Origin of the sequence: Olleya sp. HaHaR_3_96, from assembly GCF_019278545.1 — a bacterium.
Classification (GTDB): domain Bacteria; phylum Bacteroidota; class Bacteroidia; order Flavobacteriales; family Flavobacteriaceae; genus Olleya.
In genome coordinates, this window is sequence record NZ_CP058987.1 from 300,857 (window position 1) to 358,527 (window position 57,671).

Below are 57,671 nucleotides of genomic sequence, written 5' to 3' on the forward strand. Positions count from 1 at the left end.
CGAGTGCAAAGATAGTCTTCTTTATGGATGTACCAAACTTTTTTACACTTTTTTTTCATTTTTTTTTAAATAAATTTTTCTCGAGCCACCATATAGCCGGTTAAAACAGTATCAAACGATTGATTAACGTCGGCTTCAACGTACTTAATCTTATACTGTAAACATTTCATTTTCAGCTCTTCAAAATAACCAAACACTGCTTTTTCATAATTTTCTTTGACCTGATCTGCATATAAGTTCACAAAATCACCAGTTTCAATATCAATAAATCTTTTTGGCTTATTATTAAAATTAAAGTTCATTTCTTTCGATTTATCATAAACATGAAACAAAACAACTTCATGTTTATTGTGTTTTAAATGTCGTAATGCTTCAAATAGCTTAACCTCATCTGTGGTCGTTTGAAACATATCAGTAAAAACAAAGATTAAAGAGCGCCTGTGAATCTTTTCTGCAATCTCGTGTAAATAGGCATACGTCTCCGTTTGCTTGCTTACGGGCTTTGATATAACCGCCTGCTCCAATTGATGGATCAACATCTGATGGTGACGTTCACTTCCCTTCTCAGGAGCGTAAAAATCATATTTATCACTATATATGCTTAATCCTACTGCATCTCGTTGCTTTTTTAATATATGCATTAAGGACGCAGAGGCCAAAGCCGAAAAAGCAATCTTATTTAAATTATCAATTGAGAAACTATCTTGTTGCGGATAGTGCATCGAGCTACTGTTATCTAAAATAATATGACAACGCAAATTAGTTTCGTCATCATAACGCTTAGTATACAGTTTATCTGTTTTAGCAAACAGCTTCCAATCAATATGACGTGTACTTTCGCCTTGATTGTAGATTTTATGCTCTGCAAACTCTGCAGAGAAGCCATGAAACGGACTTTTGTGCATCCCAGATATAAAACCCTCAACCACTTGCTTAGCTAAGTGTTCGAGGTTTTTAAATCCGCCTGCTTTATTAAGTTCGTCTTGTAACTTCATTACTCTGCTATACCATCAACAATACCGTAAGCTAAGCTTTCATCTGCACCCATCCAATGGTCACGATTAAAATCTTTCATTACTTTCTCATAGGTCTGTCCACAGTTATCTGCTAAGATATGCGCACTTAACTCTTTAGTTTTTACAATTTCTTGAGCTGTAATCTCAATATCACTAGCCTGTCCACGTGCACCTCCACTTGGCTGGTGTATCATTACTCTTGCATGCGGTTGGATAAAACGTTTCCCTTTAGCTCCAACAGATAACAAAATAGACCCCATAGATGCAGCTAAACCTGTACAAACAGTAGACACATCACTTTTCAGTCCTTTAATACAGTCATACATTGCAAATCCAGAAGTTACATATCCACCTGGACTATTAATATACAATGTAATATCCTTAGTCTCTAGGCTATCTAAATATAACAATCTATCTATGACATGCTTTGCCGTTTTATCATCAACTGCTCCCCAAAGAAATACTTTACGTTCTTCTAACAATTTTGCATCAATTGCATCTTGTACTTTTATTGTTTTACTCATTTTCTATTTTTTTTTCGTTTAAACTTTATCTATTTTCAAAATTACTTCTAAAAGAAAGAACCTCCATAATATTAAAGACACTCTTCTTATTATAAAAGCCATTTTGTAAATGTACTTTTAAAATAATTATTTCTAGTGTCCTCTAAAAATAAAAAAGGTTTGCCATTACAGCAAACCTTTTATCAATACTTTAATAAAATTGACCTATAATAAAGCGTCTAATGCTTCAGAATAAGCTGTTTTTGGTGCTACACCTACTTGACGTCCTACTACTTCACCATTTTGAAATACTAAAACCGTTGGAATGTTACGTACACCATATTTTGCTGCAAATTCTTGATTTGCGTCTACATCTACTTTACCTACAATAGCTTTACCTTCATATTCAGTACTTAACTCATCAATGATTGGTCCAACCATACGACAAGGTCCACACCAAGCTGCCCAAAAGTCAACGACTACTGGCTTATCGCTTTTTAATACTGTTTCTTCGAAGTTTGCATCTGTGATTTCTAATGCCATAATATTATGTTTTAATTGTGTTTTACTACGTGTTAATATGCAATATTAGTCAAAAATTATACGAAAGCTTACAACCTAACAATTTGTTTTACCTATTGTAGCATTGGTTTGCTTTATCCCTTTTACAAGGAATGAACGCCAGAGCCCTACCATTTCTAACGTATTACAAAATAAAGCAATATGCTAATACCCTTCTTTTATTGATTAATCAAATAATGAATCTGTTGCTCCTGCAATTCATTCAGCAACTCATTGGTCACTTGTATTTTTTGCTTTCGACTAATCATCGTTAATTTAATTTTATCCCTATTATCATACACCAAAAAGTTAAGCGCATGGTTACCGGGATGCATTGTTATCAACTCTTTTAGATATCGTATTTTTTCAGCTTCAAGCTCTTTAATATTTAATTGAATTGATATTTTTCTAACGTTTTTCTCCATGACATCGTGCAATAACTGGAAACTATTAAATTGCAATCTTGGATCACTCTTTTTACCTGTATCACGATTCACCCAACCTTCTCTAACAAAAGCCTTAACGTGTACAAACGTGTTTTGCAATAAAAATGGGCGGTGTTTTAGATACTCTTCACCAAAAACCCTAAACTCAAACGTATCCGTATAATCTTCAATGGTAAACATTGCCCAACCTTTACCTTGTTTACTTACACGATGTTGCACATCTGTAACAACACCTCCAAAAGTAATTTCTTTATTAACGTGAGCGCTTAAGTCATTAAAATCTGAAATTGTTCCATTACAAAACGATTTCATTTCTGTCCTAAAGTCATCTAAAGGATGCCCTGAAATATAAACCCCAACGACCTCCCGTTCTCGAGATAGTTTTTCCATGGTTCCCCAAGTTTCACATTCAGGAATCACAGGTTCTTCGATCTGCACATCACTATCACCACCAAACATGCTGACTTGTGCAGAATTTTCATTTTCTTGATGTTTAGCTCCGTATTTTATCGCCTTTTCTAAAAAGGTTAATTCACTTCCATCTTTAAAAAAGTATTGCGCACGATGTGTATCTCCTAGCTCATCAAACCCACCAGCTAATGCCAAGTTTTCAAATGCCTTTTTGTTAGCTGCACGTAAATCAATACGTTTCGCTAAATCAAATATAGAGGTAAAAGGTCCGTCTTCATCTCTATTATTAACAATAGTCATTACAGCGCCATGTCCAACCCCTTTTATGGCTCCCATACCAAAACGCACCGCATTATCCTTGTTTACAGAAAATTTATAATAAGATTCATTAACATCAGGACCAAGTACTGGTAGTTTCATACGCTTACACTCGTCCATAAAAAACGTCACCTGCTTAATGTCATTCATGTTATTAGACAATACCGCAGCCATATATTCGGCTGGATAATGTGCTTTTAAATACGCCGTTTGATAAGCAATCCATGCATAACACGTCGAGTGCGATTTGTTAAAGGCGTAACTAGCAAAAGCTTCCCAATCCTTCCAAATTTTCTCAAGCTTTTTAGCATCATGCCCTTTAGCACTAGCCTGCTCGATAAATTTTGGTTTCATTTTATCCAAAACCGCAATTTGCTTCTTACCCATGGCCTTACGCAGGACATCGGCTTCACCCTTTGTAAAATCTGCTAAAGACTGAGACAATAGCATTACTTGCTCTTGATATACTGTAATTCCGTACGTTTCTTTTAAGTACTCTTCCATTGCTGGTAAATCGTACTCAATATCCTCATCACCATGCTTTCTACGTACAAAGCTTGGTATGTATTCCATTGGACCAGGTCTGTACAATGCATTCATGGCAATTAAATCGTCAAAAACGGTAGGTTTAAGATCTTTTAAATGCTTCTGCATTCCAGGAGATTCATATTGAAATACCCCAACCGTTTCTCCACGTTGAAACAACTCGTAAGTCTTTTCATCATCCAGAGGAAAACTATCTGGATCTAATAATATATCATGTTTAGCTTTAACTAATTTTACGGTATCTTTAATAAGCGTTAGCGTTTTAAGCCCCAAGAAATCCATCTTTAACAGTCCAGCATCCTCTACTACAGAGTTATCAAACTGTGTGACATACAAGTCTGAATCTTTTGCCAAAGCCACTGGCACGAACTTAGTAATATCATCTGGCGTAATAATTACACCACAGGCATGTATCCCTGTGTTTCGAACAGACCCTTCTAATGATCGTGCAATATTTACGGTTTCGGCAGATAAATCATTTCCATCCGAAATATTTAAAAGCTCGTTAATTTTTTCTAAATCTTCCGCTCTAAACTTTTGCCCTAATTCTTTTTCGGTTAAACCGAAAATCTTGCCAAGCTTGGACATTGTAGGGATCAGTTTTGCAATCCTATCCGCATCAAATAAAGGTAAATCTAGGACACGCGCTGTATCTCTAATCGAAGACTTTGCAGCCATCGTACCGTAAGTAATAATCTGGGCTACTTGACTACTTCCATACTTTTCGATAACGTAATCCATGACACGAGATCGTCCTTCGTCATCAAAATCAATATCAATATCGGGCATACTTACACGATCCGGATTCAGGAAACGCTCAAAAAGTAAGTTATACAATAACGGATCAATATTAGTAATCCATAAACAGTAAGCAACTACAGATCCTGCTGCCGATCCACGTCCTGGACCTACAGAAACGTCCATTTTTCTGGCTTCACGTATAAAATCCTCTACAATCAAGAAATACCCAGGATACCCAGTTTTCTCAATAACGCTTAGCTCAAAATCTAGTCTTTCAATAACAACATCGGACAACTCTTCTCCGTATCGCTTTTTAGCACCAACATACGTTAAGTGTCTTAAAAGCGCATTCTCCCCTCGTTTTCCACCATCAATTTTATCCTCTTCACTAGCAAACTGTTCAGGAATATCAAACGCAGGCAATAATACATCCCTAGCTAATTGATACCCTTCAATTTTATCAACCACTTCTTGAATGTTGGAAATGGATTCTGGCACATCCTTAAACAAGCTTTTCATCTGGTCTCCAGACTTAAAGTAGTATTCTTGGTTAGGTAATCCATAACGGTATCCCCTACCACGACCAATTGGTGTGGCTTGTTTTTCACCATCTTTTACACACAATAAAATATCATGCGCATTGGCATCACCCTGCTTAGCATAATAGGTGTTATTCGAAGCTATTAACTTAACATCATGTTGTCTTGCTAATTTTATTAAAACAGGGTTGACACGGTTTTCATCTTCCTGATCGTGTCGCATCAGCTCTACATACAAATCGTCACCAAATGTTTCTTTCCACCAAACCAAGGCTTCTTCCGCTTGATTTTCTCCAACATTTAAAATCTTACTTGGGACTTCTCCATATAAGTTTCCTGTTAAACAGATCAGGTCTTCTTTATATTCTTCAATGAGTTTTTTATCAATCCTTGGTATGTAATAAAACCCATTAACATAGGCATGAGACGATAACTTTGCAAGGTTGTGGTATCCATTTTTATTTTTTGCCATTAAGACAATTTGATACCCGTTGTCTTTTCTGCTTTTGTCTGTATGATCTTCACAAACAAAAAACTCACAACCAATAATTGGCTTTATTTCTTTAACCGTTGTTGTGGTTCCGCTAGCTGCTGCTTCTTCTATTTTAGCTTTTGCGGCTTTATTATATTTATTAGCAGCATTTACAAAGTGAAATGCTCCCATCATGTTGGCATGATCCGTTAATGCTACCGCAGGCATCCCATGTTCTGCAGCAACTGTAATAAGATCAGCCACACTCATTGTTGACTGTAATACAGAAAACTGAGAGTGGTTATGCAAATGCACAAAGTCTACTGCCTGTAGATCCTTGATGTTTTCTTTAATCTCTGCCGTACTAATCTCGTTAGTATCCTGCTTTTGTAATTTTTCTTGAATTTTAGCACTTTCCCTTTTCAGGTTAATATGCTTTAACCCTATTAACTGTATGGTTTGCGGATTCGTTTTATTAAATTGCTCGAAGTATTCTGGAGCAACATCTAACTGTTCTTTAGTATATTTTTTTAAACGTATTAATTCTAAAAAACAACGTGTTGTTGCCTCTACATCGGCTGTAGCATTGTGCGCTTCCCCAAAGGGTTTGTCAAACAAAAACTGGTGTAATTCGGTTAAAGTTGGTAATTTAAAACGCCCATAACGCCCACCAGGTAATTCACACAAGGCAGCTGTTTGCTCCGTACACGTATCTAAAACTGGTAATTCTTGTAGTGGATTTTCTACATTTCCACGTACAAACTCGGCACCCATAATATTCAGGTCAAACTTGACGTTCTGTCCGACCACAAATTTGGCTTTACCCAATGCGGTATTAAACTTTTCTAAAACCTCTGCTAAAGGGATTCCTTGTTGTTGTGCTAATTCTGTAGAAATACCATGAATCTTCTCCGCATCATATGGGATATTAAATCCATCTGGCTGCACCAAATAGTCCTCATGCTCCACACAATTACCCATCTCGTCATGCAATTGCCAAGCAATTTGGATACATCTAGGCCAATTATCGGTATCAGTAATTGGTGCATCCCAACGTTTAGGTAATCCGGTGGTTTCGGTATCAAATATTAAATACATGTGAATGTTCTTAGAGGGTTTTGTTCAAAAATACGAGCCTATAAAAGTACGTAGAATTAATTTTTATTTAAAGTGAAATCACAAACAGTTGTAAACAAAAAAAGCCAGTGCGTTAACACTGGCTTTTTATAGTCTCTAAAACACGGTTTTAGGACACTAACTCTTCATGTACTTTTTCCGTATTGATGGCCGCTTGAATAGCGTGTCTATGTTTTGCAATTAAGCTATCAATGGTTGGTGGCAGATTATTTTCTTTCAATAACGTGTCGTATTCTTCCAAACTAGCTTCCTCACCTTTGATGGCTTCTTCTATAATCGCTTCTTCGTTATTTGAAGAAAACACCGCTTTTAAACTCATCCAATTCCTGTGCATGGCACCTTTAAAACTTCCCGAATCTTCTGGAATTTGTCCATACTGCAAGATTTCTGTTCTTAATTCTTTAGTATACTGACTACGTTCAGACGCACGTCTTTTAAAAAACAATTTTAAATCGTTGCTTTCTACATTATCAATTGCATTAAGATACCCTTTTTCAGCATCATAATTTTTAACTAACAATTCATTTAATTTTTTTGAAATTTCTTCTCTGTAATTCATCATATCTCTATCATTTTAAATTTCAATACCCTTTTTTATAGATGCGTATTGTTTCACATCTGCATTCTCAATATACAGCAAACAACAGCTGTTATCAAGGGATTTAACAGGGTTTATGATAGCATTAAGAGTATTTAACATAAAAAAAGCCAACACAAATGTGTTGGCTTTTTTTATTCTATATAAGTAGTGTTTAGTTACTACAATCTCCTAATCCGTTAATTAATGCTTGTATTCCTCCATCTGTATCTCCACAAGCTGTTTTTTTAACTTGAAGTGCTGTTTTATAAGCTTCACAAAATTCAGTGTATTGTGTTCCTGTCGGATTCACATTATTCAAATTAACTTCTGTTGTGACAACCACCGCTGTAGCATTTTGACAAGCTACATTAACATCTGTACCGTTAACGACTGCAATATCTACAATAGGCACATTATGAAAATAACCTCTATTAAAATTCTCCGTTTCTAATCCCGCAGCATCATAAGCCGTAAAAGTAAACGTTCCAGACACTGTTCTTTCTATTAAATTATACTCGGCCAACACAATACTTCCCTCCGATGGGTATATTTGCACCTCAGGATTTGGAATATTATTAGTACTATACACCTTGCCTGACGCTCCTTCAAAAACCACAGAAGACACTGTATTACCCAATGAATAAGTCTTTTCTAAGGTGTTATCTGTTTTAAGGTTTACGGTTTCAGCTCCTCTAACCCCCGTTATTGTAAGATCTCCAAAAGTATCTACATTTGCTCTAAAGCTACTTGCCTCCCAAAGCTCACTATTCTTATAACCAACAAATGCAGGATCATTAAACACAAGATCTTCACTACAGCTAGTTAAGCCAAGAATAAGCACTAAAAGGGATATTGTTTTTTTCATCATAACAGCGTTTATAACTTCAAAAATAGAATAATTTATTTTATTTGCCAGATTTACTTTAAAAACTTGAAAATTAAAAAATTATAGTATCTTTGCAATCTTATTAATAATAGAGGTCGCGAACCTCGCAAATTAATTATTTATGCCAGTAAAAATTAGATTACAAAGACACGGTAAAAAAGGAAAACCTTATTACTGGATCGTAGCAGCTGATGCTAGAGCGAAAAGAGATGGTAAATACCTAGAGAAATTAGGTGCTTACAATCCAAACACAAACCCTGCAACTATCGAATTAGATATTGATGGTGCAGTACAATGGTTACAGAATGGTGCACAACCAACTGATACAGCAAAAGCTATTTTGTCTTACAAAGGAGCAATGCTTAAAAACCATTTAGCAGGAGGAGTTAGAAAAGGCGCTTTAACAGAAGAGCAAGCTGAAGCAAAGTTTACTGCTTGGCTTGAAGAAAAAGCAACTAAAGTAGATGCTAAAAAAGATGGTTTATCTAAAGCGGAAGCTGAAGTTAAAACTAAAGCTTTTGAAGCAGAAAAAGCAGCTAATGAAGCTAGAATTGCAGCTAACGCTCCAGTTGTAGAAGAGGCTCCTGCTGAAGATGCAAAAGCTTCTAACGAAGAAGAAGAATAAAAATTATTTTTTATACTTTTAAACTCCGATAATTTTTATCGGAGTTTTTTATGCAAAAAACTTTTCTTATGGATATTAAAGACTGTTTCTTTTTAGGTAAAATTGTTAAAAAATATAGTTTCAAAGGCGAGCTGCTTATTAAGTTAGACACAGACGAACCTGGTTTATACGAAAACCTTGATTCGATGTTAGTTGATTTAAGAGGATCACTTGTTCCTTTTTTTGTAGAAAGTTCTCAATTACACAAATCAGAATTACTTCGTGTAAAATTTGAAGATGTAGAGACTGAAGCGGATGCTGATAGTTTAATTAAAAGCAAGATTTACTTGCCATTAGCCGCTCTTCCAGAATTAGAGGACGATAAATTTTATTTTCATGAAATTATTGGTTTTACTGTAGAAGATAAAAACTTTGGAAAGGTTGGGATTATAAAAGCTGTAAACGATAGTACGGCACAATCTTTATTCGAAATTGATCGTGATGGTATCGAAATTTTAATTCCGATGAATGATCAATTTATTTCTAAAGTCGACAAACCAAATAAGACCATTTTTGTTGAAACCCCAGAAGGATTAATTGATTTATACTTAGAAGAGTAACCTACGTCATGCTGAATTGATGTCTGCATCACACCCAAAATAATGAGACCCTGAAACTAGTTAAGGGTGACGTAATGGTAGTAAACTACATTTAATGGTACACTTGAAGCAACAATTGACTTATAACTAGAATAATTACCCACGTCATGCTGAATTCATTTCAGCATCACAGCCAAAATAATGAGATCCTGAAACTAGTTCAGGATAACGTAATGGTAGTAAACTATATTTACTGGTGCTCTTGAACCAATAATTCACTTATAACTAGAATAATAACCCACGTCATGCTGAATTCATTTCAGCATCACACCCATAAATAATAAGATACTACAACACATTCAGGATAACACAATATGAGTAAGCCTTTTAAATTTAAAGAATTTAACGTCCAACAAGACCAATGTGCCATGAAAATTGGTACTGATAGCGTATTGCTTGGCGCTTGGACACCATTAGATACCAATCCATTTTCTGTATTAGATATTGGTGCCGGAACCGGTGTACTATCTTTAATGTTAGCACAACGTAGTCACGCACAAGTGATAGATGCTTTAGAAATTGACGAACAAGCTTATGAGCAATGTGTAGATAATTTTGAAACCTCACCGTGGGCAGATCGTTTGTTTTGTTATCATGCGGATTTAGCAGAATTTGCAGAAGAAATTGAGGATAAATATGAGCTAATTATTTCTAACCCTCCTTTTTATTCTGAAGACTACAAAACCAAAAATGACCAACGTGATTTAGCACGTTTTACGGAAGCACTTCCCTTTGACCACTTAGTAGATAGTGTTTCCAAACTGCTATCTGAAGATGGCATCTTTTCTGTTGTTATTCCTTTTAAAGAAGAAGTTAACTTTATCAAATTAGCTTCAGAAGTCAAGTTATTCCCTAACAATATCTTGCGTGTTAAAGGGTCCGATACTTCGGAAACCAAGAGAAGTTTACTAACATTTTCTTTCCGCGAAAGCGAAATAAAAATAGACACTTTGGTTATTGAAACTGCACGACACCAATACACGGACGATTACATTAACTTGACCAAAGATTTTTATCTTAAAATGTAGTGGATTGCATTGCCTTTAACTAATAAACACTTTGATTCATTTTGTGATGAGATCCTGAAACTAGTTCAGAATGACTTGGTGTGGGTAAGTTTTTTTGTTGCTATTGATTTTAATGGTTTGATAGAGACCCTTCGACTGCGCTCAGGGTGACATTGATTTTGCTATTGGGTGACAGTTTTGTTGTTATTTGGAGTTATTTGATTTTATTCTAAAATGCTAAATATGTTATTATTCGTTAGTAAATAAAAGGATTCGTAAAAATTTGCCTTAATTTTTAATATAATATTGTGTTCTGCAAACGATTTCGTTATTTTTGTTTTGAACAATAAGCTACATTAATAGTTTATTTCTAACACAGACTAAAATGAAACCAGATTTATTTGAAGCTCCAGATTACTATAATCTTGACGAACTTTTAACTGAAGAACATAAATTAGTACGTGATGCTGCTCGTGAATGGGTGAAGCGTGACGTCTCTCCAATTATAGAAGAGTATGCTCAAAGAGCAGAATTCCCAAAACAAATTGTAAAAGGATTAGCAGATATTGGTGCTTTTGGACCTTATATTCCTGTGGAATATGGTGGTGCTGGTTTAGACCAAATTGCTTACGGTTTAATCATGCAAGAAATAGAACGTGGCGATTCTGGTGTTCGCAGTACAGCATCTGTACAATCCTCTTTAGTGATGTATCCAATTTGGAAATATGGTAACGAGGATCAACGTCAAAAATACTTACCAAAATTAGCTAGTGGTGAATGGATTGGTAGTTTTGGTTTAACTGAGCCTGATCATGGAAGTAATCCAAGTGCAATGGTGACTAATTTTAAAGATATGGGTGACCACTATCTTTTAAATGGTGCAAAAATGTGGATCTCGAATTCGCCTTTTTGTAACATCGCTGTCGTTTGGGCAAAAAATGAAGAAGGTCGTATTCATGGTTTAATTGTAGAACGTGGTATGGAAGGATTTACAACACCAGAAACACATAACAAATGGTCACTTCGTGCATCTGCCACTGGAGAGCTTATTTTTGATAACGTTAAAGTACCAAAAGAAAATTTATTACCTAACAAATCTGGATTAGGCGCACCATTAGGTTGCTTAGATTCGGCACGTTTTGGAATTGCTTGGGGTGCAATTGGAGCAGCAATGGATTGCTACGATACTGCTTTAAGATACAGTAAAGAACGTTTACAATTCGGGAAGCCAATTGGACAGTTTCAATTACAACAAAAGAAACTAGCTGAAATGATTACCGAAATTACTAAAGCACAGTTATTAGCTTGGAGACTTGGTGTTATGCGTGAAAACGGTACAGCAACCTCAGCGCAAATTTCTATGGCGAAACGTAATAATGTAGATATGGCATTAACCATTGCCCGTGATGCTAGACAAATGTTAGGAGGAATGGGAATTAGTGGAGAATACAGCATTATGAGACACATGATGAATTTAGAAAGTGTAGTCACTTATGAAGGTACACATGACATCCACTTACTAATTACAGGATTAGATGTTACGGGGTTAAATGCTTTTAAATAGTATTTATAATTAGATATTATTAAAATGCACATCTATTTGATGTGCATTTTTTTTGTATTATTTTTACTTTTATGTTTTCAGGAAAAAAGAAATTAGATCGTGCCTACCAACAAGCTAAAGTGATTGCGTTTGACGATACGTCTAAATTTATATTATTTAGCGATTGTCATCGTGGCGATAACAGTTTTGCTGATGACTTCTCTAATAATAGAAACATCTATTATCACGCCTTAAAACATTACTATGTTAAGGGTTTTAATTATGCCGAATTAGGTGATGGTGATGAACTTTGGGAAAACATATCCTTTAATGCCATATTAAACGCCCATAAAAATGTGTATATGCTTATGAAGCAGTTTCATAAACAAAAGCGCTTACATATGATTTGGGGTAATCATGATATGGTCTACCGAAACCCGGAGTATGTAAAGAAAAATCTATCGACCTTTTTTGACCCTAAAGAAGGAAAAGACGTGGAGTTATTTAAAGACCTTAATTATAATGAAGCCATTGTACTAAAACACAAAGACACCAATCAAGAGGTGTTTTTAACACATGGACATCAAGCTGATTGGTGGAATTACACCTTTTGGAAATGGAGTCGATTTATGGTCCGAGTACTTTGGAAGCCCTTAAATGTTATGGGAATTGCCGACCCGACAAGTCCTGCTAAAAACTACACAGAACTAATTAAAGTAGAACGTAGAACTAAAAATTGGATCACAGCCAACAATAACCTAATTACTATTATTGGCCATACCCATAGACCACGTTTTCCAGAACCTGGTGATGTAGCCTTTTTTAATGATGGTAGCTGCGTTCACCCAAGATGCATTACTGGAATTGAGATTGAAAATGGTGCTATCTCATTAATTAAGTGGCAAATTGCAACTAAAGAAGACGGGACTTTGCAAATTGTACGTGTACTTCTGGAAGGTCCGAGACGTTTGGTGGATTATAAGAAATAGTTTTTTTTGTGGTTAATTAGAATACTCCCCTTTTTTTGACATTTAAAACTGCTTCGCGTTTTTAGCAAACCCTCCGATTTTTTTCTAAAAAAACCACCTCCCTTTAACTAAAGAGAGGAGCTGCATAACATCATGATTTGTAGGTTGATTTACTTATATTTTGCTAGGTATTTGGGTTTAGATGCCAGCTATGGCTATGCTATTTTGAAACAACTCTTTTAATGAAGCTTTTGGATGCTAGTTTTGGCTCTAACTAACAAACAGAACTAGCAACAAATACTCATGAATAAAACGATAACCCATTTCGCAAATGTTCCTCACTTTAGTTAAAGGGAGGTGGTTTTGGTGCAACCGAAATCGGAGGGTTTGCTAAAAACGCGAAGCTATTTTTAACGGGTTTGAGGTTTGAGGTACTTGACTATGCTATGAATAACAGATTACTTTAAATAACAGTTTTGGATGCTTGTTTTAATTTGGGCATTATGTCTTCTTTGGTAATTAAAACTGCTTCGCGTTTTTAGCAAACTCTCCGATTTTTTTTCTAAAAAAATCACCTCTCTTTAACTAAAGAGAGGAGCTGCATCACATCATGATTTGCAGGTTGATTTACTTATGAATTGCAGGTTGATTTACTTATGAATTGCAAGGTGTTTGGGTTTAGATTCTAGACGGTTATCTTATTTTAAAACAGCTCTTTTAAATGACGGCTTTGGATGTTTGTTTTAGCTCTGAATAAAAAAGAGAAATAGAAACAAATACTCTTGAATAATAGAATAACCACCTCGCAAATGTTCCTCACTTTAGTTAAAGGGAGGTGGTTTTGGTGCAACCGAAATCGGAGGGTTTGCTAAAAACGCGAAGCTGTTTTTAACTGATTTGAGATATTCCACTGTGCTATGATTAACAGGCTACTTTAAATAGCGGTTTTAGATGCCCGTTTTGGCTTTGAATAACAAAGAGGGATGACAACAAATACTCTTAAATAAAACGATAACCCACTTCGCAAATGTTCCTCACTTTAGTTAAAGGGAGGTGTTTTTGGTGCAACCAAAATCGGAGGGTTTGCCTTAAACGCGAAGCTGTTTTTAACTGGTTTGAGATGCTCCACTGTGCAATGATTAAAAAGCTACTTTTAATGAAGGTTTTGGATGCTGGTTTTAGTTTGGGTACTATGTCTTCTTTGGTAATTAAAACTGCTTCGCGTTTTTAGCAAACTCTCCGATTTTTTTCTAAAAAAATCACCTCTCTTCGACTAAAGAGAGGAGCTGCTTCACATCATGACTTATAGGGTGATTTACTTTTGTTTTGCTAGGTGTTTTTAGATGCTAGCATGGCTATGTTATTTTGAAACAGCTCTTTTAAATGACGCTTTTGGACGCTAATTTTGGCTCTGACTAACAAAGAGAGATGACAACAAATACTCATGAATAAAACGATAAGCTACTTCGCAAATGTTCCTCACTTTAGTTAAAGGGAGGTGGTTTTGGTGCAACCAAAATCGGAGGGTTTGCCTTAAACACGAAGCTGTTTTTAACTGGTTTGAGATGCTCCACTGTGCAATGATTAAAAGGCTACTTTTAATGAAGGTTTTGGTTGCTGGTTTTAGTTTGGGCACTATGTCTTCTTTGGAATTTAAAACTGCTTCGCGTTTTTAGCAAACTCTCCGATTTTTTTATAAAAAAATCACCTCTCTTTAACTAAAGAGAGGAACTGTATCACATCATGACTTATAGCGTGATTTACTTTTTATTGTAAGATATTTTCGATTCGTTGGTATGGTTATTTTTCCCTGAATAAGATCCAAAGCACAACAACAAACACTCCCAAGCTCTACTTCCGCAGGAATTAAATAATTTAAGATTCTGGCGCTAATTCCACTTCCAAACCTTCCATTTCTGCCGTCATTTGTATTTGACATCCTAAACGCGAATTGTCTTTAACATCAAATGCCTCGCTAAGCATAGCTTCTTCATCGTCTTGCATTTCTGGTAATGGTGTATCACTTAATACATAACATTGACAAGAGGCACACATAGCCATACCTCCACAGATTCCGATGGTACCTTCAGGAGCAAGCTCGTAACTACGTACGACTTCCATTAAATTCATAGCCATGTCTGTTGGTGCTACTATTTTGTGTGTTACACCGTCTCTGTCTGTTATTTTGATATTTATGTCTTGTTCCATTTTTTTAGCTATTTACGCAAACTGGGGTTGCTTAACTTTAATTTAGTGTGTTGTGCGATTGTGCTACCTTTTTAGGATAACGTTACTCAACTTCTTTTTACTTGTGTGATCCTGAAACTAGTTCAGGATGACGTAGTGGGTGTTATTGTGTTTGATGTTACTGGTGTTACTATGTTTTCGTTTTACCACAAACCCTTCGACTGCGCTCAGGGTGACATTTTATTGTTGCTATTATGCTTTGCTCCGTTACACCGAAACTAGTTCAGGATGACGTCGTGGTTGTTATTGTGTTTGATGTTACCGGTGTTGTTCTGTTTTACTGTTAACTACCCTTCGACTGTGCTCAGGATGACATTTGATTGTTGCTACCACTATATTACCTACTACATATCAAATTTAATGCCTTTTTTGATATAAAAAAAGACCTCACTGATTTTAAAATCTATGAGGTCCAAGTGTTTATATTTTAGATTTTAAAAATCTTAGCATTACTTTAATCAATTGCTTTTACAACTGCCTTTGGTGCTTCTTTACGTGTTCCGTCAAATCCATTGACACCACTAACTGTCGTATACTTTAATACGTAGCGCTTTCCTGGATTAATGATTTGATAGGCTGATTGACACATTAGTGTCGCCTCATGGAATCCACAAAGAATTAATTTTAATTTTCCTGGATAGGTATTTACATCTCCAATGGCATAAATCCCTGGTATATTAGTTTGATAGTCTAAAGCATTATTAACTTTAATGGCATTTTTCTCTATCTCTAATCCCCAGTTTGCAATTGGTCCTAATTTTGGAGATAACCCAAATAACGGTACAAAATGATCACATGGTTTTGTAAACGTATCGTCACCTTGTTTTACAACAATAGCTTCTAATTTACCATTACCTACTACTCCAACAACCTCAGCGGGCGTGATTAGATTAATTTTACCAGCGTTTTTAAGTTCTTGTACTTTTTCTACAGAATCTAAATGACCTCTAAACTCGCTACGCCTGTGTATTAACGTCACTTCTGATGCGATGTCGCTTAGATAAATACTCCAGTCTAAAGCAGAATCTCCTCCACCTGCTATGACTACTTTTTTGTCTCTGTAAAACTCAGGTTCTTTTATAATATACTCGACACCATGATCTTCAAAACTTGCTAGATTTTCAATGACTGGTTTACGAGGTTCAAAACTACCTAAGCCACCTGCAATTGCAACTACTGGCGCTTGGTGTTGTGTGCCTTTATTAGTGGTCACTATAAATGAGCCGTCGTCTTGTTTCTCAATTGTTTCTGCACGTTCTCCCAATGTAAATCCAGGTTCAAATTGCTTGCATTGCTCCATTAACTTATGCGTTAAATCTCCCGCCAAAATTTCTGGATAGGCAGGAATATCATAAATAGGTTTTTTTGGATATAACTCTGAACATTGCCCCCCTTGTTGTGGTAATGCGTCTATTAAATGACATTTAAGTTTTAATAATCCTGCTTCAAACACTGCGAAAAGACCTGTTGGTCCTGCACCTATTATTAGTATGTCTGTTTTAATCATTCTGTAACTTTTTCTTAATCGTCTTTAGCTTTTGGCTATTGACTTTTTAAACATGGCTTACTGCTTTGCGCTAACAAAGGTAAATTAAGCATTTGTCTAATTTTATGACTTTTGTTAGCTTTTACTCCTGCGTAGCGATGGAATACTTCGACTACGCTCAGTACAAGTTTACTGTTTGAGCACCTCGCAGAGTGTAAGTCGTGAGCGCCCGCCCCTTGTGGTAACGCCCAAACTGTTTTTTTACCCTACGTTAATGACACGCTCTATCTGTGGTGCGTACTTTTTGATGGTCATTTCTACGCCTGACTTTAACGTCATTTGGTTGACACTACATGAGGTACACGCGCCTTCTAACTGCACTTTTACTTCGTTATTTTCTATTGACAATAGGGTGATATCACCGCCATCGTTTTGCAAAAAAGGACGAATTTCTTCTAGTGCTTTTTCTACGTTTAGTCTTAGCTCTTCTGTTGTCATTTATTTTTTATTAACTGCAGAACATCCTGCCATAGTGGTTATTTTGATAGCTTCGGTAGCTGGTAAATTATCGTTTCTGTCCACGACTTGCTGCACTACATTTTGTGTAATTTTTTCGAACGCTTTCTCTAGTGGTGTTCCAGTTTGCATTGCTGCTGGACGACCAACATCTCCTGCTTCTCGAATACTTTGCACTAATGGTAACTCTCCTAACAATGGCACTTGTAGGTCTTCTGCTAAGTGTTTTGCGCCTTCTTTACCAAAGATATAATATTTGTTATCTGGCAATTCTGCTGGTGTAAAGTAAGCCATGTTTTCTATAATTCCTAAAACAGGTACGTTAATACTGTCTTGTTGGAACATTGCAACTCCTTTTTTAGCATCTGCTAAGGCCACTGTTTGTGGTGTACTTACAATTACTGCTCCTGTGATTGGTAGTGATTGCATGATACTTAAATGGATATCTCCCGTTCCCGGAGGTAAGTCCAATAATAAGAAATCTAACTCGCCCCAAGCGGCATCAAAAATCATTTGATTTAATGCTTTGGCTGCCATTGGCCCTCTCCAAACGACTGCTTGATCTGGTTTTGTAAAAAACCCGATAGATAATATTTTAACCCCGTAGTTTTCTACAGGTTTCATTTTTGATTTACCGTCTACTGTTGTTGACAATGGACGCTCGGACGCCACATCAAACATTATTGGCATTGATGGTCCGTAAATATCGGCATCTAAAACACCAACTTTAAAGCCCATTTTTGCTAATGTTACTGCAAGGTTTGCTGTTACTGTAGATTTTCCCACCCCTCCTTTTCCTGAAGCTACAGCTACAATATTTTTGATACCAGGAATGTGTTTTCCTTTGATTACATTAGGTGCTGACTTTTCTGGTGCATCTACCGTAACGTTAATTTTAATCTTAGCTTTTTCGTACACGTTTTTATGGATGGCTTGTAGAATTTCTACTTCCGTCTTTTTACGTGCTTGAAGTGCTGGATTTTTTATTGTAATGTCTACAATAACCTCGTCTGCAAAAGTGACAACATTTGTTATTGCTCCGCTTTCTACCATATTTTGTCCTTCTCCAGGAACGGTTATGGTTTCTAAGGCTTTAAGTATGTCTTGCTTGTTTAATTTCATTTTTTTGCTAGAAAAAAAGAGATTAGAAAGGAGAACTTGGACTGTTGTCGCATTCTCAAAACCAACTCTTGATAATAATTAACTAATTCAGAATGATTCTAAAGTGCAAAGATACTACATAAAGCTTGAAGAATAAAGTGGTTGGTTTGTTGTTTTTTATGGTCTGATAGTTACAATTTATAACAGCTCTGAAGGATTCCAAAAGACTTTATCAAAACGCTGTATTTGGTTATCAATAATCTCAACACCTTCACTTTCTAATAATTGTTGCATTAGATTAGTACCATCAAAATGATGTTTTCCGGTAAGCAAGCCTTTACGATTTACTACGCGGTGTGCGGGAACATCTTTATTGTGAGAACCATTCATGGCATACCCAACCATTCTGGCACCACGATTGGCACCTAAATAATTAGCAATAGCACCATAACTAGTGACACGACCATATGGAATTTGCTTAGCCACTTCGTACACTTTCTCAAAAAAATTAAGCGTTTCTGGCTTCATAGAATTAAAAGTCTTTGGCGATGTTTATTAAAGTAATAATTGCAATCACTCCCGTAATAGAACCAATAATATAGTTCATGTTTTTTTGCGACTTTAGTTTTTCGTTTTTAATTTTCTTCAAGAAAAACACGTATAAATAAAGCATTATAAATGTTCCTATAGCGGCTCCTGCCACATAAGTTGCGACATTAACATTATCTAATGTTATCAAACCCAAGCTAGCCAATGTAACACTCATATACGCCTGATACGGAATAGGAAACACGTTTAAAGCAGATAGAAACATACCATAAAAAAACTGACTTCGTTTGCTTTTTCTTTCGCGTTCTTTTTCTGGTTTAGCTTCTTTTTTTGCCAAAAGAAAAAAATAAACCGTTATCAAAACAAACAAAACAAAAGCGACCCGCTGTAATATTTGAACAGTCTCCGGATGTTTACTTAAATAGCGCGCAAAACTAACAGCTATTAGTGTTTGCACAATTACGATGATGCAAACGCCTAAAGAAAATACTAAACCACGACTATAGCCCTCCTTTATACTAATTTTTGCAGCAGTCATGTTGAGTAGTCCCGGAGGGATTACTCCGACTAAAGCTATTAGTAGGCTTGTAAAAAAAGTGATTGTTAAATTCAACGGTTAGTTAATTTTGAATCGAATATACGTAATTGGTTTGTTTTGTTCCAAATAGATACTCTCGTAATGTGTTTGGATAGCTGTAACTTCTTCTGGACTTCCTTCTTGTCTATACACGTCATTATTAGAATGTAAAACCTCATGACCTTCACCATGCAATAACCCTAAGGTATACCCATGCATAAACTCGGAATCAGTTTTAAGATTCATGATTCCATCAGGTTTTAAAATATTTTTATAACGTTTTAAAAACGTCGTATTTGTCATTCTATGTTTGGTACGTTTGTATTTTATTTGTGGATCTGGAAATGTTATCCAGATTTCGTCAACTTCATTTTCTGCAAAAACAGATTCTACCAACTCAATTTGAGTACGGATAAAAGCAACGTTTGGCATATCATCCTCTGTTGCAGTTTTGGCTCCTCTCCAAAAACGCGCCCCTTTAATATCTATACCTATAAAATTTTTATTCGGATATTTTTTACCCAAAGCAACACTATACTCTCCTTTACCACAACCTAGCTCTAATACTAATGGGTTATCGTTTTTGAAGACGTTTTTATTCCAATTCCCTTTATGCTCGTAAACCTCGTCCACTAATTGGCTTCTAGATGGCTGAAACACATTATCAAAGGTTTCATTCTCTCTAAATCTTTTTTGCTTATTCTTGCTCCCCACTTTCTTAACTATTTGTTATTTCTGGCGTAAAATTAAGGAAATATAGTTAAGTAGGTTTATGATTACCTTTGATTTTGATATTTTACTGCGTTAAGGATGGAAGTGGCATCCTTTTTTTGCTGCCATATATGGCAAAAAAAGATATAACGGACAGCCTGACCTTTTAGGTAACGCCCAAATTACTATAATGAAAAAAAGAATTCTTGTTGCGCCTTTAAATTGGGGAATTGGTCATGCCACGCGTTGCATGCCGATAATTAATGCTTTGATTACCGAAGGCTTTGAACCAATTATAGCTAGCGATGGTCAAGCATTACGCTTACTTGAAAAAGAATTTGAATCCCTTACGTTTATAAAATTACCATCTTACAATATTAAATATGCAAAATCTAAACAATGGTTTAAATGGCATATGTTGTTACAATTACCAAAAATTAAAAAAGCAATAAAAAGAGAACGCAACGCTATTAAGCAAATAGTTATCGATTATAATATACAAGGCATCATCTCTGATAATCGGATGGGTGTGATTTCTAAACACGTCCCTTCTGTTTTTATTACACATCAATTAAATGTTTTAAGCGGAAATACCACTAGATTAAGTACGTACTTCCATGATCGTTATTTAAAAGCTTTTGATGTATGCTGGATTCCTGATTTTGAAAACACGCCTAATTTAAGCGGATTACTAGGTCATAATTTTAGTAACAAAGGGTTAGAATTAAAATATATTGGTCCTTTAAGTCGATTAGAAAAGGTGGCTTTAAAGCCGAAATACAATATAATGGTTTTGTTGTCTGGTCCAGAACCACAGCGTACCATACTGGAAGAACAACTACTATCATCTTTAATTAATTACAATGGAAAAGTGATTTTTGTTAGAGGAAAAATTGAAACAGAACAGACCGTTATGCTTGAAACACCTTTTACTATTTATAATTTTATGCAAACCGAAGAGTTGCAAAATGCGATTAATAAAAGTGATCTTATTATTTCGCGTTCTGGCTATACAACCATTATGGATTTAGCAAAATTAGGTAAACAGGCCTTTTTTATACCAACGCCTGGGCAGTTTGAACAAGAATATTTAGCTAATTATTTAGATAAAAATGGAACGATTGCTAGTTGTAATCAAACAGAATTCACTTTAGATGAATTAAACCGAATCACGGACTACTCAGGTTTTGAGAGTTTTAAAAATGAGATTGATTTTAAAGCATTATTTACGCTTTTTCAAGGGTAAAAGAAAACTCGCTTCCAATATTAATTTCGCTTTCGACATAAATTTTTTCATCATGCGCTTCTACAATATGCTTAACTATTGCAAGTCCCAATCCTGAACCACCTTCTTTACGCGATCCACTTTTGTCAACTCTATAAAAACGTTCGAATAATCTCGGGATATTTTTTTTCTCAATCCCTTCTCCATTATCGGTTACTCTAACAATAACTTTGTTTTTTATCAATTTTTCTATACTAACTTCTGTCGTTCCTTTTTCCCTACCGTATTTAATAGAGTTTACCACCAAATTAGTTAACACTTGCTGTATCCGTTCTTCATCGCCTTTTACCATTATTGGTTCTTTATAATGCATATCAAAAGTTAACGTGATTTTCTTTTTAGCTGCTTTCATTTCCAACAATTCAAAAACACTTTGTACTAATTGCACAATGTCAAAAGTAGCAATATCTAATCGTAAATCACCAACCTCTAATTTGGTAATCATATCCAAATCCTTGACTATGTATATTAATCGCTCCACACCTTTATTAGCTCTTTCTAGATACTTACTAGAAACTTTCTCGTCATGGATAGCACCATCAAGTAACGTCTCTAAATACCCCTGTACTGTAAATAATGGCGTTTTAAGCTCGTGCGAAACATTTCCCATAAATTCCTTACGGTATTCTTCTCTGACTTTAAGCGTTTCGATCTCTAGCTTTTTATTTTTAGCATATTGATCTATCTGCTTTGTTAACGTTGCCATATCTGTCGTAATACTGTTTTTTCTAAAACTGACAGACTCCAAAAGCGTTAAGTCTTTATAGATTTTATTAATACGTTTGTAAATAAATTTTTCTACTCTATATTGTATTATCAAAAAAGACACGCTATAGGTTGCAAATGCAAATACAGCTAGCTGAAATGTACTTCCGACATGATACAAATACAAAAAAACGCCCATTAGGAGCGTTAAAAAAACAGTGATTAAAAACGAGGTTTTTAATGCGAATTTATAAGTCTTTTTTAATTTCAATTTATTCTACAAATTTATATCCAACACCTTTGACTGTTTTAAAACTGTCGTCTCCAATTTTTTCACGTAGTTTACGGATATGCACATCTATAGTACGTCCCCCAACAACAACCTCGTTACCCCAAACGCGATCTAAAATATCTTCTCTTTTAAAAACTTTACCAGGCTTAGACGCTAGTAAAGACAACAATTCGAATTCTTTACGTGGTAATACAATCTCTTTTCCTGCTAAAACAATTTTATACTCTTCTCTATTAATAACTAAGTTTCCGATAGTGATCAATGCCCCAGCTACTTCTTCTGTTTTTAAGCGTCTTAGTAAAGCTTTTACTTTGCTTACCAAAACTTTTGGTTTTATCGGCTTGGTAATATAGTCATCAGCACCTGCATCAAATCCTGCGACTTGAGAATAGTCTTCTCCTCTTGCTGTTAAAAATGTAATAAGCGTAGTACTTAATTCTGGTATCTTACGAATAGCCTCACAAGCTTCGATTCCATCCATTTCTGGCATCATTACATCTAGAATAATAAGTTGTGGTTTTTCTTTTTTTGCTTTCTTAACAGCTTCTAATCCGTTTTTAGCAGTTACCACCTGATAACCCTCATTGGTTAGATTGTAACCAACAATTTCTAAAATATCTGGCTCATCATCGACTAAAAGAATTTTTATATCTTTTTTATTCATAGACTTGAAACTTGAATTTATTTTTTAAGTTATATTAAGGTAAAGATAAAGTTATTAGCAAAACTATTTGTTCTTAAATGATTAATAACATTAACATAACATCCAATTTACATTTATCTTTTGATAATTTACTCAAAATCAGACACCAACTACCCATCTGACAATCAAATCGTTAAAAACATGTTATTAAAATGTAAAGTTATAGAGTAGCCTTTATAATGATACCTATTAAATCAAAAATCTGTATATCTTTATTACCTAATTTTATAATATTCAACTATGAAAAAACTTTACTTTTTACTATTTATTTTAATAGGTTTAACCTCTGTTAACAACATTTTAGCACAAGGAACAGAAACGTTTAACAATCTAACCTTATCCGGAAACTCATATACAGACGGGTCTTTTACTGGTGACAACGGAGTGATATGGAATTACACGCAATGCAGAGATGAGAATGGTGATAATAATAGTTCTGGGATAAATGGCAAAGCCATTATGTTAAGACGTATTTCTGACAACAGCGCTATATCTACACAATCAGGCGCAAATGGTGTCGGAGGACTTACCCTAAAACTTTACAAAGGATTTACAGGAGGAGGCGACAGACAAGTAGAGTTATTTGTTAACGGAACGTCTTATGGTACTTCTACTGCTTTTGACGACTTTACTGAACATATTTTTACTGTTGCTAATATTAACGTAATGGGAGATGTTTTGATTGAAATTAAAAATAACACTGGTAAGCAAGTTATCATTGATGATGTTACTTGGTCTGCTTCTGGACAAACATTATCTACTAATAAATTTGAAACTACAGCTTTTTCGATATTTCCTAATCCGACGACTCAAAATTTTGTTACCATTAAAACCACAAAAAACCAACCTACAACTGTTATTGTTTTCGATATGCTAGGCAAGCAAGTCTTAAAAACGGTTTTAAAAACTAACCGACTAGATATTTCTGAATTAAACGCGGGAGTCTATATTATACAACTAACACAAAACGAAACTACAACGACTAAAAAATTAGTGATTCAATAATCATTAAACCTTAACATTTTAAAGCGTTGCTAATAGCAACGCTTTTTTTATTTTCAATACTTTTGTGTTTTATAATAGCATGACCCTTAAAAACGACATATTTAACATCACTTCGGACACCCAATTTAAAGCTGTAGCTTTAGAGGTGTTCCGCTTTCAGTTTGAAAACAACACTATTTATCGCTCATTTTGCGATTTACTTTATATTAACCCGAGTGATGTTTCAGAACTACATCAAATACCTTATCTACCGATTCAGTTTTTTAAATCGCATCAAGTTTTAAGTTCTAGAAATTCTATTCAAACAACCTTTACTAGCAGTGGCACAACGGGACAAATGACAAGTAAACATCATGTCACCGACTTAAGTGTTTATGAGACTAGTTTTAAAAAAGGGTTTAATCATTTTTATGGCAACATAGAAGATTACACCGTTTTAGCGCTATTACCTAATTACCTGGAACGTGAAGGCTCCTCTTTAGTGTATATGGTTGATCATCTAATTAAAGATTCTAACAAACCCAAAAGCGGATTTTATCTTAATAATTTAGAGGAATTAAAGGATACTTTAATAGCACTAGATACCGCTGGAGAAAAAGTATTACTAATAGGCGTGTCATTTGCGCTTTTAGATTTAATTGAAGCTCATACATTTAACCTGAGCAACACCATTATAATGGAAACTGGCGGGATGAAAGGACGACGAAAAGAACTAATACGACAAGAACTACATACTATTTTAAAGCAAGGTTTTGGTGTCGATGCTATCCATAGCGAATATGGTATGACCGAGTTACTAAGTCAAGCTTACTCCAAAGGACATGGTGTTTTTAACTGTCCGCCTTGGATGAAACTACTAACTAGAGATACAGAAGACGCCTTAACCGTTTTTGATAGCCCAAAAACAGGCGGTATTAATGTTATTGATTTAGCAAATATTAATTCTTGTAGTTTTATTGCCACTCAAGATTTAGGAAAAACTTACACCAATGCAGACTTCGAAATTATTGGTCGCTTTGACAATAGTGATATTAGAGGCTGTAATTTAATGGTCTTGTAAGTTTTGTAAAAAAGACACGACCAACTATATATGAAAAAGAGGAATTAGTTTTTAGTTGGTTAACTAATTTCAAAAAAAAAGCCTGCTTAAATTTAAGCAGGCTTTTTTTGTTTAAAAATATAATTAAATCGCTTTAATTATAAATGTGCTTTTCTTACCTCTATTAATAACGATATACTTATCATTAATTAAATCCTCGGTAGTTATTGTATAAGCATCTGTTACTTTATCTTTATTAACAGATACTGAGTTTTCTTTTAATGCACGACGTGCTTCACCATTACTTCCTAAAAAGTCAGTCTCAGCAGATAATGCCGCAATCATATCTAATCCAGCTTCAATTTTATCCATAGAGACTTCTGCCTGTGGGACACCTTCAAAAACGTCTAAAAATAAACGCTCATCAAGTTCTCTAATTTCATTTTTAAAATCTTTACTAAATAATATACCCGATGCTTTTATAGCGTTATCTAATGCCTCTTTAGAATGTACAAAAGTAGTCACTTCTTCTGCTAATCTTTTTTGCAATGCTCTAAATCCGGGGTTTTCTTTATGTTCTTTTACCAAAGCGTCAATAGTTTCTTTGTCTAAAAAAGTAAAGATCTTGATATACTTTTCTGCATCTTCATCAGAACTGTTCAACCAAAATTGGTAAAATTTATAAACACTAGTTTTATCTATATCTAACCAAACATTACCGCCTTCACTTTTACCAAATTTACTACCGTCAGCTTTTGTAATTAAAGGACAAGTCATAGCATAAGCCTTAGCTTTGTCATCACCTACATTCATACGTCTTACCAACTCTGTACCCGTAGTAATGTTTCCCCATTGGTCACTTCCCCCCATTTGCAATTTGCAATTCATGGTTTTGTGTAAATGGTAAAAATCGTATCCTTGGATTAATTGGTAAGTAAACTCTGTAAAACTCATTCCGACATTACCTTCTTCTCCAGACAAACGTTTTTTAACGCTATCCTTAGCCATCATATAATTTACCGTAATACGTTTACCAACATCACGTGCAAAGTCAATAAACGAGAAGGTTTTCATCCAGTCATAATTATTAACTAAAACTGGTGCGTTTTTAGCGGTAGAGTTAAAATCTAAAAATCGTGATAATACACTTTTAATCCCTGCTACGTTATTGTTTAAAGTTGCTTCATCTAATAAGTTACGTTCATCACTTTTTCCAGACGGGTCACCAATCATTCCTGTGGCACCACCAATTAAAGCAACTGGCCTGTGCCCCGCTTTCTCTAGGTGAACTAATAATATAATTGGCACTAAACTACCAATGTGTAACGAGTCTGAAGTTGGATCAAAACCAATATAGGCCGAAGTCATCTCTTTATCAAGTTGCTCTTCAGTTCCGGGCATGATATCGTGTACCATCCCTCTCCATCTTAATTCTTCTACAAATGCATTAGCCATTTTAGTGTAATTTTATTATTGAATTGGCAAAGATAAAAATCGTGTTATAAACTACATACAATATCTAATATTTATTACCTTCGGGATATGATTTTAGTCACAGGAGGAACTGGTATGGTTGGCGCACATTTATTGTTTCATTTATTAAATGATCAACAATCTGTACGTGCCATTTATAGAAATAAAAAAAAGTTTGAAACCGTTAAGCGTATTTTTGGTTATTATACTGATACTCCAGAACAACTATTTAATCAAATTGAATGGATTGCTGCCGACTTAAATGATATCCCATCATTAACTGAAGCCTTTATTGACATTGACTACGTTTATCATTGTGCTGCATTTGTATCCTTTGAGCCCAATAAGTTTGAATTATTACGGAAAACCAATATTGAAGGCACAGCCAATATTGTAAATTTTTGTATTGCACAACACGTTAAAAAACTTTGCTATGTAAGCTCAATTGCGGCCATAGGCACACCTGCAATTGAAATCAACTTAATTACTGAAGAGACAGAATGGAATACTGAATTTGACAATAGTGTCTATGCTATTACTAAATATGGTGCTGAGTTGGAAGTTTGGCGTGGTACACAAGAAGGTTTAGATGCTGTAATTGTAAATCCAGGCATTATTATTGGGCCAGGTATTTGGAATTATGGTAGTGGCTCATTAATTACTATGGTTAGCAAAGGTATGTCTTACTATACCACAGGAAGTACAGGCTATATTGATGTAAACGATGTTGTTAATTGCATGGTACAACTATTAAAAAGCGACATTAAAAATGAACGTTTTATCCTAGTATCCGAAAATCTAACATTTAAAGATTTTATATACAACACTGCAGAACACCTCGGAGTCAAAGCTCCTAAAAAGAAAGCGTCTGCATTACTATTAGCCATTGGATGGCATTTGGATTGGCTTAAACACAAGCTAACAGGAAAACGCCGCCTATTATCTAAACAAACAGCACAATCGGCATTATCTACTAGTCAATTTAGCAATGCTAAAATACGAACTGCTTTAGACTATAAATTTAAAACTATAAATAGTAGTTTAAAGGACACCACAACCTACTTTAAAGATTAATGACATTACTTTTTAATAGGCCCTTTTAATTTACCTTTTGAAAGTTTTAATTTTTCTTTCTTTTGTTTTTCTTCTCTCTTTTTTTCTTCAGCCTTATAGAACGTCCTTAAATCCTCTAATTTAGTCTTAACTTTAACATACATCTCATTATATTTCTCAATATCATGAGCGTAATAATCATTACTACTAACAAACTGAGCACTATCTATTTTATGTTTATTATAGATAAAGCTATCAGGCATAATCCCTCTATTTTCTAACTCTCTTTTATTAATCCCTTTAGCAGAAGACATTATAGTCAAATCAACTAACACATCAACCATTTTATTTTCACTTAATAAATTATCCGGCTTATCTGGCTTTTGCACGCCATAGCACGACACAAACAACAACACTATTAATAAGTAAATTAGAGGATTCTGTTTCAAAATAATTATCTATTAAAAGTTAATCGTTTAGCATATTTAGTATCATAAAACTTAAAATTCTCATAAGCTAAACCACCATTTACAAACGTGTGTGTAATTCTGGACTTAAACGTTGTTCCTTCAAAAGGAGACCACCCACATTTATATAAAATATTATCTTTATTCACTGTCCAAGGGTTGTTCACGTCCACAACTACTAAATCTGCATAATATCCTTCTTTTATATAGCCCCGTTTTTCTACTTCAAATAATATCGCAGGATTATGGCAAAATTTTTCTACAATTTTCTCTATAGAAATGTCACCATTATGATACATTTCCAACAAAGCAGGTAATGCATGTTGCACTAAAGGACCACCAGAAGGTGCAGCGGTATACACATTTGATTTTTCTTCAAAAGTATGTGGCGCATGATCTGTTGCAATAACATCTATTTTATCGTCCAACAATGCTTTTAGCAATTGTTTTCTATCGTTTTCTGTTTTAACTGCAGGATTCCATTTGATAAGCATGCCTTTTTCGTCATAATCCTTATCACTAAACCACAAGTGGTGAATACAAACTTCTGCAGTAATTTTTTTATCTTTTAAAGGTATTTTATTATCAAACAATTCGGTTTCCTTAGCTGTAGACAAATGAAACACATGTAAGCGCGCTCCTGTCTTTTTAGCTAATTCTATTGCTTTTGAAGATGAGATATAACATGCTTCTTCACTTCTAATTATAGGATGAAAATTAACAGGAATATCATCTCCATAACGTTCTTTATAAATCTCTAGATTTTTTTTAATTGTTGCTTCGTCTTCACAATGCACCGAAATTAATAAATCTGTACTCTTAAATATCTTTTCTAAAACCTCAGGATTATCGACTAGCATATTACCCGTAGACGATCCTAAAAATAGTTTTAAACCAGCAACGTCTCTTTTATCGACTTTTAAAATTTCATCTAAATTATCATTAGTCCCACCAAACATAAACGAATAATTGGCCCATGCTTTTTTAGAGGCGATCTCAAATTTATCGTTTAATTTTTCAATTGTTGTAGTTTGTGGATTGGTATTTGGCATCTCAATAAAAGACGTAATACCTCCTGCAATTGCAGCTCTAGATTCTGTTTCAATATTGGCTTTATGTGTTAAGCCTGGTTCTCTAAAATGCACTTGGTCATCAATTGCACCAGGGATAACATACTTACCCTCGGCATCAAAGACATTTACATCCGCAGATTTTGCGCTAATAGAAGATCCTATTTTAGTAATAAACTCGCCTTCAATTAAAATGTCCCCATTAAAAACGGTGCCTTCATTAACAATTTTAGCATTTTTAATAAGTGTTTTCTTGTTATGCATCTTCTACTTGGATTTGAATAAACTTTTAAATTTCATACTAATAACTCCAAAAATAGCTTCGGATATTATACTAGAACTTAATTTGGATTCTCCCTTTGTTCTGTCGGTAAAAACAACTGGGACTTCCACTATTTTAAATTTTTTAAGGTGAGCGTTAAATTTCATTTCGATTTGAAATGCATACCCCACAAATTTTATTTTATCTAGATTAAGTTGCTCTAACACCTGCCTTTTATAACAGATAAAACCAGCTGTAGCATCCTTAACCCGCATACCTGTTATCACTCTAACATACATAGATGCACCATAAGACAAAATAACGCGACCTATTGGCCAATTTACGACATTTACACCTTTTACATAGCGAGATCCAATGGATATATCTGCATTTTCCTTATGACAAGCATCGTATAAACGAATCAAATCCTGTGGGTTATGGGAAAAATCGGCATCCATTTCAAAAACATATTGATACGTTTTTTGCAAACACCATTTAAATCCATGGATGTAAGCAGTACCAAGACCTGCCTTCTCTTGCCTAACTTCTAAAAACAAACGATTAGGAAATTCTTTTTGTAATGCTTCTACCTTTTTGGCAGTGAGATCCGGAGAATTATCATCTACCACCAAAATATCAAATGCTTTTGGGAGCGCAAAAACCGCTCTTACAATAGCTTCTATATTTTCAATTTCATTGTATGTTGGTATAATAACAACAGCGTCCTGCATCAATACTTTTTAAAATTTAGGCAAATGTACATTTTTATAAAATTACTTAATTATAAAAATTACTTAATTATTAATCGTTTTCCTGTTTAAAAATAATAATTTTGAACCATGCTTAGAGATATTAACAATCTAGATATTTTAACATTAACTATAATGGGGTGCTTGATTTTGGTCGCTCTGTCTAAATTGTTATTCCCTAAACGTTTTAACGAGTTTATAACCTTGCTATTTAATACTAGATATTCTAGTTACTACGTCAAAGAACAACGTTTCTTAGATGTTTTTGAAGGGCTTCTCTTTCTAAATTTTAGTTTAAACTTAGGCCTACTACTCTACCTTTTCTTAAGCTATAGTAGCTTAGAAATAATTACCCAATCAGATGTATTTATCTACGCATTATTAATCGGTATATTTATTATTTTAAAAGTACTTCTGGAACGCCTATTATCTAGTGTCTTAGATATTGAACCATTAATAGATCGTTATCTTTTTCAAAAGATTAGTATCAGAAATTTTATAGGTTTACTTTTAATACCAATAAATGCCTTTTTAATTTACACTATAAAACCTAACCAACCGCTTCTATTAATAGTGTTTACCTTATTACTTTCTATTATTATTTACAGCTCCTTTTTATTTCTAAAAAACAATCTTAATACCTTTAAAAAGAGCTTCTTTTATTTTATTTTGTATCTTTGCACTCTCGAAATTGCACCTTACGTTGTTTTATATAAAATTATTACAACCAATCAGGTCTAAATTAAATAATACACCATATGAAAGTGAAAACCATTTTAGTCTCACAACCAGAACCTAAAATTGAAAATTCGCCTTATTTTGATCTTTCCGAAAAGCAGAAAGTTAAAATTGATTTCAGACCCTTTATACACGTAGAAGGTGTACCTTCAAAAGATATCAGACAACAAAAAGTAGATTTAAACAACTACACCGCTATTATTTTAACAAGTAGAAATGCAGTAGATCACTTTTTTAGAGTTGCTGAAGAAATGCGATTTAAAGTGCCAGATTCAATGAAGTATTTTTGTCAGTCTGAAGCAGTTGCTTATTACTTGCAAAAATATGTAGTCTATAGAAAACGTAAAATCTATGTTGGTAAACGTAATTTTGCCGACTTATCGCCTTTGATTAAAAAGTACAAAGACGAAAAGTTTTTATTACCTACTACAGACAAATTAAAACCTGAGGTTCCAGAAATATTAAACGCTTTAAACATCAACTGGAAAGAAGCTGTTTTTTATAAAACTGTAATCAGTGATTTATCTGACTTAGAAAATGTGACTTATGATATATTAGTGTTTTTTAGCCCAAGCGGCATAGAATCATTATTTCATAACTTTCCAGAATTTAAGCAAAACGAAACTAGAATTGCGGTATTTGGTAACACAACGATCAAAGCTGTCGAAGAAAAAGGTTTACGTGTAGATATTGCTGCACCGACACCAGAAACACCATCAATGACTATGGCGCTTCAAAAATATATTGACAAAGCAAATAAGGGTAAATAAACCTTAAATTATTATACAAAGTAAAAGCGCTAATTGAAAATTTCAATTAGCGCTTTTTTTTATTTAGATACATACTTTTAACTTTTAGACAAACCCAAAAACCTTAAAAAACCAAGCTAATACTAAGTTGTAACAGCAATAACAGGAGACTCTCAAAAAGTATAAATATTACTACGCTGACTAAAACTGAACGTTACGGACATAAACATTAAAGAGGCTATACAAAGTAAAAGCGCCAATTGAAATTTTCAATTGGCGCTTTTGTATTAACCCTTTATCTATTATTATTCAGCGTAACGTTGTGGTCCACCACGTCTTATTTCTTCGCTTGCATAAGATTCAAACTGTTCAAAGTTTACTCTAAAAGCATTAGCTAGTTTAAAAGCTGTCTTGTAATATTCTTTACTATCACTCCAAGTAGATCTTGGGCTTAACACCTCATCTGGTACACCTGGACAACTTCTAGGTTGCGCTACACCAAACACAGAGTGGATATGGTAATCTTTATAATTATACAGTCCTAAATCTCCATTAAGTACTGCGCTAATCATAGCTCTAGTATACTTTAATTTAATTCTGCTTCCTACACCGTAAGACCCTCCGGTCCAACCTGTATTAATCAACCAAACGTTTACGTTTGCATCCTTCATTTTCTTGCTTAACATCTCAGCATATTTTGTTGGATGTAAAGGCATAAAAGGCGCTCCGAAACAAGCTGAAAAACTTGGTACAGGTTCAGTAATTCCAGCTTCCGTACCTGCTACCTTTGCAGTATAACCAGATATAAAGTGAAATGCTGCCTGCGCAGGTGTTAATTTAGAGATTGGAGGTAATACTCCAAAAGCATCTGCAGTTAAAAAGAAAATATTCTTAGGATTTTCTCCTGTAGATGGTACTCTAATATTTTCAATATGGTTTATTGGGTAACTTACACGTGTGTTTTGTGTAATAGACGTATCTTCAAAATCGACTTCCCCTTTGTCATTCATGATAACATTTTCAAGGATAGCCCCCTTCTTGATTGCTCCAAAAATTTCTGGTTCTTGTTCTCCTGATAAGTTAATTACTTTAGCGTAACATCCTCCTTCAAAGTTAAAAACAGTATTTTCTGCAGTCCAACCATGCTCATCATCTCCGATTAAACTTCTGTCAGGATCTGTAGATAACGTTGTTTTTCCTGTTCCAGATAATCCAAAGAAAATAGCTGTATCTCCATCTTTACCAACATTAGCACTACAGTGCATTGGTAACGTATTTTTATATACCGGTAAGATAAAGTTAAGCGCAGAAAAGATTCCTTTTTTAATTTCACCAGTATAACCAGTTCCACCAATTAAAGCTATTTTTCTAGTAAAGTCTAAAATCGCAAAATTATGTTGACGCGTTCCATCAACTGCAGGGTCTGCCATAAAACCTGGTGCGTTAACAACGGTCCATTCTGGATCAAACCCTTTAAGCTCTTCTTCTGTTGGTCTTAAAAACATGTTATAAGCAAACATGTTACTCCATGGATACTCATTAATCACACGAATGTTTAATTTGTAGTCTTCATCAGCACAAGCGTAACTGTCTCTAACAAAAACTTCTTTATTAGATAAGTAATCTGTTACCTTATCATAAAGTTTTTGAAACTTATCAGAATCAAAAGGGATATTAATATCTCCCCACCAAACTTTATCTTCCGTAACACTATCTTTTACAATAAAACGATCCTTTGGAGAACGTCCTGTAAACTCGCCAGTATTTACCGCAATGGCTCCTGAAGACGCTACTTTACCTTGTCCTTTTTCTAAGACACTAGCCTGTAACTCCTCTGGTGACAATTGGTATTTTACTTGGGCATTTTTGATTCCGTATTGTTCCAACGAAATCGTTTTCGTAAATTGGGTATGGTTTACCATAATTTGTATATGTTGTGTATGTGTTGTTTGAGTTGCAAAGTTAAAATTAATAACAGATAAACGTCAAATAAAACTTAATTATTATGTTTTTGCTTTAAAATATTTGTCAACATAACACCCCATGACACTATTAAAAACAAGCCTCCGAGAGGAGTTACGAATGCAATTGATTTAAAATCAAAAGCGGACAAGTTATTTGTTGCCAATCCATAAATGGAACCTGAAAAAAGAATAGTTCCAACCAATATTAAATAAAACATAACAGTTTTACCCTTCTGACTAACAAAACCTTGACCACCTACAATCAAAAGCAAAAAAGCATGATACATTTGATACTTCACCCCTGTTTCATAACTTACAATAGACTCTGGGGATACCAAATCCTTCAAGCCATGTGCGCCAAACGCACCTAAAATTACACTCAACAATCCAAGGATGGTTCCTAACATTAACATTTTCTTATTCATAATAAATTATATAATTCGCAATTAACCCCGTATAAATTTTCTACATTCGTAATTCAAAAATACTCAACAAATCTCATTATGCGAAAGATTTTAGTCATAGGTTCAGGAAAATCCACTTCATATTTAATTAAATATTTATTAGATAAATCAACCACAGAAAATTTACAAATTACCGTTGGTGATTTAAACATAGAAAGTGCTAAAAAAATGATTGGCACTCATGCCAACGCTTCAGCAATCACTTTAGATGTCTTTGATGCCAATTCTAGAGAAACAGCAGTTAAAAACGCCGATATCGTTATCTCTATGTTACCGGCACGTTTCCATATAGAAGTTGCAAAAGACTGCGCTACTTTTGGAAAAAGCATGGTTACCGCGTCTTATGTTAGTGACGAGATGCAAGCACTTGACCAAGCTGCAAAAGATAAAGGCTTAGTCTTTATGAATGAGATTGGTGTAGATCCAGGATTGGACCACATGAGTGCTATGCAAGTTATTGATGGCATACGCGAAAAAGGTGGTAAAATAATCCTATTCGAATCCTTTACAGGAGGTCTAGTAGCACCAGAAAGCGATAACAATTTATGGAATTATAAATTTACTTGGAATCCTAGAAACGTAGTTACGGCAGGACAAGGTGGTGCTGCTAAATTTCTTCAAGAAAACACATACAAATACATCCCATACAACCGTTTATTTAGACGTACCGAGTTTTTAGACGTCGATGGTTTTGGACGTTTTGAAGCCTACGCCAACCGTGACTCTTTAAAATACCAAAGTGTTTACGATCTAAATAATGTCAAAACATTATACAGAGGAACCATGCGTCGCGTTGGTTTTTCTAGAGCATGGCAAGTTTTTGTAGCCTTAGGGATGACAGACGACAGTTACACCATAGATGATAGCAAAAACATGAGTTACCGTGATTTTGTAAATGCCTTTTTACCATACAGCCCAACGGACTCTGTAGAGCTTAAATTTAGACACGCTTTAAAAATAGATCAAGATGATATTATTTGGGACAAGTTTTTAGAATTAGATATTTTTAGTAAAACAAAAATGGTCGCATTAGACAAAGCAACACCTGCTCAAATTTTACAAAAAATACTATTGGACAGTTGGACCTTAGACCCTGAAGATAAAGACATGATTGTAATGTACCATAAGTTTGGATATGAGTTAAATGGTAAACAATATCAAATTGATGCTACTATGGTTACCCTTGGAGAAGACCAAACGTATACCGCAATGGCAAAAACCGTTGGGCTACCTGTAGCCATGGCAACTTTAGCCATATTAAACGGTAAGATTACAACACCAGGTGTACAAATTCCGATTTCAAAAGAAGTATACACACCAATATTAAAAGAACTTGAAGACTACGGCATTACATTTAAAGAAACCGAAGTCCCTTATTTAGGCTACAACCCTTTAAATGTTTAATTTTTGGGCGTTACCACACAAAACTTACAAGGTTCCAAACCCCTTGTAAGTTTTATTTAGGTCAGGCTATCCGTTATATCTTTTTTGCTTCTAATGGCAAAAAAGGATGCCACTTCTATCCTTAACGCATCCAACCAAAGGACATGCAAAAATCAAAGTTTTAGTTTCAGTTTAAAATAGTTTACTTAAATTTATCTTTTAAACTGAAACTTAAACAACTTTGAAAACCACAAACAATAACATTACTATAGACGGTATCGACAAAAAGATACTTCGTGCTTTAATGCAAGATGCCCGTACACCTGTTTTAGAAATTGCACGACAAGTTGGTATCTCAGGCGCTGCCATACACCAACGGTTACGTAAATTAGAAAAGTCAAAACTTATTGCAGGATCTAAATTTGTTATAAACCCAAAAGTATTAGGCTATACAACTATGGCATTTGTTGGTATTTATTTGGACAAAGCTATGAGTAACCCAGAAGCTGTAAAACACTTAAAAAAAATACCTGAAGTTCTAGAATGTCATTACACTACAGGAAATTGGAGTATCCTTATCAAAATACTATGCAAGGATAACGAGCATTTAATGCACTTACTAAATAATGATATTCAATCTATTGCTGGTGTTTCAAGAACAGAAACTTTCATTTCACTAGATCAGCAAATTGAACGTCAGATTAAAATTTAAAAATAGATACTAGAGGTCTTTCTAAGTAATTCTATGTGTTCCCTATGTATTTAGTAAACATTTATGGCCACCCATCTTTCTCAAAAAAACTATAAACCAACACAATAAACAACTATATATTAAAAAGTAAAAGCGGGAATTCTATAAAGAATCCCCGCTTTTTTATGAAAAAAGTATTTTGAATTTACTTTTTTATAATTAATTTTTTAGAAATTATATTTGAACGATCTGTAGCTTTAACAAGATACATACCTTCACTTAAATCCCCAATATATAAATCCGTTACTATATTAGCCTTTATTTTAAATGCCTTGACGGTCTGACCTAATAAATTAACAATTTCAAAGTCACCACTAATAGCAGACTTAAAACTAACATTGTTACTACTAGGGTTTGGATACATAGAAAATTTAACTTCATTTTCAAACGTATCTATACCTAATGTAGATATTGTAACACAAAGTGATTCAACAACACACCCTCCAGAAGTAACAACCACTTTATAATCACCATTTGTTAAAGGTGTAAAATCTTGCGCGGTCTCTCCTGTCAACAAAGTACTAGGACATTGATACCATTGATATGTTGCTCCAGCTTCATTCGCTGTTAACACAACACCTACCTGAGTGATTGTATTGTCTACACTTAATACCTCTACAGTATCACTAGCAGAATTCGTGCAGCCATTAGCATTTGTATAGGTATAAGTAATAGTATGTGTTCCAACACCAGCTCCTGCTGGGTCAAAAGAATACGTCATTCCGTCACCATCGTCTGTAACTCCTACTCCAGAATACACACCGCCAGTAGCGGTTCCTCCACCTAAACCAGCTTGCACACCTGCATCAATACATAAATCTACTGGTGCCGTAAAGGTTACTGTTGGTAAAGAGAATACTTCTATAGTGTCAGAAGCTGCGTTTGTACAACCATTAGCGTTTGTAAAGGCGTAACTAATTGTATGTGTTCCAACACCAGCTGCTGCTGGGTCAAAAGAATACGTCATGCCATTACCATCGTCCGTAACTCCTGCTCCAGAATACACACCACCAGTAGCGGTTCCTCCACCTAAACCAGTTTGTTCACCTGCATCAATACATAAATCTACTGGTGCCGTAAAGGTTACTGTTGGTAAAGCGAATACTTCTATAGCGTCAGAAGCTCCGTTTGTGCAACCATTAGCGTTTGTATAAGTGTAAGTAATTGTATGTGTTCCAACACCAGCTCCTGCTGGGTCAAAAGAATACGTCATGCCGTTACCATCATCGGTAACTCCTGCTCCAGAATACACACCACCAGTAGCAGTTCCTCCACCTAAACCAGCTTGCACACCAGCATCAATACATAAATCTGAAGGTGCTGTAAAGGTTACTGTTGGTAAAGCGAATACTTCTATAGCGTCAGAAGCTGCGTTTGTGCAACCATTAGCGCTTGTATAAGTGTAAGTAATAGTATGTGTTCCAATACCTGCTACCGCAGGATCAAAAGAATACGACATTCCGTTACCATCATCTGTAACTCCTGCTCCAGAATATACACCACCAGTAGCGGTTCCACCACCTAAACCAGCTTGCACACCAGCATCAATACATAAATCTGCTGGTGCCGTAAAGGTTACTGTTGGTATCGCGAATACTTCTATAGCATCAGAAGCTGCGTTTGCGCAACCATTGGCGTTTGTAGAGGTGTAAGTAATAGTATGTGTTCCAACACCTGCTACTGCAGGATCAAAAGAATATGTCATTCCGTTACCATCATCTGTAACTCCTGCTCCAGAATATACTCCTCCTGTTGCCGTTCCTCCACCTAAACCAGTTTGTTCACCAGCATCAATACATAAATCTGCAGGTGCCGTAAAGGTTACTGTTGGTATCGCGAATACTTCTATAGCGTCACTAGTAGCATTGGTACAACCATTAGCGTTTGTAAATGTGTAAGTAATAGTCTGTGTTCCAACACCAGCTGCTGCCGGGTCAAAAGAATACGTCATTCCGTTACCATCGTCTGTAACTCCGGCTCCAGAATATACTCCTCCTGTTGCCGTTCCTCCACCTAAACCAGTTTGTTCACCAGCATCAATACATAAATCTGCAGGTGCCGTAAAGGTCACTGTTGGTATCGCGAATACTTCTATAGCGTCAGAAGCTGCGTTTGTGCAACCATTAGCGTTTGTAAAGGTGTAAGTAATTGTATGTGATCCAACACCTGCTGTTGCTGGGTCAAAAGAATACGTCATGCCGTTACCATCATCGGTAACTCCTGCTCCAGAATATACTCCTCCTGTTGCCGTTCCGCTCCCTAGACCAGATTGAATACCTGCATCAATACATAAATCTGCTGGTGCCGTAAAGGCTACTGTTGGTAAAGCATTAATAGTTACACTTACACTTGAACTATTTGGGCAACTTCCTGCAGTTGTATACATAATAGTATAGGTGTTTGGCACTGTAGCAGACACATCAATTTCTCCTGTACTTGCATTAATACTAATACCAACTGTAGAACTAAATGTTCCACCAGTTACACCTGTAATAGTTGGTGTTGGATCACTAGCATCAGTACAATACGATGCCGCGCTGTAGCTAAAACTGGCATCATCTAAACCATTAATCGTAACACTAACGGCTTCTGTACCATCACACAAACCAGGCGAATTATACTCAACAGTATAGGTGTTAGGTGTTGAAGCTGAAACATCAATAGTACCAGTATTAGAGTTTATAGACAATCCCCCTGAAGATGAAAAATAACCTCCAGAAACTCCGGTAATAGTAGGTGTTGGATCAGTACCATCAACACAATAAGCCGATGCATCATAATTAAAAGAAGCATCCTCTCTAGCTGTTGTATTTATAGTTATGGTTCCGCAAGCCCCAGGAGTTACGCAACCACCTTCACCTCTAATATAATAGGTTGTACTTGGTGGCGTAGGTGTTACAATAACAGCTGATCCAGTTGTTGTCGCTACTAAAGTCCCTCCGCATGAGCCTGTATAAACAGACCATTGCGTTGCATCATTTTTATTTCCAGAAATAGATACAAGAGCAGATTTTCCATCACATATTATTCCAGGTGCCGATGCAGCTATTGGTATATCTGGCGCTGTACAGGTAGGAGCTGCCTCCCATGTAAAAGCATCCAAAGCTAAATAATCTGCATTACCAGTGCTGGAAATTACTATTTCATCTACGCTCGTGTTAGCGTTATTTGAACCTCCTTCGCTTGAAAAGTCAATAAAAGTAAAGCCATTGTTAGGGTCTAATGTAAATACATTGGAAAATCCACTATTTTTTACAATAGTATAAACCGTTGAGCCATCTTTCTTACCAATTATAGTAAGTGTTGTAGTAGCAGGTAATTCTGCTGTAGTTGAAATAAAAAGATAAAAATTCTTAACAGTAATATCTGTTCCATCATTAGTCCTTATAGTAAAGGTACTTCCATTATTTTCTCCGTTATTATTAGCGACTCCGCCATTATCTATAAATTGATTATCTGGAGCACTTCCTCCCCATCCAAAGCCTATACCTGAATCGTTAGCACCATTATCATTGGTTCCGTTTTGAAAAATATTGAATAACTCTAAGGGATCTTCACTCGATATATTAAAAGTTTGTCCATTATCAGTAAATGATGTAGAGCCACCGGTTTCATCTTCGAATACCTCTGTCGTTTGGGCCGAAGCTTTTAAGCTCAGAAAGCTTAAAAAAAGAAATACTACAAAAAATTGTAAGTATTTAAAGGGTAAACATTGAGTAGTTTTTTGTTTCATTATTTTTTTGCATTTACAGTTCAGTTACAAATATATTTTTTTTTTGTAACTTAACATCAATCACTACTATAATGTTTTAAAAAACAAGTACTTATACACATTAAAAAAACACGTATTTATACGTATAGGATAAACAACTATTTATACGTAAAGGATAAATAACTATTTATACACCCTCAATTAACAAATATTTATACACGCGATGCTATTTGAGAAACACTAATTATTAAGACGTATTTTCTAAATAATTTGTTTTATTTTAATTATTTTACATTTTAAACATCATAAAAAGCATTATGTTCTCTGAATTGCACTTAAAAGAAATAACTAAACTGTTAATTCATTCACAAACAGAAAAAGAAGAAATTAAGGCTGTTAATTTATTATCAAATTTTTATTCAAAAATTTTAGAAGTCTTCTTATTTGAGGATTTAATTGTCACCGGTACTGAGGTAAGTGGCGGCCTAGCGTTATCTCCCACACATGCTAAAGACTGTTTAGAAGACTATGTAAGAACTGCTCGTTTTATTAAAGGAACATACAAAGCAATACAAAAGGCAATACAAATTTTCAAAAACAAAAAAATTGAAATCGTTTATGCAGGGACGGGGCCATTAGGCACATTACTAGTTCCATTATTACCTTTATTTACTAGTAATGATATCGCCATTACATTTATAGATATTCATGAAGGGTCTATTTTAAATTTAAAACAAATAATTAATCATTTAGGTTATAAAGATTATGTAAAAGCGTACTTAATCGAAGATGCAACAACCTTTAAATTTAAAGAAGGAGCGCATATGCATGTTGCTATTACAGAAACAATGGATAAAGGACTTACAAAAGAACCACAAGTTTCAATAACTCAAAATTTAGTAATGCAACTATGTGAAAAAGGAATTTTAGTTCCAGAAGACATAGAAATAAGTTCTAGAAAATCATTTCATGTTAAAGAAAAAGCATTTAAGTCAAATACAAACTATAAAGACTATATCAACTTAGAAGAAAAAGACGTTTTATTTTCAATCAATAAAAATATAAAGTCTTTGAAAACTAAATTTAGTTTTGAATCTGATTGGTTCTTTTTTAATCAAGACTTTGAAACCACTCCAGATATTTGCATTTACACAAAAATAAAAGTGTTTGAAGATGTTTTTATCAATGACGGGGAAGCATTGATAACCAATCCGTATTGTGTTAAATCATTATATGCTTTAAAAAAAAACAAATACAAGCTACACTATTCAATAACAAATACGCCTAATTGGTTTGTAAAATAAACAATGCTCTATAGAAAGATTGATAGAGCATTGTTTTTAATATTAGCTTCTTGAAGGAAATATCCCTACTACAGCGATAATAAAATTAACCGCTAAATATGGTTGCATGTTTTTGTGCGGTTGATTTCCACCACTATTTTGTGTTTGTACAGAATTTGAATTAGAGTTTAAGGTAATATCAGGCGTGGCTTCATTAAAACCTAATGATCCATCAAAACTTCTACCAGAAGTTTTTCCTGGAGTTGCAATTGAGGAGTTACTAGTTGCTTGTCCTAAAGTAGCATTACCAGAACTGACCTTTATTTCTCCTTGAGCAAGATGGTTGTGACTAGGCATTTCATCCGTAGTTAAGGTATGATATTCGTCTCCTTGTTTTTGACCTATAGGCCTAGGAGTAAGTCCCGGACCTGCGCTACCTCCCGAACCGCCACCAGAGTGAATTGGAGCTCTACCTCTTAAATCTGGTAATGCAAAAGTAGTTCTTCCATCACCACCGTAAATGGTGCCTAGAAGAGAATATAAAGCTGTGTTTTGTGAAATTTGTACTAATTGTCCGTTGCAAAACTCCCACCCTCTTGGGGCAAAATTTCCTGCGAACATACTTATTGATCCTAAAAGAGGGCTCTCTGATGCCATAAAAATAAAATTTTAAACGTTAATAATTAATTAAAAATAAGTTCTACTATAAAAATAGGTATAATAACAATCCCAAAGCTATACCTACCAATCATTTTACATAAGCGTATAATCACGGAGTATTAAAACCAAGTAAAAACACCTGTTTTTTACAATACTGTTTTTTATGTGAATTAGTATGACTAGTTTTATGTATTAATTCAAACCAAAATATAAAAAACCATGAGTAAAAATGAAGTAACACTAGAAAACGCAAAAACTTGGGCAAAAAAATGGCAAACTGAAAACAAGTACCATTGCAATGCTTTTTTAATGCCTGCAATAGATTTAATAGAAGCCCTTTTAGAAATGAACGTTTTAGTAAAACAAGACGATGGTAACTACAGTCTTCAAAATGTTGAATCTAGCGGTGTTCGCGCTTATATGGCAATTGATCAAGAGATCGAAAACGGTTATGGAGAAAAATTGCTACTTGTTGGGACTAAAGTAGACTGTAAAGATATTCATCGCGATATTATAGAAGACGAAAAACCTTCTGGTTGTGACAACTGCGATGTAAATGCAGCTGTAGACAAATTAAATGGAAGCGGAATTTTTGATTTTACCTCACCTTGTCCAAGTGATTGTGATTTAAATAGTCCTTTACACAACCTATAAAATTTAATGAAATTAATTAGTTCCCTTTTTGAATACTTAGGTATAATTATACTTCTAATTAATGCTTTGTTGTTTTTTAAAAGCTATACTTCAAAAAAGAGTATGGCTTTTAAATATTTTAGCTTTTATTTAGGGACTTCTTTAATTATTGTGGTAATAACATCTACGTTATCGTATTTTACAAAAGACAATCTTTACTTATCACACTTTTATTTTATTGGACAATTTATTCTATTATCCTTATTTTACCGAGAATTACTAAATACGAATCAAAAAAAGATAGTGAATACTATTTTAGCGCTTGTTTTATTTACTCTATCGTTACAATACGCGAATACTCCTAAACTTTTCTTTAAATTTTTCGTTTTTGAAATATTTATAACGTCTTTTCCTATTGTCATATATTCTATCATTCATCTCTATAATTCAATAAGTAAAAAAGGGGCGTATATTTATATAAATGCGGGCATCCTAATTTATCTAACGACTAGTACTTTAATATTTATTCTAGGAGATTATTTATCTGAATATAACAACACTACGATTAAGAAAATTTGGTTAGTTAATAAAATATTGTATCTAATATATTTAATATTAATTTTTATAGAATGGACGAAAACATTATCGATGGACAAGAACAAGTAATAGTAGCTTTAGTCTATGGACTTATTTTTTTAGTATTACTTACGACTGGACTGATTTTATTTTTTCATTATTCAAGACGAAAAATTATTCAAAAAGAGCTTGAAAAAGCTGCGTTAAAACTTGAAAATCAGCAAAAAATATTACAAACCTCCATCGCTATTCAAGAGAGAGAACGCAAACGTATTGCTCAAGATTTACACGATGCTATCAGCTCTAAATTAAACATTATAAGTTTAACCACTAATGTTTTACTAATAGATCAAACCATTAGCGAAAAACAGACAATAGCTTTAGAACAAATATTAAATATTACTACGGGAACTTTAGAAAGCGCACGTAAAATTGCACACGATTTATTACCTCCTATTTTAAATGAATTTGGTCTTAAAGCTGCCTTACAAGAATTATTTGAAGACTTTTCTAAACACACTAAAATAGAGATTGAAGATAACGTTGAAGCACTAACTAGACTATCAAAAAACGATCAACTACATGTCTTTAGGATCGTTCAAGAACTGATTAACAACTCTATTAGACATGGTAAGGCTAACGAGTTAGTGGTTTACATGGAACAAAATGAGACCGATTTTGTAATACGTTATCAAGACAATGGACAAGGGTTTGATGTTAAAAAAGTACACGAGAAATCAGGGATAGGCCTTCAAAATATAAAAAGTAGAGTTAAGATTTTAAAAGGAACACTAAAAATAGAAAGCACACCCAATAACGGAAGTCAATTTATTATACGTTGTAGTTATGAAAGATAAAATAAAAATTGCATTAGCAGATGACGAACTTTTATTTAGACAAGGTCTAAAAGCTATTTTAGAAACTAATGAAGCTATAGATGTCCTTTTTGATGTTGAAAATGGAGAGTACTTAATACAAGAATTAAGAACCCCTAAAACTTTGCCTGAAATAGTAATTACCGACCTTAAAATGCCCGAACTTAATGGTATTGAAGTAACTAAACTTATTAAAAAAGAGTTTCCCGATATTAAAGTTATTGCGTTGACTAGCTATTTTAGTAAACCCTTTATTTTAAATATGATTTCTATAGGTGCCGTCGCTTATTTAGCAAAAAACAGCACACCCGCCTTAATGATTAAAACCATAGAAGAAGTGGCAGCTAAAGGTTTTTACTACGACGCACAGGTCATGCAATACATTCATGAAAGCATTGTAAATCCTGCAGACAAAAAAGTAAAGTCTAGTTTTGACACCAATTACTTTACTAAACGTGAAATAGAGATTTTAGAGCTTATTTGTCAACAACAAACCACGAGTGACATTGCCGAAAACCTATTTATAAGCCCTAGAACTGTTGAAGGGCACCGTAATAATCTACTACTTAAAACAGAATCCAAAAATGTTGCTGGCCTAGTTATCTATGCTTTAAAAAACAAATTAGTATCCCTAGACAATGATACTTTTTAGTAACAAAAAAACATCAATAAAAAAGCAACTTTAGAAGGGCCTCTTTTTCTTAATTCTGTTTAGCAATAAACTAAATAAAACAACTCAATAGATCAAAAAAAAAACACCTCAACATCTTTTATGTTGAGGTGTTTTGCGTTAAGGATTGAATGGTCTGTCTGAGCTCCTCGCAGAGAGCGAGTAGTGAAAGCCTGACCTTTTTTAGCTATTAAAAGCTAAAACAGGTAACGCCCAAATCGCGTTTAGTCTCTTGACATAAAGATTCTAAGCACATACCAGAATAATAACATTAACGAAGCAAATAAACCTAATGCTGCTGGGATGTAATCTTCAGTGGTATACTTGTCTTTTATTTGTGAGGTTTGATATAGTATTGATCCTGCTGCTAATAAACACATAGCTCCAGAAAACCATAATCCTAGGTCAAAACCAAAGATTGTTCCTGCAATGATCAATCCTAAGGCTATAAAAAACCCGATAGTTAATCCTGCTTTTAAAAACGAAAAATCTTTATTAGTCAACATAACTACTGCTGTTAATCCTGTAAATAAAGCAAGCGTTACTAATCCTGCTTGTTGCAGTATCTCTCCTCCAGACTCCATATAATTGGTAACGACATGAATCATTGGAATAAAAATAACGGCTTGTGCCAAAATGTAAATACCATAGGCTAAATATTGCTTGTTTTTATCCGCCGTTTTCATTGCTGTACTCTCTGCATAGGTTGTTACTAACATAAAACCTCCTAACAGTAATAACCACTTGTAGCCTTGTGTCATAGACAACATAAACTGTACAAGTGTAGTACTTTGTAATAGTAAATATTCAAATAAAACAAATGCTAAAACCCCTCCAGCGACATGGCCATACGTTTTTTTGTAAAATGCAGTTCTGTCTGCATCAGAAACAAGACTTAAATGTGTGCTTGTACCTTGATAATTGTCATGATTATTTTCCATAAAATATTAATAGTATTAATTGGTTATTCAAATGTAAAAAAAGAAACCGAATTTTAATTATGTTGTTGTCTAATTATCTTTTAATCGCGTCTTCCTAAAATTTGCATGGCCCAATATAACAATGAGGCTAATGCACCAATAGCTGCTACCAAATAGGTTCTGGCTGCCCATTTAAGTGCATCTTCAGAGCCTTTATATTCTTCTGGCGTCACCATGTTTTTTGCTTTTAACCAAGCTAATGCACGATTACTTGCATCATACTCTACCGGTAATGTTACAAAACTAAATAAGGTGGCAAACCCCATCATTACTAGACCTGCAATGGCTACATATTGCCCTGCTGCTCCCATAGCTTGACTTGCCATTAAGACCAATCCACCCATAATAACCCATTGTGACATTTTTGAAGTGACTTGTACCACTGGCACTAATTTAGAACGCATGGTTAAATAACTATAAGCTGTGGCATGTTGCACCGCATGCCCAACCTCATGAGCTGCTACTGCTGCGGCAGCTGCATTGGCATGTCCATAAACGACCTCACTTAAATTAACTGTTTTATTTGTTGGGTTGTAGTGATCTGTTAATTGTCCTTTTACAGAAATAACTTCCACATCTCTAATCCCATTATCTGCTAACATTTTTCTTGCAATTTCCGCTCCGGTCATTCCGTTGCGCAAATGTACTTTAGAGTAAAACGCAAACTTACTTTTAAGTTTTCCGCTTACTAAAGAACTAATTAAACCTATAGCTCCGATTAGGATAAAATACCCCATTTGTCCTGAAAACATATTCTTTTAATTTTAAAGTTGATACTATAAAGATAGCAAAAAGTAAGCCAATGTTATGTGCAGCAAAATTGTCAGTACATAACTAAAAATGATAGAACGCATTTTCTAAATGCTCGATATTAAATTGATTCTTTTGTTTTACAATCGCAATAATATCAAAACGAACCTCGACATCTAATCCATTTGAAGTCACATACTCATCTACAGCTTTTACTAAACGTTGGATCTGTTTTGGTTTTACAAAATCTTGAGGATTACCAAAACCTGTCGTTGATCTTGTTTTAACTTCAATTATAGCCAAAACATCTTCTTTTTGCGCAATAATATCGACTTCGGCTTTATCAAAACGGTAGTTACGCTCTATAATGACGTAGTTATTTTCAACTAAAAAATCGACCGCTAGTTGCTCTCCTTTCTTACCAAGTTCATTATGAATAGCCATTTATTCGTCAAAGACTAAAGTTGATTTTGACTTTCCTACTTTTATGGATACTTCCCGACCTAAGAGTAACGCTCGGTTATCTTTTTCATGTCCAGCAGGCATATTAAAGACTATCGGAAAATCATATTCTGATAACGCATCTAAAATTAGTTGTTCTATTGAAGTCCCCCAAAGTGTGGTGTTTTTTCGCATCCTACTCATCCCCCCGACAACGACACCTTTGCAGTTATCAAAGTAACCCGCTCGCTTTAAACTTTGTAGCATACGGTCTATATGGTATTTATATTCCCCTATTTCTTCAATAAATAATATTTTTCCTGACGTATCCAAGCTTTCTTTTGAGCCTAACATGGTATGTAATATGGTTAAATTACCGCCTATCAAAGCCCCTTTAGCCTCTCCTTCTCTATTAAAAGGAGATCCTTTTAAAGTGTAACTTAAAGGCTTACCAAGAAGTGTATTTTTAAAAGTTGTAATACTTGCCTCAATATCTGATAAATTTTCAGGTAAGCTCACCCCCATTATAGCATGCAACGTTTGCACACCTAAGTTATGTATTTGATTGTGTAATGCTGTAATATCACTATAACCAATAACCCATTTAGGATGCTGTAAAAATTTGGTGTAATCTAATTTATCCAAAATCCTAACTGTCCCATACCCCCCACGTGCAGACCAAATGGCTTTTATTTTAGGGTCATCTAATGCTATCTGAAAATCTTCGCAACGCTCTTGATCTGTTCCTGCAAAATGATCGGCTTGACTGTAAACATGTTTACCAATAACCACATGAAGCCTCCAGCTTTCTAACAGTTTTTTAGCACGATTAACTTCTTCTGTTCTATTTCGTAAAACACCAGAAGGCGCTACAATAGCAACAGTATCTCCTGCTTTTAAATAGGCTGGTTGTATCAATTTAGTTTCGGTTTTATCTTGTGCTAACACGGTATTATTTCCGAAGAAAAAAATAGCGTAACACATAATCAGTAATATTCTCTTTTTTGACATACCGTAAAATTACATTTTTTTTCTCAATCCCTATCAAAATGCGTATTTTTACGCCTTCAAAAGAAAACAAAGATGTCAAAAAGATATACAATTACTGCTGCCTTACCTTACACTAATGGACCAATACATATTGGGCATTTAGCTGGGGTGTATGTCCCTGCAGATATTTACGCAAGATATAAACGATTAACAGGTAACGATGTTGCTTTTATTTGCGGAAGTGATGAGCATGGTGTGCCCATTACTATCAAAGCAAAAAAAGAGGGCGTAACTCCGCAACAAATTGTAGACAGATATCATAAAATTATAAAGGATTCTTTTGAAGAATTCGGAATTACTTTTGACAATTACTCTCGTACTTCTGCAAAAATACATCACGATACTGCCTCTGAGTTTTTTACAACATTGAATGACAAAAAGGAATTTATTGAAGAAGTCTCAGAACAATTATATGATGCGGAAGCAAATCAATTTTTAGCCGACCGTTTTGTAATTGGTACGTGCCCAAAATGTGGTAACGAAGAAAGTTATGGTGATCAATGTGAAAAGTGTGGAACCTCTCACAACGCGACAGACTTAATTAATCCAAAATCTGCTATCACAGGGAATGTTCCGAGTTTAAAAGAAACAAAACACTGGTTTTTACCTTTAGATAAACATGAAGCGTTTTTAAGAGAGTGGATATTAGAAGACCATAAAAAAGACTGGAAACCTAATGTTTACGGACAATGTAAATCTTGGCTAGATGATGGTTTAAGACCAAGAGCAGTAACTAGAGATTTAGATTGGGGAATCCCAGTTCCAGCACCTGGAGGTGAAGGAAAAGTACTTTATGTTTGGTTTGATGCTCCTATTGGATACATCTCATCTACCAAAGAATGGGCTGCTAGAGAAGGAAAAGACTGGGAGCCATACTGGAAAGATAAAGACACGAAGCTAGTACACTTTATTGGTAAGGATAACATTGTTTTTCACTGTATAATTTTCCCTGCAATGTTAAAAGCAGAAGGGAGCTACATCCTACCTGATAATGTCCCTGCTAACGAATTTTTAAACTTAGAAGGAAATAAGTTATCGACATCCAAAAACTGGGCGGTTTGGTTACCTGAGTATTTAATAGATTTTCCAAATCAGCAAGATGTCCTGCGTTATGCATTAACTGCAAACGCACCAGAATCTAAAGACAACGATTTTACATGGAAAGATTTTCAAGCAAGAAATAATAATGAGCTGGTAGCTATTTTCGGAAACTTTATCAATCGTGTGGTCGTTTTAACTAACAAATATTATAATGGTGTTGTACCAGCACCTTCTGAATTTTCTAAAATAGACGAAGACACATTAGCAACAATAAAAGCTTATCCGTCGGTTATAGAAAGCTCTTTAGAACGCTACCGTTTTAGAGAAGCCGGACAAGAATTAATGAATTTAGCCAGACTTGGAAACAAGTATTTAGCAGATGAAGAACCTTGGAAACTAATAAAAACCGACGAAGTACGTACACAAACCATCATGTATGTTGCCCTTCAAATAGCAAGTGCTTTAGCAACGTTATCAGAACCGTTTTTACCGTTTACTTCGACTAAATTAAAAACAATACTTAACACCACCGAAAACACTTGGAGTGATATTTCTTCTAAAGACATACTACTTCCTGAGGGACATACCATTGGTAAAGGTGAGTTATTGTTTAGCAAAATAGAAGACGACCAAATACAAATTCAACTTGATAAATTAGACGCTAGCAAGAAAGCAAATGAAGCCGCTAATAAAGTCGTAGAGCCACAAAAAGAAGAAATTAATTTTGCCGATTTCACTAAATTAGACCTTCGCGTGGGAACTATATTAGAAGCAGAAAAAATGCCGAAAGCTAAAAAACTTTTAGTCTTAAAAGTTGACACAGGTATTGATGTAAGAACTATAGTGTCTGGTATTGCAGAACACTTTACGGCTGAAGAAGTGATTGGTAAAAAAGTAACCGTTTTGGTTAATTTAGCACCAAGAGCACTACGCGGTGTTGAAAGTCAAGGTATGATTTTAATGACTGAGAATGCTGATGGAAAATTAGTCTTTGTAAATCCCGACGATGCTTCTGTTAACAATGGATTACATATTAGTTAATAATGTAAGCTAAACACTATTTATAATTAAAACAACATTAAAATTAACTGTAGCTCCAATAATCAATATGATTTTTTTCTAACTCTTTTGAATACTATTGTTTCAATTAAAGTATTTCAAAATCAAAAAAATAAAACCTCATAGTTTAAAACTGTGAGGTTTTTTTTTGTTATTTTTCAAGTAAATATCGCTTTATCAACAAAACAAAAACCATGAATAACAAAAAAAAGCAACACTTAACTCTTTTATTGATCTCCTTTTGTTTTACACAATTATTTTACGCACAACAACCTGCAGATAATTTAATTAGCGTATTTAAAAACTACACTTCTAACCCCAGAGAACTAATCTATACCCACATAAACAAGTCTACTTTTATTAAAGGGGAGACTATGGGTTTTACGGCTTACGTAATTGATAAAGAAAGCAAAAAAACATCTCTGACAACTAATAATTTATATTGTGTGTTAGAGGACGCAAATAAGAACATTATTAAAAGTAAATTAATCAAAGTAAATGAAGGTACTGGTAATGGAATTTTTAACATTGATAGTCTTTTTACCTCAGGACAATACACCTTTAAAGCTTACACAAATTGGCAAAGAAATTTTGATGAACCAAATTTTTACACACAAATAATCGAAGTTATCGATGATAATAGCCTTCAAAAAAATGCAAACGAAGAGCTGTTTTCAAAAGTTGACGCTCAGTTTTTACCCGAAAGCGGACATGCTGTGTCAGATGTAAAAAACACATTTGGAGTTGCAATAAAAAATGGCTTAGGTTTTGGTATCCCAAATATTGAAGGATCAATTATAGACTCAAACAACAATACCATAACTGGTTTCAAAGTAAATACTTTAGGAATCGGCTCCCTTTCCTTTACTCCCAGCTTAAATGAAACTTATTCTGCCATCTTTTATTATCAAGATAAGAAACATACTGTAAAACTCAATTCTATTGAAGACAAAGGAATAATTCTAAATTTAAAAAGTACGAATGATAAGGTTTATGTAAGTATAAAAACAAACATGGACACTCAATTAGATATAGAAGAAAACATATACAACTTGACAATACATAACGGAAATGTTATGAAAATTGTTGAATTTGATTTAAGTGAAAGTCTTGAATTTACCAGTCTTATTAATAATTCCGACTTAACACCTGGTATTAATATCTTTACTGTATTTGACGAGAATAACACACCGATTTTAGAACGTTTATACTTTAAACATGAAGGAATTGAAAAAATATCAAGCCCCAACCCTGTGATCACAAAAAATAATGACACTCTAAACTTAACTTTAACATACAAATCCCTGACCCCGTTAACTAATAACAACCTTAGTATTTCTGTTTTACCTAGTGATACTAAATCCTATAACCATAATCATAATATTATATCCGCTATTCATTTACAACCCTACATTAAAGGGCATGCAGAAAATGCAAAACATTATTTTACAAACGTAAACAGAGAGAAAAAATATGACTTAGACAATTTATTAATCACTCAAGGTTGGAGTAGTTACAATTGGCATAATATTTTTAATAATCCGCCAGGTGTTAATTATGTTTTTGAAAAAGGTATCTTTTTTAAAGCATCAGTAAATTCAAAAAATGCCGAAGACTTTTTAATGTATCCCATGCGTTATTCAGATGCTACTGTGTTTAAAATTGACCCTATTAACAAAGTTTTTCAACAAAAAAACTTATTTCCAATTAACAACGAAACACTGAAAATAGCAGAAATAAATAAAAGTGGAACACTAAAAAATCCAACATTGTATATCCAATACTACCCATCATCTATACCTAACTTAGAATACAAAACAAATTTATTATCTACAAAATACAAACGCAACAATAATTCGGAACTTAGCAACAATCTAATATCATCAAATCTTCATAATGTACAGCAATTAGATGAAGTCGTAATTGAAGCAAAAAAAAATAAAACCAGATTAGAAGAATTAAGAAGAAGCTCTTATGGATATGTAGATTTATGGGATAAAAACAAAAGAAAACGTACACCAAGCCTATTAGCCTATTTGAGCAAATGGTTTACAACAGGAACAAATAGGATAGGAGATCCTTTTATCATAAATAAATCGTCCAACTCTACATCAAGCAGTAATACGCCTTTAGTTTTTATAGACGATATTCCAACTCAAGGCTTTAATCAATTATTAAACATTCCAATGGATATCATAGACTATATTGAAATTAATAAAAGTGGTCTAGGAGAAGGTATTAGAGGAGGAGGAGGTGTAATCCGTATATATACAGATCCAAATGTAAACCTTCAATCAACATATGGAGCAGGAAAAGTGTTTAAAGCTTATGATTTTCCATTGACATTTAGTGAAGACAAAAAATTTTACAAACCCACATACAAATCTTACAGCAGTACTTTTTTTAATGAATATGGAGTTATTGAATGGCTAGCAATAACAACACTAAACGCTAAAGGAGAATTATTTCTAAAACTACCAATAGTAAACACAAGTAACATCAATTTATTTATCGAAGGTATTACCGAAGACGGTCGTTTTATTTCTGAAATTAAAAAAGTAAGCTTAGAATAAATAAAAAAATAAAAAATATATTTTACATCTAAAACCCAACAAAAACAAGTGATCACAAGTAATAGAACATACTATTCATGAAAACACTGAGAATAATGGTTTGATTTTTGTTAAACAAAACAAAACCCCTAAACTCACAAGTATGTCTAAAAAATTATTCTTTACAATTGTATTCACGTTCGGTTGTGCATCTTATTTTTATGCCCAACAATTTCAAGACAGTTTAATTACGGCTTTCAAAACCTATACAAGCAGTCCAAGAGAAACAACCTATGCACATTTAAACAAATCTGTTTTTATTAAAGGCGAAACTTTAGGGTTTACAGCTTATGTCTTTGATAAAAACTCGAAAAAACCATCCATAACTACCTCTAATTTATACTGTGTTATTGAAGACAATCAAAAACAGATTATACAAAGTAAATTAATCCGTATTACAGAAGGTAAAGGGCATGGCAAATTTAATATTGACAGCCTATATACTGCTGGAGAATATACTTTTAAAGCCTATACTAATTGGCAGAAAAATTTTGACGAACCCAATTTCTTTTCTGAAATAATTGAAGTTATTGACGACAAAACTATTTCTAAAGACGAAGACACTGGTTTAAAATCTAAAATAGATGCTCAATTTCTACCAGAAAGTGGCCATGCAATTAATGATGTTAGTAACGTATTTGGTATTATTATTAAAGATGGCTTTGGATTTGGAATTCCAAACTTAGAAGGTACTATTGTTGATGATAAAAAAAACACCATAACTAATTTTAAAGTTAACCAACTAGGTATTGGGGCTGTCAGTTTTACCCCAAAAGAAAACCAAACCTATACAGCCGTAATTAACCACAATAACAAAACTTTCAATTTTAAAATAAACAACATAGATCCAAAAGGCATTGTTTTAAGCATAAAAAATACAGAAGATAAGGTTATAGTCAACTTTAAAACCAACAACGCGACTCATAAAGTAATAAAAAAGAACAAGTACAGATTAACCATACATAATGGAGATGTTTTAAAAATTATAAATTTTGATTTCTCAAAAAAAACTGAATTAACTAGTCTCATTAACACCACTGACCTACAAACAGGTATAAATATATTTACTGTTTTTGACAATAATAACAAGCCCATTTTAGAACGTCTTTTTTTCAAATATGAAGGTATAAAAAACATAAATAGCGACCTAGCTGCTGTTGTAAAACAACAAGACACAGTTACTGCTACTATCAGTTATAAAAACATCTCCGTATCAAAAAACTCTAACTTGAGTGTTTCAATTTTACCAACTAAAACTAAAGCCTATGACCACCATCATAATATAATATCTTCAATCTATCTTCAACCATACATTAAAGGTGAAATCGAAAATACTAAGTACTATTTTACTACGATTAATAATCAAAAAAAATATGATTTAAACAACCTTTTAATAACACAAGGCTGGAGTAGTTACAATTGGTTTAACATTTTCAACAATCCACCAAAGACCTATTTTACCTTTGAAAAAGGAATTTATTTTAAAGCAACAGCAAATAAAACGGAAACAAACAACTTTATAATGTATCCTTTACGCTACAATAGCTCTATGGTGTATAATGTAAGTGAGAACAAAAACACTTTTGAGCAACGTCATTTATACCCAATAAATGATGAAACCATAAATATTGCAGAATTAAATAAAAAAGGAAAAATAAGTAGTCCTAAATTATACCTTCAATTTTACCCTTCCACTATCCCTACAATAAGCATAACTCCCAAATTAAACAACTTAAGACATAAACATCAAAAAACAGAGCTATTAAACAATTTCTTTTTAGAATCTAATTTAGATAAGATCCAAATGCTTGAAGAAGTAGTTATAGCAGTTTCAAAAAAACAAACAAGACTTGAGGAGTTAAGACGAACGTCCTGGGGAAGCATTGATCTATGGGATGCAAAAAAAAGACAGAGAACACCCAATTTAGCCGCTTATTTTAGTAAATGGTATAAAGTTGGCTATGGAAAATATGGAGACATTGTAATCCAAAGTTATAGATTAGGAAACCCCGCTCCTCTTGTTCTTTTAGACGATGTACCTCTTAAAGGTGGACTAAGTCAATTAACAATGTTACCACTCTCTATTATTGACTACGTAGAAATAAATAACACTGGAATTGGATATGGTATGTTTGGAGGAGGTCCTGGCGGAATGATTAAAATCTATACAGATCCTAACGTTAGATTTTTAGATACTGAATATGACGGAATTTCATTTCAATCCTACAAACTACCACTAACATTTAGTGATGATAAGCAATTCTACATGCCTACTTACAAGTCTTACAAAAGTGATTTTTACAACCACTATGGTGTTATCGATTGGCTACCAATTAATAGCTTAAATCAAAATAATGAATTAGTTATAAAATTTAAAAGTTTTGATGTAAAAAGCATTAATCTATACATCGAAGGAATTACCGATGATGGATCTTATATTTCTGAAATCAAAACAATAAGCTTAGAATAAATAACACAAAGCTATAAAATCATACAAACCAACCTTAAACAAACCATATGTCTAAAAAACTACTGACCACATTCGTTCTTACTTTCTGTTTTATACAGTTTTTTCACGCCCAACAATTTCAAGACAGTTTAATTACATCTTTCAAAACCTATACAAGCAGTCCAAGAGAAACAACCTATGCACATTTAAACAAATCTGTTTTTATTAAAGGCGAAACTTTAGGATTTACAGCTTATGTCTTTGATAAAAACTCGAAAAAACCATCCTTAACCACGTCAAATTTATACTGTGTTATTGAAGACAATCAAAAACAAATTATACAAAGTAAATTAATCCGTATTACAGAAGGTAAAGGGCATGGCAAATTTAATATTGACAGCCTATATACTGCTGGAGAATATACTTTTAAAGCCTATACTAATTGGCAGAAAAATTTTGACGAACCCAATTTCTTTTCTGAAATAATTGAAGTTATTGACGACAAAACTATTTCTAAAGATGAAGACACTGGTTTAAAATCTAAAATAGATGCTCAATTTCTACCAGAAAGTGGCCATGCAATTAGTGATGTTAGTAACGTATTTGGTATTATTATTAAAGATGGCTTTGGATTTGGAATTCCAAACTTAGAAGGTACTATTGTTGATGATAAAAAAAACACCATATCTAATTTTAAAGTTAACCAACTAGGTATTGGAGCCGTCAGTTTTACCCCAAAAGCAAACAAAACCTATACGGCCGTAATTAACCACGACAACAAAACATTCAATTTTAAAATAAACAACATAGATCCAAAAGGTATTGTTTTAAGTATAAAAAATACAGCAGATAAGGTTATAGTTAACTTTAAAACCAACAACGCAACTCATAAAGTAATAAAAAAGAATAAGTACAGATTAACCATACATAATGGAGATGTTTTAAAAATCATAAATTTTGATTTCTCAAAAAAAACTGAATTAACTAGTCTCATTAACACCACTGACTTACAAACAGGTATAAATATATTTACTGTTTTTGATAATAATAATAACAAACCCATTTTAGAATGTCTTTTTTTCAAACATGAAGGTATAAAAAACATAAATAGCGACCTAGCTGCTGTTGTAAAACAACAAGACACAGTTACTGCTACTATCAGTTATAAAAACATCTCTTTTTCAAAATATTCTAATTTAAGTGTTTCAATTTTACCAAACCAAACTAAAGCTTATAATCACCACCAAAACATTATATCCTCAACCTATCTTCAACCCTATTTAAAAGGACCTGTAGAAAATGCAAAATATTATTTTACAGCTATTGATAATCAAAAAAAATATGATTTAAATAACCTTTTAATAACACAAGGCTGGAGTAGCTACAATTGGTTTAACATTTTCAACAATCCACCAAAGACCTATTTTACCTTTGAAAAAGGAATTTATTTTAAAGCAACAGCAAATAAAACGGAAACAAACAACTTTATAATGTATCCTTTGCGCTACAATAGCTCTATGGTGTATAATGTAAGTGAAAACAAAAACACTTTTGAGCAACGTCATTTATACCCAATAAATGATGAAACCATAAATATTGCAGAATTAAATAAAAAAGGAAAAGTAAAAAGCCCTAAATTATACCTTCAATTTTATCCCTCTGTTATTCCGACAATAAGTTATAATTTTAATGTAAAAAACTCAAAATACAAACACCAAAGACTAGACAATCTAAATAGTGTTTTTTTAGAATCGAATATAATTAAAACTCAAATGCTGGAAGAGGTAATTATCGAAGCTTCAAAAAAACAAACAAGATTAGAAGAATTAAAAAGGACTTCTTGGGGAAGAATTGACCTTTGGGATGCAAAAAAGAGAGAGAGAACACCAAATCTAGCTGCCTATCTTAGTAAATGGTTTAAAGTAGGCAGAGACAAATATGGAAATATTACCGTAACCACTTATAGAGGTAGTACTCCTGTAGTTTTTTTAGATGATGTTAGACTAACAGGAGGCTTAGGTCAACTAACAACACTTCCAATGTATAATATTGATTATATTGAAATAAATACTAATGGACTTGGCTTAAGTATGTTTGAACGTTTTCAAGGAGCCATTAAAATATATACAGACCCTAATATTAGATTTTTGGACACTAAATACGATGGGATTACATTCCAATCATATAAGCTACCATTAACCTTTAGTGATGAAAAGCAGTTTTACAAGCCCATTTACACAACCTATAAAAGTGATTTTTACAACCACTATGGTGTTATCGATTGGCTACCAATTAATAGCTTAAATCAAAATAATGAGTTAGTTATAAAATTTAAAAGTTTTGATGTAAAAAGCATTAATCTATACATCGAGGGTATTACGGATGATGGCTCTTATATTTCAGAAACCAAAACAATTAATCCATAACAACACGACTTAAAAAAATCTACACCAAACAAGTACTAATTATGGCAATTATATAACTGATACTAATAATATTATAATAATTGATTAAATTATTGTTGCACCTTTGTAATATAAATTCAATAATTAATATATGAAACAAGTTATAACCATTTTGTTTTTAAGTCTACTATTTAGTTGT

The 57,671-nt window shown here is 33.9% G+C and carries 48 protein-coding genes and 1 pseudogene (1 of these 49 cut by a window edge); 22 read left to right on the forward strand and 27 right to left on the reverse strand.

The window, feature by feature from the left end:
• Positions 1-65: 65 nt before the first annotated feature.
• The 6 genes from H0I26_RS01280 to H0I26_RS01305 all read right to left on the reverse strand — a co-directional run bounded on the left by H0I26_RS01280 (position 66) and on the right by H0I26_RS01305 (position 8,135).
• The gene (locus tag H0I26_RS01280) at positions 66-995 is read right to left on the reverse strand and encodes a DUF58 domain-containing protein (protein WP_218700679.1); all 930 of its coding nucleotides are present in this window, start codon (positions 993-995) and stop codon (positions 66-68) included.
• Entirely contained in the window at positions 995-1,540 is a 546-nt protein-coding gene (locus tag H0I26_RS01285) for a ClpP family protease (RefSeq protein ID WP_101015468.1), read from the reverse strand. Before H0I26_RS01285 ends, H0I26_RS01280 begins: the two co-directional genes overlap by 1 nt.
• A 204-nt stretch (positions 1,541-1,744) precedes the next feature.
• Entirely contained in the window at positions 1,745-2,101 is a 357-nt protein-coding gene (gene trxA / locus H0I26_RS01290; protein WP_256935319.1) for a thioredoxin, read from the reverse strand.
• Between the two features lie 158 nt (positions 2,102-2,259).
• Positions 2,260-6,651 carry a DNA polymerase III subunit alpha gene (gene dnaE / locus H0I26_RS01295; RefSeq protein WP_218700680.1) on the reverse strand — a complete coding sequence of 1,464 codons (4,392 nt, stop codon included), beginning with the start codon at positions 6,649-6,651 and terminating at the stop codon, positions 2,260-2,262.
• 148 nt (positions 6,652-6,799) lie between these two features.
• Positions 6,800-7,252: a PA2169 family four-helix-bundle protein gene (locus tag H0I26_RS01300; protein ID WP_317618211.1), complete on the reverse strand. Its 453-nt coding sequence runs from the start codon at positions 7,250-7,252 to the stop codon at positions 6,800-6,802.
• Positions 7,253-7,442: 190 nt separating this feature from the next.
• Positions 7,443-8,135 (reverse strand): DUF6252 family protein, encoded by a 693-nt coding sequence (locus tag H0I26_RS01305; RefSeq protein ID WP_218700681.1) that lies wholly within the window; start codon positions 8,133-8,135, stop codon positions 7,443-7,445.
• Between the two features lie 142 nt (positions 8,136-8,277).
• Here H0I26_RS01305 and H0I26_RS01310 point away from each other — a divergent pair, with 142 nt between their 5' ends.
• The 5 genes from H0I26_RS01310 to H0I26_RS01330 all read left to right on the forward strand — a co-directional run bounded on the left by H0I26_RS01310 (position 8,278) and on the right by H0I26_RS01330 (position 12,958).
• Positions 8,278-8,781, forward strand: coding sequence for a 30S ribosomal protein S16 (locus H0I26_RS01310; RefSeq protein WP_218700682.1), 504 nt, complete (start codon positions 8,278-8,280; stop codon positions 8,779-8,781).
• A 68-nt stretch (positions 8,782-8,849) separates the two neighbouring features.
• Positions 8,850-9,380 carry a ribosome maturation factor RimM gene (gene rimM, locus H0I26_RS01315; RefSeq protein WP_218700683.1) on the forward strand — a complete coding sequence of 177 codons (531 nt, stop codon included), beginning with the start codon at positions 8,850-8,852 and terminating at the stop codon, positions 9,378-9,380.
• 353 nt (positions 9,381-9,733) lie between these two features.
• A complete protein-coding gene (locus H0I26_RS01320) occupies positions 9,734-10,447 on the forward strand; it encodes a tRNA1(Val) (adenine(37)-N6)-methyltransferase (RefSeq protein WP_218700684.1) in 714 nt (237 codons plus the stop codon).
• Between the two features lie 364 nt (positions 10,448-10,811).
• Positions 10,812-11,990 carry an acyl-CoA dehydrogenase family protein gene (locus H0I26_RS01325; protein ID WP_101015475.1) on the forward strand — a complete coding sequence of 393 codons (1,179 nt, stop codon included), beginning with the start codon at positions 10,812-10,814 and terminating at the stop codon, positions 11,988-11,990.
• 71 nt (positions 11,991-12,061) lie between these two features.
• Positions 12,062-12,958, forward strand: a complete 897-nt coding sequence (locus H0I26_RS01330; RefSeq protein ID WP_218700685.1) for a metallophosphoesterase family protein — start codon at positions 12,062-12,064, stop codon at positions 12,956-12,958.
• Between the two features lie 1,854 nt (positions 12,959-14,812).
• Here H0I26_RS01330 and H0I26_RS01335 read toward each other — a convergent pair.
• The 7 genes from H0I26_RS01335 to trmB form a co-directional block, all read right to left on the reverse strand.
• Positions 14,813-15,145: a 2Fe-2S iron-sulfur cluster-binding protein gene (locus tag H0I26_RS01335; RefSeq protein WP_218700686.1), complete on the reverse strand. Its 333-nt coding sequence runs from the start codon at positions 15,143-15,145 to the stop codon at positions 14,813-14,815.
• A gap of 493 nt (positions 15,146-15,638) precedes the next feature.
• Entirely contained in the window at positions 15,639-16,691 is a 1,053-nt protein-coding gene (locus tag H0I26_RS01340) for an NAD(P)/FAD-dependent oxidoreductase (protein ID WP_218700687.1), read from the reverse strand.
• Between the two features lie 240 nt (positions 16,692-16,931).
• Entirely contained in the window at positions 16,932-17,168 is a 237-nt protein-coding gene (locus H0I26_RS01345) for a NifU family protein (RefSeq protein ID WP_090836593.1), read from the reverse strand.
• Positions 17,169-18,308 (reverse strand): Mrp/NBP35 family ATP-binding protein, encoded by a 1,140-nt coding sequence (locus tag H0I26_RS01350; RefSeq protein ID WP_101015480.1) that lies wholly within the window; start codon positions 18,306-18,308, stop codon positions 17,169-17,171.
• A 177-nt stretch (positions 18,309-18,485) separates the two neighbouring features.
• Positions 18,486-18,815, reverse strand: a complete 330-nt coding sequence (locus H0I26_RS01355; RefSeq protein ID WP_218700688.1) for an MGMT family protein — start codon at positions 18,813-18,815, stop codon at positions 18,486-18,488.
• Between the two features lie 4 nt (positions 18,816-18,819).
• Positions 18,820-19,449, reverse strand: a complete 630-nt coding sequence (locus tag H0I26_RS01360) for a LysE family translocator (RefSeq protein ID WP_101015483.1) — start codon at positions 19,447-19,449, stop codon at positions 18,820-18,822.
• Positions 19,450-19,452: 3 nt separating this feature from the next.
• Entirely contained in the window at positions 19,453-20,127 is a 675-nt protein-coding gene (trmB, locus tag H0I26_RS01365; protein WP_218700689.1) for a tRNA (guanosine(46)-N7)-methyltransferase TrmB, read from the reverse strand.
• Positions 20,128-20,314: 187 nt separating this feature from the next.
• Here trmB and H0I26_RS01370 point away from each other — a divergent pair, with 187 nt between their 5' ends.
• Positions 20,315-21,370, forward strand: coding sequence for a glycosyltransferase (locus H0I26_RS01370; RefSeq protein WP_218700690.1), 1,056 nt, complete (start codon positions 20,315-20,317; stop codon positions 21,368-21,370).
• On the opposite strand, the gene H0I26_RS01375 is transcribed toward H0I26_RS01370, so the two are convergent.
• Together H0I26_RS01375 and H0I26_RS01380 are read right to left on the reverse strand one after the other, a co-directional pair.
• Positions 21,351-22,313, reverse strand: coding sequence for a sensor histidine kinase (locus tag H0I26_RS01375; RefSeq protein ID WP_218700691.1), 963 nt, complete (start codon positions 22,311-22,313; stop codon positions 21,351-21,353). The two genes, H0I26_RS01370 and H0I26_RS01375, sit on opposite strands and share 20 nt — an antisense overlap.
• 73 nt (positions 22,314-22,386) lie before the next feature.
• Positions 22,387-23,070 carry a response regulator transcription factor gene (locus H0I26_RS01380; RefSeq protein ID WP_218700692.1) on the reverse strand — a complete coding sequence of 228 codons (684 nt, stop codon included), beginning with the start codon at positions 23,068-23,070 and terminating at the stop codon, positions 22,387-22,389.
• Between the two features lie 279 nt (positions 23,071-23,349).
• Here H0I26_RS01380 and H0I26_RS01385 point away from each other — a divergent pair, with 279 nt between their 5' ends.
• The gene (locus tag H0I26_RS01385; protein ID WP_218700693.1) at positions 23,350-24,114 is read left to right on the forward strand and encodes a T9SS type A sorting domain-containing protein; all 765 of its coding nucleotides are present in this window, start codon (positions 23,350-23,352) and stop codon (positions 24,112-24,114) included.
• A 79-nt stretch (positions 24,115-24,193) separates the two neighbouring features.
• A complete protein-coding gene (locus tag H0I26_RS01390; RefSeq protein ID WP_218700694.1) occupies positions 24,194-25,174 on the forward strand; it encodes an acyl transferase in 981 nt (326 codons plus the stop codon).
• Between the two features lie 123 nt (positions 25,175-25,297).
• Here the strand turns inward: H0I26_RS01390 and tyrS are convergent, their stop codons facing one another.
• On the reverse strand, positions 25,298-26,608 hold the full coding sequence (gene tyrS / locus H0I26_RS01395; protein WP_218700695.1) for a tyrosine--tRNA ligase: 1,311 nt from the start codon (positions 26,606-26,608) through the stop codon (positions 25,298-25,300).
• An 87-nt stretch (positions 26,609-26,695) separates the two neighbouring features.
• Between tyrS and H0I26_RS01400 the strand changes: the two genes are divergently transcribed.
• Positions 26,696-27,700, forward strand: coding sequence for an NAD-dependent epimerase/dehydratase family protein (locus tag H0I26_RS01400; protein WP_218700696.1), 1,005 nt, complete (start codon positions 26,696-26,698; stop codon positions 27,698-27,700).
• Between the two features lie 5 nt (positions 27,701-27,705).
• Here the strand turns inward: H0I26_RS01400 and H0I26_RS01405 are convergent, their stop codons facing one another.
• Genes H0I26_RS01405 through H0I26_RS01415 form a run of 3 tightly spaced genes read right to left on the reverse strand, consistent with a single transcriptional unit; the run spans position 27,706 to position 30,209 of the window.
• A complete protein-coding gene (locus tag H0I26_RS01405; protein ID WP_218700697.1) occupies positions 27,706-28,128 on the reverse strand; it encodes a DUF4296 domain-containing protein in 423 nt (140 codons plus the stop codon).
• Between the two features lie 5 nt (positions 28,129-28,133).
• Positions 28,134-29,480 (reverse strand): dihydroorotase, encoded by a 1,347-nt coding sequence (locus tag H0I26_RS01410; RefSeq protein WP_218700698.1) that lies wholly within the window; start codon positions 29,478-29,480, stop codon positions 28,134-28,136.
• 3 nt (positions 29,481-29,483) lie between these two features.
• Entirely contained in the window at positions 29,484-30,209 is a 726-nt protein-coding gene (locus tag H0I26_RS01415; RefSeq protein ID WP_218700699.1) for a polyprenol monophosphomannose synthase, read from the reverse strand.
• 108 nt (positions 30,210-30,317) lie between these two features.
• Here H0I26_RS01415 and H0I26_RS01420 point away from each other — a divergent pair, with 108 nt between their 5' ends.
• The gene (locus H0I26_RS01420; RefSeq protein ID WP_218700700.1) at positions 30,318-30,968 is read left to right on the forward strand and encodes a DUF4271 domain-containing protein; all 651 of its coding nucleotides are present in this window, start codon (positions 30,318-30,320) and stop codon (positions 30,966-30,968) included.
• A 17-nt stretch (positions 30,969-30,985) separates the two neighbouring features.
• Positions 30,986-31,735 carry a uroporphyrinogen-III synthase gene (locus H0I26_RS01425; protein ID WP_101015495.1) on the forward strand — a complete coding sequence of 250 codons (750 nt, stop codon included), beginning with the start codon at positions 30,986-30,988 and terminating at the stop codon, positions 31,733-31,735.
• Between the two features lie 284 nt (positions 31,736-32,019).
• On the opposite strand, the gene pckA is transcribed toward H0I26_RS01425, so the two are convergent.
• Positions 32,020-33,636 carry a phosphoenolpyruvate carboxykinase (ATP) gene (gene pckA / locus H0I26_RS01430; RefSeq protein WP_101015496.1) on the reverse strand — a complete coding sequence of 539 codons (1,617 nt, stop codon included), beginning with the start codon at positions 33,634-33,636 and terminating at the stop codon, positions 32,020-32,022.
• Between the two features lie 74 nt (positions 33,637-33,710).
• Complete coding sequence (locus H0I26_RS01435; protein ID WP_101015497.1) at positions 33,711-34,103, reverse strand: DUF423 domain-containing protein; 393 nt, start codon at positions 34,101-34,103, stop codon at positions 33,711-33,713.
• Positions 34,104-34,181: 78 nt separating this feature from the next.
• Between H0I26_RS01435 and H0I26_RS01440 the strand changes: the two genes are divergently transcribed.
• Both H0I26_RS01440 and H0I26_RS01445 read left to right on the forward strand, forming a co-directional pair.
• Positions 34,182-35,546 (forward strand): saccharopine dehydrogenase family protein, encoded by a 1,365-nt coding sequence (locus tag H0I26_RS01440; RefSeq protein ID WP_218700701.1) that lies wholly within the window; start codon positions 34,182-34,184, stop codon positions 35,544-35,546.
• Positions 35,547-35,766: 220 nt separating this feature from the next.
• Positions 35,767-36,237, forward strand: coding sequence for an Lrp/AsnC family transcriptional regulator (locus H0I26_RS01445; protein WP_101015499.1), 471 nt, complete (start codon positions 35,767-35,769; stop codon positions 36,235-36,237).
• Between the two features lie 184 nt (positions 36,238-36,421).
• Here the strand turns inward: H0I26_RS01445 and H0I26_RS01450 are convergent, their stop codons facing one another.
• On the reverse strand, positions 36,422-40,009 hold the full coding sequence (locus tag H0I26_RS01450; RefSeq protein WP_218700702.1) for a T9SS type A sorting domain-containing protein: 3,588 nt from the start codon (positions 40,007-40,009) through the stop codon (positions 36,422-36,424).
• Positions 40,010-40,305: 296 nt separating this feature from the next.
• On the opposite strand from H0I26_RS01450, the gene H0I26_RS01455 reads away from it, so the two are divergent.
• Positions 40,306-41,292, forward strand: a complete 987-nt coding sequence (locus tag H0I26_RS01455; protein WP_218700703.1) for a hypothetical protein — start codon at positions 40,306-40,308, stop codon at positions 41,290-41,292.
• Between the two features lie 42 nt (positions 41,293-41,334).
• On the opposite strand, the gene H0I26_RS01460 is transcribed toward H0I26_RS01455, so the two are convergent.
• Positions 41,335-41,928: a phage tail protein gene (locus H0I26_RS01460; protein WP_218700704.1), complete on the reverse strand. Its 594-nt coding sequence runs from the start codon at positions 41,926-41,928 to the stop codon at positions 41,335-41,337.
• A 222-nt stretch (positions 41,929-42,150) separates the two neighbouring features.
• Between H0I26_RS01460 and H0I26_RS01465 the strand changes: the two genes are divergently transcribed.
• The 3 genes from H0I26_RS01465 to H0I26_RS01475 all read left to right on the forward strand — a co-directional run bounded on the left by H0I26_RS01465 (position 42,151) and on the right by H0I26_RS01475 (position 44,667).
• Positions 42,151-42,585, forward strand: a complete 435-nt coding sequence (locus tag H0I26_RS01465) for a hypothetical protein (protein WP_218700705.1) — start codon at positions 42,151-42,153, stop codon at positions 42,583-42,585.
• Positions 42,586-43,193: 608 nt separating this feature from the next.
• Positions 43,194-43,997, forward strand: a complete 804-nt coding sequence (locus H0I26_RS01470; RefSeq protein ID WP_256935230.1) for a sensor histidine kinase — start codon at positions 43,194-43,196, stop codon at positions 43,995-43,997.
• Positions 43,987-44,667, forward strand: coding sequence for a response regulator transcription factor (locus tag H0I26_RS01475; protein WP_218700706.1), 681 nt, complete (start codon positions 43,987-43,989; stop codon positions 44,665-44,667). Before H0I26_RS01470 ends, H0I26_RS01475 begins: the two co-directional genes overlap by 11 nt.
• Before the next feature lie 242 nt (positions 44,668-44,909).
• Here the strand turns inward: H0I26_RS01475 and H0I26_RS01480 are convergent, their stop codons facing one another.
• From H0I26_RS01480 to H0I26_RS01495, 4 genes are all read right to left on the reverse strand, one after another.
• Positions 44,910-45,626 (reverse strand): Bax inhibitor-1 family protein, encoded by a 717-nt coding sequence (locus H0I26_RS01480; protein ID WP_218700707.1) that lies wholly within the window; start codon positions 45,624-45,626, stop codon positions 44,910-44,912.
• 80 nt (positions 45,627-45,706) lie between these two features.
• Positions 45,707-46,417, reverse strand: coding sequence for a zinc metallopeptidase (locus H0I26_RS01485; RefSeq protein ID WP_232782547.1), 711 nt, complete (start codon positions 46,415-46,417; stop codon positions 45,707-45,709).
• 82 nt (positions 46,418-46,499) lie between these two features.
• Positions 46,500-46,859 carry a YraN family protein gene (locus H0I26_RS01490; RefSeq protein WP_218700708.1) on the reverse strand — a complete coding sequence of 120 codons (360 nt, stop codon included), beginning with the start codon at positions 46,857-46,859 and terminating at the stop codon, positions 46,500-46,502.
• Entirely contained in the window at positions 46,860-47,867 is a 1,008-nt protein-coding gene (locus H0I26_RS01495) for an LD-carboxypeptidase (RefSeq protein WP_218700709.1), read from the reverse strand.
• A gap of 57 nt (positions 47,868-47,924) precedes the next feature.
• Between H0I26_RS01495 and metG the strand changes: the two are divergent.
• The 5 genes and pseudogenes from metG to H0I26_RS01520 all read left to right on the forward strand — a co-directional run.
• Positions 47,925-49,988, forward strand: a pseudogene (metG, locus tag H0I26_RS01500) (methionine--tRNA ligase); the annotation flags it as partial.
• A 212-nt stretch (positions 49,989-50,200) separates the two neighbouring features.
• Entirely contained in the window at positions 50,201-52,579 is a 2,379-nt protein-coding gene (locus tag H0I26_RS01505) for a hypothetical protein (protein WP_218700711.1), read from the forward strand.
• A gap of 142 nt (positions 52,580-52,721) precedes the next feature.
• A complete protein-coding gene (locus tag H0I26_RS01510; RefSeq protein ID WP_218700712.1) occupies positions 52,722-55,088 on the forward strand; it encodes a hypothetical protein in 2,367 nt (788 codons plus the stop codon).
• Positions 55,089-55,135: 47 nt separating this feature from the next.
• On the forward strand, positions 55,136-57,493 hold the full coding sequence (locus H0I26_RS01515; protein WP_218700713.1) for a hypothetical protein: 2,358 nt from the start codon (positions 55,136-55,138) through the stop codon (positions 57,491-57,493).
• A gap of 130 nt (positions 57,494-57,623) precedes the next feature.
• Positions 57,624-57,671, forward strand: the 5' portion of a protein-coding gene (locus H0I26_RS01520; protein ID WP_218700714.1) for a lipocalin family protein. Its footprint extends 423 nt past the window's final position; the window shows 48 of its 471 coding nt (coding positions 1-48); its start codon is at positions 57,624-57,626; its stop codon lies off the right edge, out of view.

Bases quoted from the DNA above. Each gene is read 5' to 3' on its own strand.
- H0I26_RS01280 (WP_218700679.1), bottom strand. From the start codon at position 995: ATGAAGTTACAAGACGAACTTAATAAAGCAGGCGGATTTAAAAACCTC.
- H0I26_RS01285 (WP_101015468.1), bottom strand. From the start codon at position 1,540: ATGAGTAAAACAATAAAAGTACAAGATGCAATTGATGCAAAATTGTTA.
- dnaE (WP_218700680.1), bottom strand. From the start codon at position 6,651: ATGTATTTAATATTTGATACCGAAACCACCGGATTACCTAAACGTTGG.
- H0I26_RS01300 (WP_317618211.1), bottom strand. From the start codon at position 7,252: ATGATGAATTACAGAGAAGAAATTTCAAAAAAATTAAATGAATTGTTA.
- H0I26_RS01305 (WP_218700681.1), bottom strand. From the start codon at position 8,135: ATGAAAAAAACAATATCCCTTTTAGTGCTTATTCTTGGCTTAACTAGC.
- H0I26_RS01310 (WP_218700682.1), top strand. From the start codon at position 8,278: ATGCCAGTAAAAATTAGATTACAAAGACACGGTAAAAAAGGAAAACCT.
- rimM (WP_218700683.1), top strand. From the start codon at position 8,850: ATGGATATTAAAGACTGTTTCTTTTTAGGTAAAATTGTTAAAAAATAT.
- H0I26_RS01320 (WP_218700684.1), top strand. From the start codon at position 9,734: ATGAGTAAGCCTTTTAAATTTAAAGAATTTAACGTCCAACAAGACCAA.
- H0I26_RS01325 (WP_101015475.1), top strand. From the start codon at position 10,812: ATGAAACCAGATTTATTTGAAGCTCCAGATTACTATAATCTTGACGAA.
- H0I26_RS01330 (WP_218700685.1), top strand. From the start codon at position 12,062: ATGTTTTCAGGAAAAAAGAAATTAGATCGTGCCTACCAACAAGCTAAA.
- H0I26_RS01335 (WP_218700686.1), bottom strand. From the start codon at position 15,145: ATGGAACAAGACATAAATATCAAAATAACAGACAGAGACGGTGTAACA.
- H0I26_RS01340 (WP_218700687.1), bottom strand. From the start codon at position 16,691: ATGATTAAAACAGACATACTAATAATAGGTGCAGGACCAACAGGTCTT.
- H0I26_RS01345 (WP_090836593.1), bottom strand. From the start codon at position 17,168: ATGACAACAGAAGAGCTAAGACTAAACGTAGAAAAAGCACTAGAAGAA.
- H0I26_RS01350 (WP_101015480.1), bottom strand. From the start codon at position 18,308: ATGAAATTAAACAAGCAAGACATACTTAAAGCCTTAGAAACCATAACC.
- H0I26_RS01355 (WP_218700688.1), bottom strand. From the start codon at position 18,815: ATGAAGCCAGAAACGCTTAATTTTTTTGAGAAAGTGTACGAAGTGGCT.
- H0I26_RS01370 (WP_218700690.1), top strand. From the start codon at position 20,315: ATGAAAAAAAGAATTCTTGTTGCGCCTTTAAATTGGGGAATTGGTCAT.
- H0I26_RS01375 (WP_218700691.1), bottom strand. From the start codon at position 22,313: ATGGGCGTTTTTTTGTATTTGTATCATGTCGGAAGTACATTTCAGCTA.
- H0I26_RS01380 (WP_218700692.1), bottom strand. From the start codon at position 23,070: ATGAATAAAAAAGATATAAAAATTCTTTTAGTCGATGATGAGCCAGAT.
- H0I26_RS01385 (WP_218700693.1), top strand. From the start codon at position 23,350: ATGAAAAAACTTTACTTTTTACTATTTATTTTAATAGGTTTAACCTCT.
- H0I26_RS01390 (WP_218700694.1), top strand. From the start codon at position 24,194: ATGACCCTTAAAAACGACATATTTAACATCACTTCGGACACCCAATTT.
- tyrS (WP_218700695.1), bottom strand. From the start codon at position 26,608: ATGGCTAATGCATTTGTAGAAGAATTAAGATGGAGAGGGATGGTACAC.
- H0I26_RS01400 (WP_218700696.1), top strand. From the start codon at position 26,696: ATGATTTTAGTCACAGGAGGAACTGGTATGGTTGGCGCACATTTATTG.
- H0I26_RS01410 (WP_218700698.1), bottom strand. From the start codon at position 29,480: ATGCATAACAAGAAAACACTTATTAAAAATGCTAAAATTGTTAATGAA.
- H0I26_RS01415 (WP_218700699.1), bottom strand. From the start codon at position 30,209: ATGCAGGACGCTGTTGTTATTATACCAACATACAATGAAATTGAAAAT.
- H0I26_RS01420 (WP_218700700.1), top strand. From the start codon at position 30,318: ATGCTTAGAGATATTAACAATCTAGATATTTTAACATTAACTATAATG.
- H0I26_RS01425 (WP_101015495.1), top strand. From the start codon at position 30,986: ATGAAAGTGAAAACCATTTTAGTCTCACAACCAGAACCTAAAATTGAA.
- pckA (WP_101015496.1), bottom strand. From the start codon at position 33,636: ATGGTAAACCATACCCAATTTACGAAAACGATTTCGTTGGAACAATAC.
- H0I26_RS01435 (WP_101015497.1), bottom strand. From the start codon at position 34,103: ATGAATAAGAAAATGTTAATGTTAGGAACCATCCTTGGATTGTTGAGT.
- H0I26_RS01440 (WP_218700701.1), top strand. From the start codon at position 34,182: ATGCGAAAGATTTTAGTCATAGGTTCAGGAAAATCCACTTCATATTTA.
- H0I26_RS01450 (WP_218700702.1), bottom strand. From the start codon at position 40,009: ATGAAACAAAAAACTACTCAATGTTTACCCTTTAAATACTTACAATTT.
- H0I26_RS01455 (WP_218700703.1), top strand. From the start codon at position 40,306: ATGTTCTCTGAATTGCACTTAAAAGAAATAACTAAACTGTTAATTCAT.
- H0I26_RS01460 (WP_218700704.1), bottom strand. From the start codon at position 41,928: ATGGCATCAGAGAGCCCTCTTTTAGGATCAATAAGTATGTTCGCAGGA.
- H0I26_RS01465 (WP_218700705.1), top strand. From the start codon at position 42,151: ATGAGTAAAAATGAAGTAACACTAGAAAACGCAAAAACTTGGGCAAAA.
- H0I26_RS01470 (WP_256935230.1), top strand. From the start codon at position 43,194: ATGGACGAAAACATTATCGATGGACAAGAACAAGTAATAGTAGCTTTA.
- H0I26_RS01475 (WP_218700706.1), top strand. From the start codon at position 43,987: ATGAAAGATAAAATAAAAATTGCATTAGCAGATGACGAACTTTTATTT.
- H0I26_RS01480 (WP_218700707.1), bottom strand. From the start codon at position 45,626: ATGGAAAATAATCATGACAATTATCAAGGTACAAGCACACATTTAAGT.
- H0I26_RS01485 (WP_232782547.1), bottom strand. From the start codon at position 46,417: ATGTTTTCAGGACAAATGGGGTATTTTATCCTAATCGGAGCTATAGGT.
- H0I26_RS01490 (WP_218700708.1), bottom strand. From the start codon at position 46,859: ATGGCTATTCATAATGAACTTGGTAAGAAAGGAGAGCAACTAGCGGTC.
- H0I26_RS01495 (WP_218700709.1), bottom strand. From the start codon at position 47,867: ATGTCAAAAAAGAGAATATTACTGATTATGTGTTACGCTATTTTTTTC.
- H0I26_RS01505 (WP_218700711.1), top strand. From the start codon at position 50,201: ATGAATAACAAAAAAAAGCAACACTTAACTCTTTTATTGATCTCCTTT.
- H0I26_RS01510 (WP_218700712.1), top strand. From the start codon at position 52,722: ATGTCTAAAAAATTATTCTTTACAATTGTATTCACGTTCGGTTGTGCA.
- H0I26_RS01515 (WP_218700713.1), top strand. From the start codon at position 55,136: ATGTCTAAAAAACTACTGACCACATTCGTTCTTACTTTCTGTTTTATA.